This window comes from Stappia sp. MMSF_3263, from assembly GCF_030733745.1.
Taxonomy (GTDB): domain Bacteria; phylum Pseudomonadota; class Alphaproteobacteria; order Rhizobiales; family Stappiaceae; genus Stappia.
Genome location: NZ_JASHIK010000025.1, coordinates 1 through 55,121, shown reverse-complemented (window position 1 = coordinate 55,121; position 55,121 = coordinate 1). Strand labels below are relative to the sequence as shown.

General features: G+C 67.4%; 55 protein-coding genes and 1 pseudogene (1 of these 56 running past the window's edge). 31 read left to right on the top strand and 25 right to left on the bottom strand.

What is annotated here, in order from left to right; all coding sequences use genetic code 11:
• The 8 genes in view from RBB46_RS20590 to RBB46_RS20555 are tightly spaced (at most 34 nt apart) and all read right to left on the bottom strand, a layout consistent with a single transcriptional unit that may run on beyond the window.
• A protein-coding gene (locus RBB46_RS20590) for an urease accessory protein UreF (protein ID WP_306030921.1) crosses the window boundary here: on the bottom strand, positions 1–719 show its 5' portion. 46 nt of this gene lie to the left of the window's left edge; the window shows 719 of its 765 coding nt (coding positions 1–719); the start codon lies at positions 717–719; its stop codon lies off the left edge, out of view.
• Positions 691–1,236, bottom strand: a complete 546-nt coding sequence (locus tag RBB46_RS20585) for an urease accessory protein UreE (protein ID WP_306030920.1) — start codon at positions 1,234–1,236, stop codon at positions 691–693. Before RBB46_RS20585 ends, RBB46_RS20590 begins: the two co-directional genes overlap by 29 nt.
• Positions 1,233–1,841, bottom strand: a complete 609-nt coding sequence (locus RBB46_RS20580; RefSeq protein ID WP_306030919.1) for a glutathione S-transferase family protein — start codon at positions 1,839–1,841, stop codon at positions 1,233–1,235. The genes RBB46_RS20585 and RBB46_RS20580 overlap by 4 nt, the downstream gene beginning before the upstream one ends.
• Positions 1,842–1,872: 31 nt before the next feature.
• Positions 1,873–3,585 (bottom strand): urease subunit alpha, encoded by a 1,713-nt coding sequence (gene ureC, locus RBB46_RS20575; RefSeq protein WP_306030918.1) that lies wholly within the window; start codon positions 3,583–3,585, stop codon positions 1,873–1,875.
• 34 nt (positions 3,586–3,619) lie between these two features.
• Positions 3,620–4,051: a lysozyme inhibitor LprI family protein gene (locus RBB46_RS20570; RefSeq protein ID WP_306030917.1), complete on the bottom strand. Its 432-nt coding sequence runs from the start codon at positions 4,049–4,051 to the stop codon at positions 3,620–3,622.
• A 19-nt stretch (positions 4,052–4,070) separates the two neighbouring features.
• A complete protein-coding gene (locus tag RBB46_RS20565) occupies positions 4,071–4,376 on the bottom strand; it encodes an urease subunit beta (protein WP_306030916.1) in 306 nt (101 codons plus the stop codon).
• 7 nt (positions 4,377–4,383) lie between these two features.
• On the bottom strand, positions 4,384–4,686 hold the full coding sequence (locus RBB46_RS20560) for an urease subunit gamma (RefSeq protein ID WP_306030915.1): 303 nt from the start codon (positions 4,684–4,686) through the stop codon (positions 4,384–4,386).
• A 32-nt stretch (positions 4,687–4,718) separates the two neighbouring features.
• Positions 4,719–5,570, bottom strand: coding sequence for an urease accessory protein UreD (locus RBB46_RS20555; RefSeq protein ID WP_306030914.1), 852 nt, complete (start codon positions 5,568–5,570; stop codon positions 4,719–4,721).
• A 488-nt stretch (positions 5,571–6,058) separates the two neighbouring features.
• Here RBB46_RS20555 and RBB46_RS20550 point away from each other — a divergent pair, with 488 nt between their 5' ends.
• Together RBB46_RS20550 and RBB46_RS20545 are read left to right on the top strand one after the other, a co-directional pair.
• Positions 6,059–7,441: a D-alanyl-D-alanine carboxypeptidase family protein gene (locus tag RBB46_RS20550; protein ID WP_306030913.1), complete on the top strand. Its 1,383-nt coding sequence runs from the start codon at positions 6,059–6,061 to the stop codon at positions 7,439–7,441.
• Between the two features lie 112 nt (positions 7,442–7,553).
• Positions 7,554–8,711: a GTP-binding protein gene (locus tag RBB46_RS20545; RefSeq protein ID WP_306030936.1), complete on the top strand. Its 1,158-nt coding sequence runs from the start codon at positions 7,554–7,556 to the stop codon at positions 8,709–8,711.
• Here RBB46_RS20545 and tesB read toward each other — a convergent pair whose 3' ends face one another.
• The gene (tesB, locus tag RBB46_RS20540; RefSeq protein ID WP_306030912.1) at positions 8,712–9,590 is read right to left on the bottom strand and encodes an acyl-CoA thioesterase II; all 879 of its coding nucleotides are present in this window, start codon (positions 9,588–9,590) and stop codon (positions 8,712–8,714) included.
• Between the two features lie 140 nt (positions 9,591–9,730).
• On the opposite strand from tesB, the gene RBB46_RS20535 reads away from it, so the two are divergent.
• The 9 genes from RBB46_RS20535 (at position 9,731) to RBB46_RS20495 (ending at position 16,829) form a co-directional block, all read left to right on the top strand.
• Positions 9,731–10,960 (top strand): ubiquinone biosynthesis hydroxylase, encoded by a 1,230-nt coding sequence (locus tag RBB46_RS20535; RefSeq protein WP_306030911.1) that lies wholly within the window; start codon positions 9,731–9,733, stop codon positions 10,958–10,960.
• Positions 10,961–11,012: 52 nt separating this feature from the next.
• Positions 11,013–11,891, top strand: a complete 879-nt coding sequence (locus tag RBB46_RS20530; RefSeq protein WP_306030910.1) for an SDR family NAD(P)-dependent oxidoreductase — start codon at positions 11,013–11,015, stop codon at positions 11,889–11,891.
• Positions 11,892–11,932: 41 nt separating this feature from the next.
• Positions 11,933–12,130, top strand: a complete 198-nt coding sequence (locus RBB46_RS20525; protein ID WP_306030909.1) for a twin transmembrane helix small protein — start codon at positions 11,933–11,935, stop codon at positions 12,128–12,130.
• A 31-nt stretch (positions 12,131–12,161) separates the two neighbouring features.
• On the top strand, positions 12,162–12,737 hold the full coding sequence (locus RBB46_RS20520; protein ID WP_306030908.1) for a cob(I)yrinic acid a,c-diamide adenosyltransferase: 576 nt from the start codon (positions 12,162–12,164) through the stop codon (positions 12,735–12,737).
• Between the two features lie 93 nt (positions 12,738–12,830).
• Positions 12,831–13,523, top strand: a complete 693-nt coding sequence (locus tag RBB46_RS20515) for a rhomboid family intramembrane serine protease (RefSeq protein ID WP_306030907.1) — start codon at positions 12,831–12,833, stop codon at positions 13,521–13,523.
• Positions 13,524–13,724: 201 nt separating this feature from the next.
• A complete protein-coding gene (locus tag RBB46_RS20510; RefSeq protein ID WP_306030906.1) occupies positions 13,725–14,474 on the top strand; it encodes an electron transfer flavoprotein subunit beta/FixA family protein in 750 nt (249 codons plus the stop codon).
• Between the two features lie 25 nt (positions 14,475–14,499).
• Complete coding sequence (locus tag RBB46_RS20505) at positions 14,500–15,441, top strand: electron transfer flavoprotein subunit alpha/FixB family protein (RefSeq protein WP_306030905.1); 942 nt, start codon at positions 14,500–14,502, stop codon at positions 15,439–15,441.
• A 213-nt stretch (positions 15,442–15,654) separates the two neighbouring features.
• A complete protein-coding gene (locus RBB46_RS20500) occupies positions 15,655–16,536 on the top strand; it encodes a 3-hydroxybutyryl-CoA dehydrogenase (protein ID WP_306030904.1) in 882 nt (293 codons plus the stop codon).
• Positions 16,537–16,631: 95 nt separating this feature from the next.
• Positions 16,632–16,829 carry a hypothetical protein gene (locus RBB46_RS20495; protein WP_306030903.1) on the top strand — a complete coding sequence of 66 codons (198 nt, stop codon included), beginning with the start codon at positions 16,632–16,634 and terminating at the stop codon, positions 16,827–16,829.
• A gap of 24 nt (positions 16,830–16,853) precedes the next feature.
• Here RBB46_RS20495 and RBB46_RS20490 read toward each other — a convergent pair whose 3' ends face one another.
• Positions 16,854–17,513 (bottom strand): TlpA disulfide reductase family protein, encoded by a 660-nt coding sequence (locus tag RBB46_RS20490; RefSeq protein WP_306030902.1) that lies wholly within the window; start codon positions 17,511–17,513, stop codon positions 16,854–16,856.
• A 43-nt stretch (positions 17,514–17,556) separates the two neighbouring features.
• On the opposite strand from RBB46_RS20490, the gene argH reads away from it, so the two are divergent.
• The 4 genes from argH (at position 17,557) to RBB46_RS20470 (ending at position 23,406) form a co-directional block, all read left to right on the top strand.
• Positions 17,557–18,954 (top strand): argininosuccinate lyase, encoded by a 1,398-nt coding sequence (argH, locus tag RBB46_RS20485; RefSeq protein ID WP_306030901.1) that lies wholly within the window; start codon positions 17,557–17,559, stop codon positions 18,952–18,954.
• 120 nt (positions 18,955–19,074) lie between these two features.
• Positions 19,075–19,287 carry a lipoprotein gene (locus RBB46_RS20480; protein ID WP_306030900.1) on the top strand — a complete coding sequence of 71 codons (213 nt, stop codon included), beginning with the start codon at positions 19,075–19,077 and terminating at the stop codon, positions 19,285–19,287.
• A gap of 132 nt (positions 19,288–19,419) precedes the next feature.
• Entirely contained in the window at positions 19,420–20,694 is a 1,275-nt protein-coding gene (gene lysA / locus RBB46_RS20475) for a diaminopimelate decarboxylase (protein ID WP_306030899.1), read from the top strand.
• A 105-nt stretch (positions 20,695–20,799) separates the two neighbouring features.
• Positions 20,800–23,406, top strand: a complete 2,607-nt coding sequence (locus tag RBB46_RS20470; RefSeq protein ID WP_306030898.1) for a TIGR02302 family protein — start codon at positions 20,800–20,802, stop codon at positions 23,404–23,406.
• Between the two features lie 190 nt (positions 23,407–23,596).
• Here RBB46_RS20470 and RBB46_RS20465 read toward each other — a convergent pair whose 3' ends face one another.
• From RBB46_RS20465 to RBB46_RS20455, 3 genes are read right to left on the bottom strand one after another with little or no spacing between them, the layout of a single operon-like run.
• The gene (locus RBB46_RS20465; RefSeq protein ID WP_306030897.1) at positions 23,597–23,995 is read right to left on the bottom strand and encodes a response regulator; all 399 of its coding nucleotides are present in this window, start codon (positions 23,993–23,995) and stop codon (positions 23,597–23,599) included.
• A 15-nt stretch (positions 23,996–24,010) separates the two neighbouring features.
• Positions 24,011–24,565, bottom strand: coding sequence for a hypoxanthine phosphoribosyltransferase (gene hpt / locus RBB46_RS20460; protein WP_306030896.1), 555 nt, complete (start codon positions 24,563–24,565; stop codon positions 24,011–24,013).
• On the bottom strand, positions 24,558–25,535 hold the full coding sequence (locus RBB46_RS20455) for an MJ0042-type zinc finger domain-containing protein (RefSeq protein ID WP_306030895.1): 978 nt from the start codon (positions 25,533–25,535) through the stop codon (positions 24,558–24,560). Before RBB46_RS20455 ends, hpt begins: the two co-directional genes overlap by 8 nt.
• Before the next feature lie 246 nt (positions 25,536–25,781).
• On the opposite strand from RBB46_RS20455, the gene ftsE reads away from it, so the two are divergent.
• Together ftsE and RBB46_RS20445 are read left to right on the top strand one after the other, a co-directional pair.
• Positions 25,782–26,441: a cell division ATP-binding protein FtsE gene (ftsE, locus tag RBB46_RS20450; protein WP_306030894.1), complete on the top strand. Its 660-nt coding sequence runs from the start codon at positions 25,782–25,784 to the stop codon at positions 26,439–26,441.
• Positions 26,434–27,528, top strand: a complete 1,095-nt coding sequence (locus tag RBB46_RS20445) for an ABC transporter permease (protein ID WP_306030893.1) — start codon at positions 26,434–26,436, stop codon at positions 27,526–27,528. The genes ftsE and RBB46_RS20445 overlap by 8 nt, the downstream gene beginning before the upstream one ends.
• A gap of 142 nt (positions 27,529–27,670) precedes the next feature.
• On the opposite strand, the gene rplS is transcribed toward RBB46_RS20445, so the two are convergent.
• Together rplS and trmD are read right to left on the bottom strand one after the other, a co-directional pair.
• On the bottom strand, positions 27,671–28,144 hold the full coding sequence (gene rplS, locus RBB46_RS20440; protein WP_306030892.1) for a 50S ribosomal protein L19: 474 nt from the start codon (positions 28,142–28,144) through the stop codon (positions 27,671–27,673).
• Positions 28,145–28,442: 298 nt separating this feature from the next.
• Complete coding sequence (trmD, locus tag RBB46_RS20435) at positions 28,443–29,150, bottom strand: tRNA (guanosine(37)-N1)-methyltransferase TrmD (RefSeq protein WP_306030891.1); 708 nt, start codon at positions 29,148–29,150, stop codon at positions 28,443–28,445.
• Between the two features lie 88 nt (positions 29,151–29,238).
• Between trmD and RBB46_RS20430 the strand changes: the two genes are divergently transcribed.
• A complete protein-coding gene (locus RBB46_RS20430; RefSeq protein WP_306030890.1) occupies positions 29,239–29,778 on the top strand; it encodes an antibiotic resistance protein VanZ in 540 nt (179 codons plus the stop codon).
• On the opposite strand, the gene rimM is transcribed toward RBB46_RS20430, so the two are convergent.
• From rimM to ffh, 4 genes are all read right to left on the bottom strand, one after another.
• Complete coding sequence (gene rimM / locus RBB46_RS20425) at positions 29,742–30,275, bottom strand: ribosome maturation factor RimM (RefSeq protein WP_306030889.1); 534 nt, start codon at positions 30,273–30,275, stop codon at positions 29,742–29,744. The two genes, RBB46_RS20430 and rimM, sit on opposite strands and share 37 nt — an antisense overlap.
• Before the next feature lie 140 nt (positions 30,276–30,415).
• Complete coding sequence (rpsP, locus tag RBB46_RS20420; protein WP_306030888.1) at positions 30,416–30,826, bottom strand: 30S ribosomal protein S16; 411 nt, start codon at positions 30,824–30,826, stop codon at positions 30,416–30,418.
• Between the two features lie 30 nt (positions 30,827–30,856).
• Positions 30,857–31,129, bottom strand: a complete 273-nt coding sequence (locus RBB46_RS20415; RefSeq protein WP_306030935.1) for a chorismate mutase — start codon at positions 31,127–31,129, stop codon at positions 30,857–30,859.
• 41 nt (positions 31,130–31,170) lie between these two features.
• Entirely contained in the window at positions 31,171–32,709 is a 1,539-nt protein-coding gene (ffh, locus tag RBB46_RS20410; protein WP_306030887.1) for a signal recognition particle protein, read from the bottom strand.
• Positions 32,710–33,142: 433 nt separating this feature from the next.
• On the opposite strand from ffh, the gene RBB46_RS20405 reads away from it, so the two are divergent.
• The gene (locus tag RBB46_RS20405; RefSeq protein WP_306030886.1) at positions 33,143–34,585 is read left to right on the top strand and encodes a TrkH family potassium uptake protein; all 1,443 of its coding nucleotides are present in this window, start codon (positions 33,143–33,145) and stop codon (positions 34,583–34,585) included.
• Between the two features lie 15 nt (positions 34,586–34,600).
• Here the strand turns inward: RBB46_RS20405 and RBB46_RS20400 are convergent, their stop codons facing one another.
• Positions 34,601–35,314 (bottom strand): YggS family pyridoxal phosphate-dependent enzyme, encoded by a 714-nt coding sequence (locus tag RBB46_RS20400; RefSeq protein WP_306030885.1) that lies wholly within the window; start codon positions 35,312–35,314, stop codon positions 34,601–34,603.
• 196 nt (positions 35,315–35,510) lie between these two features.
• On the opposite strand from RBB46_RS20400, the gene leuS reads away from it, so the two are divergent.
• From leuS to holA, 3 genes are read left to right on the top strand one after another with little or no spacing between them, the layout of a single operon-like run.
• Positions 35,511–38,120, top strand: coding sequence for a leucine--tRNA ligase (gene leuS / locus RBB46_RS20395; RefSeq protein WP_306030884.1), 2,610 nt, complete (start codon positions 35,511–35,513; stop codon positions 38,118–38,120).
• A complete protein-coding gene (gene lptE / locus RBB46_RS20390) occupies positions 38,107–38,679 on the top strand; it encodes an LPS assembly lipoprotein LptE (protein ID WP_306030883.1) in 573 nt (190 codons plus the stop codon). Before leuS ends, lptE begins: the two co-directional genes overlap by 14 nt.
• Before the next feature lie 3 nt (positions 38,680–38,682).
• Entirely contained in the window at positions 38,683–39,726 is a 1,044-nt protein-coding gene (gene holA, locus RBB46_RS20385) for a DNA polymerase III subunit delta (RefSeq protein ID WP_306030882.1), read from the top strand.
• A gap of 12 nt (positions 39,727–39,738) precedes the next feature.
• On the opposite strand, the gene RBB46_RS20380 is transcribed toward holA, so the two are convergent.
• Positions 39,739–40,290 (bottom strand): RNA methyltransferase, encoded by a 552-nt coding sequence (locus tag RBB46_RS20380; RefSeq protein WP_306030881.1) that lies wholly within the window; start codon positions 40,288–40,290, stop codon positions 39,739–39,741.
• 188 nt (positions 40,291–40,478) lie between these two features.
• Between RBB46_RS20380 and RBB46_RS20375 the strand changes: the two genes are divergently transcribed.
• The gene (locus RBB46_RS20375) at positions 40,479–41,453 is read left to right on the top strand and encodes an NADPH:quinone oxidoreductase family protein (protein WP_306030880.1); all 975 of its coding nucleotides are present in this window, start codon (positions 40,479–40,481) and stop codon (positions 41,451–41,453) included.
• Positions 41,454–41,495: 42 nt separating this feature from the next.
• On the opposite strand, the gene RBB46_RS20370 is transcribed toward RBB46_RS20375, so the two are convergent.
• A complete protein-coding gene (locus tag RBB46_RS20370; protein ID WP_306030879.1) occupies positions 41,496–42,299 on the bottom strand; it encodes an exodeoxyribonuclease III in 804 nt (267 codons plus the stop codon).
• Between the two features lie 236 nt (positions 42,300–42,535).
• Here RBB46_RS20370 and lysM point away from each other — a divergent pair, with 236 nt between their 5' ends.
• Positions 42,536–42,973, top strand: a complete 438-nt coding sequence (gene lysM / locus RBB46_RS20365; protein WP_306030878.1) for a peptidoglycan-binding protein LysM — start codon at positions 42,536–42,538, stop codon at positions 42,971–42,973.
• A 160-nt stretch (positions 42,974–43,133) separates the two neighbouring features.
• Positions 43,134–43,856 carry a GH25 family lysozyme gene (locus tag RBB46_RS20360; RefSeq protein ID WP_306030877.1) on the top strand — a complete coding sequence of 241 codons (723 nt, stop codon included), beginning with the start codon at positions 43,134–43,136 and terminating at the stop codon, positions 43,854–43,856.
• A 55-nt stretch (positions 43,857–43,911) separates the two neighbouring features.
• On the opposite strand, the gene RBB46_RS20355 is transcribed toward RBB46_RS20360, so the two are convergent.
• The gene (locus RBB46_RS20355; RefSeq protein WP_306030876.1) at positions 43,912–45,111 is read right to left on the bottom strand and encodes a hypothetical protein; all 1,200 of its coding nucleotides are present in this window, start codon (positions 45,109–45,111) and stop codon (positions 43,912–43,914) included.
• Between the two features lie 163 nt (positions 45,112–45,274).
• Positions 45,275–47,320 (bottom strand): protein meaA, encoded by a 2,046-nt coding sequence (locus RBB46_RS20350; protein ID WP_306030875.1) that lies wholly within the window; start codon positions 47,318–47,320, stop codon positions 45,275–45,277.
• Positions 47,321–47,690: 370 nt separating this feature from the next.
• Here RBB46_RS20350 and ccrA point away from each other — a divergent pair, with 370 nt between their 5' ends.
• The 3 genes from ccrA (at position 47,691) to RBB46_RS20335 (ending at position 51,358) form a co-directional block, all read left to right on the top strand.
• Positions 47,691–48,986 (top strand): crotonyl-CoA carboxylase/reductase, encoded by a 1,296-nt coding sequence (gene ccrA, locus RBB46_RS20345; RefSeq protein ID WP_306030874.1) that lies wholly within the window; start codon positions 47,691–47,693, stop codon positions 48,984–48,986.
• 213 nt (positions 48,987–49,199) lie between these two features.
• Complete coding sequence (locus RBB46_RS20340) at positions 49,200–49,718, top strand: CAP domain-containing protein (RefSeq protein ID WP_306030873.1); 519 nt, start codon at positions 49,200–49,202, stop codon at positions 49,716–49,718.
• Between the two features lie 11 nt (positions 49,719–49,729).
• On the top strand, positions 49,730–51,358 hold the full coding sequence (locus tag RBB46_RS20335; RefSeq protein WP_306030872.1) for an acyl-CoA synthetase: 1,629 nt from the start codon (positions 49,730–49,732) through the stop codon (positions 51,356–51,358).
• Here RBB46_RS20335 and uraH read toward each other — a convergent pair.
• The gene (gene uraH, locus RBB46_RS20330) at positions 51,355–51,888 is read right to left on the bottom strand and encodes a hydroxyisourate hydrolase (RefSeq protein WP_336623187.1); all 534 of its coding nucleotides are present in this window, start codon (positions 51,886–51,888) and stop codon (positions 51,355–51,357) included. The genes RBB46_RS20335 and uraH overlap by 4 nt on opposite strands.
• A 96-nt stretch (positions 51,889–51,984) precedes the next feature.
• On the opposite strand from uraH, the pseudogene uraD reads away from it, so the two are divergent.
• The 3 genes and pseudogenes from uraD to RBB46_RS20315 all read left to right on the top strand — a co-directional run.
• A pseudogene (uraD, locus tag RBB46_RS20325) lies at positions 51,985–52,485 on the top strand (2-oxo-4-hydroxy-4-carboxy-5-ureidoimidazoline decarboxylase); the annotation flags it as partial.
• 56 nt (positions 52,486–52,541) lie between these two features.
• Complete coding sequence (alc, locus tag RBB46_RS20320; protein WP_306030871.1) at positions 52,542–53,555, top strand: allantoicase; 1,014 nt, start codon at positions 52,542–52,544, stop codon at positions 53,553–53,555.
• Positions 53,556–53,704: 149 nt separating this feature from the next.
• Complete coding sequence (locus RBB46_RS20315; protein ID WP_306030870.1) at positions 53,705–55,102, top strand: uracil-xanthine permease family protein; 1,398 nt, start codon at positions 53,705–53,707, stop codon at positions 55,100–55,102.
• Positions 55,103–55,121: the final 19 nt, after the last annotated feature.

The following is a 55,121-nucleotide window of genomic DNA, read 5'->3' as shown; positions in this document are numbered from 1 at the left end:
GCGATGTCGGCGGCAAAGGCGCAGCCGCCAATGTCGGAAAGGGGCGCGAGAAGAGCTTCCCCGGCGACGATGCGAATGGTGGTTCCAAGCCGGCTGAGAACGCGCTGGCCGTCGGTCTGGCCGAGCGGCACGGCGCGCACGGCCGCCGACACGAGATTGGCGGCGAAGGCATGCAGGCCGGCGGAGACGACCGTGCCGGCCGGCAGGCCCCAGGCGGCCGCGGACGCGGCAAGGGCCGCGCAATAGGTCCAGCCACCGCGCGGGACCGCGTCCGGGCCCGTTGTCAGCCGGGCGAAGAGCCGGCTGGCGGCCGTCTCCAAGGGCGGAGCCCAGGCGGCGGCGACGGCGGAGGCGAAGGCATCGCCCTGTGCGCCGGCCTCGAGCCGGCGTTCGCTCGAGGGCTGCAACGCCAGCGAGAGCTCCAGCAACTCGCGAAACGCCTTCTCGTCGCCCAGCGTAGCGGCGGACATGGCGTGGACCAGCAGCACCGCATCGCTTCGTCCCGCTCCGTGGCGCAGCACGCCGTCGAGCCAGGCGTAAAGGGTGGCGGCGTCGAAGACGGTTCCGTCCTCGATGACGCGCTCGAGACCGTGGCTGTAGGTGTAAGCGCCAACGGGGAAGGAAGGAGACATCCAGGCCAGCAGTGCGTGCAGCCCGCCCGTCGGGAGACCGCCGCCCGCCGGCCCGCCATCAGGTGTCATGCAGGGAGGACGGGTCATGGTCGTGTGCGTGTGCATGATCATGTGCGTGCCCGTGCGAATGGTCGTGATCGTGCGAATGCGCGTGGTCGTGTCCCTCGACGGTGCCGTGACCATAGGCGCCGCCTTCCGGGTCGAACGGCGCGACGAGCGGCGTCATGCGGCCGCCGAGACGCGCGATCATGTCCTCGATGACGTGATCGTGGCGGATGCGCAGTGCACCGGGGACGAGTTGCGTCGGCAGGTGCCGGTTGCCCAGATGCCAGGCGATCCGCAGCAGGTCGTCGGCGCTTGCCGCCTCGATCTCGACCAGATCCTCGGCCGCGGCGAGAATGGCGACCAGCCGCCCGTCCTCGAGCACCAGTGCATCGCCATGGTGCAGGTGGACCGCCCTTGGCATGTCGAGCAGGACGTTCGTGCCGCCGGCGCAGTCGAGCACCGCGCGCCGGCGATGCCGGTCCTCCCGGTCGAGCACGACGCTGTCGGCCGGCGCGCCTTCCCAGGTTCCGGCCGCGAGAATTTCCCGCACTCTCATCATGAAGCGGCGTCCGCCCCCCGTTTCTGTGCCGCCAGAAGCGCCGGACGGCTTGTGACACGCGCGAAATAGTCGGCAAGCTTCCCTTCGGACGGCAGCGCGAACTTGGCCGCCCGCGCCCATCTGCTGCAATGGCCGAGCAGGAGATCCGGCACGGTGAAGGTCTCTCCCATGACGAAAGGTCCGTCGCCGAGGATCTTCGCCAGGTATGCCAGCCCGCTTTCGAATTCCGCCGCGCAAACCGGCTTCACGGCCGGAACCCGCAAGTCCTTCGGGTGGATGAAACTGTTCTTGGCCGCGGTCCAGAGCGCGCCTTCAAGCACATCGACCGAAAACTGCGTGAAGCCGTCCTGGCGGGCGCGCTCCACGGTGCCGGCGGGAAAGGTCAGTTTGCCGTGCCGGTCGGCGAGAAACTGGCATATGGCGACGGACTCCGTCAGCACTCGGTCGCCGACCTTCAGCACGGGAACCTTTCCCGACGGGGTGAGGGCCGTCACTTCCGGACTGTGCGGGGCGGCCGGTACGAGATCGTAGGGCTCGCCCAGCTCCTCCAGCATCCACATCACACGCATGGCCCGGGTGGCGGGATCGCCGACAACTGTGTACATGCACGTTCCTCCCTGTTCCGTTCTCCCGACCCTAGAACAGGAAGTAGCGCTGGGCCATGGGCAGGGTCTGGGCGGGCTCGCAGGTCAGCAACTCTCCGTCAGCGCGCACTTCGTAGGTCTCCGGATCGACCTCGATCACCGGTGTCGCGTCGTTGAGCACCATGGAGGCTTTCGAGATACCCGACCGGGTGTTGGCGACGGGCAGCACCAGCCGGTCGAGGCCGAGCCTGTCCTTGATGCCGGCCTCATGGGCGGCCTGCGAGACGAACGTGACGCTGGAGGCGGTCATCGAGCGGCCATAGGCGCCGAACATCGGTCGGTAATGCACCGGCTGGGGTGTCGGGATCGAGGCATTGGGGTCGCCCATCGGGGCGGTGGCGATGGTGCCGAGCTTGAGCACGAGGTCCGGCTTGACGCCGAAGAAGGCGGGGTCCCACAGGACGAGATCGGCGAGTTTGCCGACCTCGACGGAGCCGATATGCTCGGCAAGGCCATGGGCGATGGCCGGGTTGATTGTCACCTTGGCAATGTAGCGGCGGACGCGCAGATTGTCGTTTTCGCCGCTCTCGCCGGCAAGGCGGCCGCGCTGCACCTTCATCTTGTGGGCGGTCTGGAACGTGCGGATCAGCACTTCGCCGACGCGGCCCATGGCCTGGCTGTCGGAGGCGATGATGGAAAAGGCGCCCATGTCGTGGAGGATGTCCTCGGCCGCGATCGTCTCCTTGCGGATGCGGCTTTCGGCAAAGGCCACATCCTCGGGGATCGAGCCGTCGAGATGGTGACAGACCATCAGCATGTCGAGATGCTCGTCAATCGTGTTCACCGTGTAGGGACGCGTCGGGTTGGTCGAGGAGGGAATGACATTCGCCTCGCCGCACAACTTGATGATGTCGGGCGCATGGCCGCCGCCCGCCCCTTCCGTGTGGAAGGCGTGGATGGTGCGGCCCTTGAAGGCGGCGGTGGTGTTCTCCACGAAGCCGCTTTCGTTGAGCGTGTCGGTGTGGATCATCACCTGGATGTCATGCGCGTCGGCAACCGCCAGGCAGCAGTCGATCGCCGCCGGCGTTGTTCCCCAGTCCTCGTGCAGCTTGAGCGCGCAGGCGCCGGCCAGGACCTGTTCCTCCAGCGCCGCTGGCAGCGCGGCGTTGCCCTTGCCGGCAAAGGCAAGGTTCATCGGAAAGGCCTCGGCCGCCTGCAGCATGCGCTCGATATGCCAGGGCCCGGGCGTGCAGGTGGTGGCGTTGGTGCCGGTGGCCGGCCCCGTGCCGCCGCCGAGCATGGTGGTGACCCCCGAGGTCAGCGCCTCGTCGATCTGCTGCGGGCAGATGAAATGGATATGCACGTCGAGCGCGCCGGCGGTGACGATCTTGCCCTCGCCGGCGATGGCCTCCGTGCCGGGGCCGATGATAATGTCGACGCCAGGCTGGATGTCCGGGTTTCCGGCCTTGCCGATGGCGGCGATGCGGCCGTCCTTCAGGCCGATATCGGCCTTGTAGATGCCGGTGTGATCGACGATGACTGCGTTGGTGATCACCGTGTCGACGGCGCCTTGCGCCCGGGTGCGCTGCGACTGGCCCATGCCGTCGCGGATGACCTTGCCGCCGCCGAACTTCACCTCCTCGCCATAGAGGGTGAAATCCTTCTCGATTTCGATGAAAAGCTCCGTGTCGGCGAGGCGCACCCGGTCTCCCGTGGTCGGTCCGAACATGTCCGCATAGGCGGCGCGGGGCATCTTGAACGGCATGCTCGTCTCCGGCGTTTGCGCGTCTTGGGCGGGATCAGTTTCCCAGTTCGGTGGCCAGTTGTTCCAACTCGCCGGTGCGGTTCGTCGTCAGGTCGGCGTAGCAGCCATAGATCAGCATCGGCTCCATCGATCCGCCGCGGGCCAGGAAGCCGTAGGCGGCACAGGCCTTGTCGCGATAGGCAATCCAGGTGCGCTGGGCCTCGCGCAGCGTTTCGACGGCGCCCTTCATGTCCGCCGGCAGGTCTGCATCGATCCGGCGCATGGCGGCGACCGCCTTCGCGTAGGCGGCATTGAGATCCTTGTCGGCCGCCTGCCAGGCAAGCTCGGCGCAATAGGTCATCTCCATCTGTACCTGCGGTGCGTCGCAGTCGACGGCCTGCTGGGCCCGAAGGGGAGTGGTCGATACGTACAGGGCGCCGACGACGAGAGCGGGGATCAGCATCATGGCGGTGGTAAAGCGGATCATGCGAAGCCCTCCTGACGGTTCACAGCGTACCCATTACGTTGCCATTGAATCCGTAGACCGCGCGATCCCCCACATAGGCAACGAGGGAGACCTTGCGGGTCTGTCCCGGTTCGAAGCGGATGGCGGTGCCGGCGGGGATGTCGAGACGGAGGCCCCGGGCGGCCGCACGGTCGAAGGACAGCGCCGGATTGGTCTCGGCGAAATGATAGTGAGAGCCGACCTGCACCGGCCGGTCGCCGGTGTTGGCAACCTCGATCTCGACCGAGCGGCGCCCGGCATTGAGCTCGATGTCGCCGTCGGCGGGGATGATTTCTCCAGGAATCATGGCAGCCTCAGCGGATCGGTTGATGGACGGTGACGAGCTTCGTGCCGTCGGGAAAGGTCGCCTCGATCTGTACGTCGTGGATCATCTCGGCAACGCCCTGCATCACCTGGTCGCGGGTCACCACATGGGCGCCGGCGCTCATCAGGTCGGCGACGGTGCGCCCGTCGCGAGCGCCCTCGACAACAAAGTCGGTTATCAGCGCGACGGCCTCCGGATGATTGAGCCTGACGCCGCGGGCGAGCCGGCGGCGGGCGACTTCGGCGGCCATCGAGACGAGCAGCTTGTCCTTTTCCCGGGGCGTGAGTTTCATCCGGCAATCCTCATGTGATCGACATTCATTCGTCAGCAATACCATGTTCGCGGCAGCACCGCGCCGCGCCAGCGTTCCAGTAGCTCGACAAGCCCTGCCCGCAGGTCCTGCCCGGTATCGGCGAGAAAACGGAAGACGAGCAGGCCGGGAAGGGCGCTGACGCCGCCGCGAAACTTTTCGCCGCGCAGCGCCTCGACGAGGTCGCGCGCGGCGGCGATCATGCCGCCGGCATCCTCGCGGCAGTCGACCAGGGTGGCGAAGGCGCGCGCCCCGGCCGCCGTCGCCGAGCCGGCGAGTATGTCGGTCGCGTCGCCGTCGATGCGGGCCTCGTCGGCGAAGACGAGACGACCGTCCCGGCGGATCCGCCAGCGGTCGCGGAAGGCCAGCGCATGGACGTCCTCGCCCATTGCCTGGCGGCCGAGCACGACGCTTTCAACGGCGAGCAGTCTTGCCCCCGGGGCAAGATCCACGCTCAGCGAGCGGGTGAGCGAGGCGCGGTCGAAGAGGATCGTTTCCTGCGGCAGCCATTCAAGGCGCGCGTCTTCCGCCGCCGCGAGGGCGCTCGCCACCTCCGCCGGCCCGTCGGCGCTGCGATAGATGCGTTCGGCTGCCTGGGTCGTCAGGATCGCATGGGTGCCGGATCCGGCGGCGGCGTCGAAATCCAGCCGGTCGCCGCCGGTCAGCCCCCCGGCGGTGTTGAGGAAGACGGCGACGGGCGCGCCGCCATGGGTCTTCGGCAGACGGATCTTGGCCGATCCGCTTTGTTCCAGATCCGCCAGCCGGGTAATGCCCCCGCCGAGGGCGAAGCGCACACGGGCCTTGCCCCGAACACGCTGCAGGGCCGGGGGCGGCGGATGGGCCGGCACAGCGGAATCGAGGGTCATGCGAGGCCTTTTCCGGTTGTATTCCAGCGCCATCTGGAGACAGGCGCGTGTTCCAGCCTAAGCCGGTTGACGGTGCGGGGCGACCCCTCCGTTCGGCGGTCGCGGCCGTGACTGCGAGCAAAGCAAGAGCGGGGCCAGTTGCCCCGCGCAGCCGGACGGAAGCCCGGCGGGGCCGCCACTGCCAGCCGGGAACCGAACCGCCCGGCGCGCGATTGCCTCATTCTTGCGCAAATGCCGAAACGGCAGGCAGTCGCGCGGGCGCGGGTCTTGCGAAGAAGCCGGCCTGTTGTCTTCACCCTTGCGGATTTTTGCATTCCGCCCCCCGGATCGGCTACATATGTGCGGAACGCCCCGCATGAAAACGGCCTGTGCCGGAACACGGGGGCGCTGCGACACGCGGGCGTGTTGAGAGCAGCCGCCGCGAATGCGGGTGCATTGCAACGAGGATGCGCCACCTGCGATGGCGGCGAAGAACCGGAGGCTGGAACGTGCTGTTTTCTTCCGCAGGCAGGCCATCGCGCATCGCGCGGTGGATCGCGACGGCCGCGTTTCTCGCCGCCCTCGGCAGCGCGGGAGGCAGCACCGGCGCCCGGGCCGATGTGGCGTCCTGGATCGTTATCGACGCGGAGACCGGTGCGGTGCTGGAGCAGAAGGATGCCCGCCGGCAATGGTATCCCGCCTCGATCACCAAACTGATGACCGCCTACCTGGCCTTCAAGGCGATCCGCGACGGCCGCGCGACGCTCGACAGTGCCGTCGCCATCAGCGTCAATGCGCGGGCCCAGCCGCCAAGCAAGATGGGCTTCAAGCCGGGCACGCAGATGACGCTCGACAGCGCGCTGAAGATGCTGATCGTCAAGTCGGCAAACGATATCGCCGTCGCGGTGGCTGAAACCATCGGCGGTTCCGAACCCGCGTTCATCGAGATGATGAACGCGGAGGCCCGCCGGCTCGGCATGAGCGCCACGCGTTTCGTCAACCCGCACGGGCTGCCCGACAACCGCCAGGTTTCCTCGGCCCGGGATCTCGCCGTGCTCGGCCGCACCCTGTGGCGGGAATTTCCGCAGTATCGCAGCTATTTCGGCTTGAGCGCGATCCGCGTCGGCAAGAAGACGCTGCGCTCGGCCAACCGCGAATTCCTGGCGCGGGTGCGCGGCGCCAACGGCATGAAGACCGGCTATATCTGCAATTCGGGCCTCAACGTGGTCGTCTCCGCCACGCGCGGCGGTCGCACGGTGATGGCCGTTATCCTGGGCTCGGCCTCCGGTGTGGAGCGCGCCGCCAAGGCCCGCAAGCTGATCGACGATGGCTTCCGCAAGCGCTCGGGCCGCAACATCGACGCGTTGACCGGCACGGCCGGCGGTCCGCCGGCCGACGGCTATTGCAAGCGCAATACGCGGCCAAGCGCGGAGGAGTTGATGGCGACCTTCGCCGGGCCGCAGTTGAGGCCCTCTTCCGCGTTGTCCTTCGCCCAGGGCGATCTCGCATCCGGCGGCGTGCGCCGCCCGATCGTGATGCAGACCCCGACTGTCGAGGCCGACGGGGACGACGACGTGCCGACCCGCGACGACGGCAAGACCGACTGGGGTAAGGTGATGGACGAGATCATCGGTCCGCGCCAGCGCGGCATCGAGGCCGTCCAGGTCAGTCTCGGCATGCCGAAGGGCAAGGTCGGCACGGCTGCCGCCGTTGCCGCCATCGCCAATGCACCGCTGCCACGCGACAAGCCGGTCGCGGCAAACGCCTCGCTGCTGCCGGCCTCCGGCGCGGCGGCGGAGGCGGTGGAGGCCGTCCAGCCGCTGCCGGGCGCGATCTTTCGCGGCAAGCCGCTCTTGATCGCGCCGCTGCCGCCCCCAAATCCCCGTCCATGACGCCGCCGCCGTCGACCCGGGCGGCCGACGCACGAGGAACGCAGCCGTGACAGATACCGTAGATGCCGCCGTTGCTCCGGCGCGGCCGCGCGGCCCGAAGCCGCCGATCCCGCTGACCGTGATCACCGGCTTTCTCGGCGCCGGCAAGACGACGCTGCTCAACGCCCTGCTGAAGGACCCGGCATTGTCGGACGCGGCGGTGATCATCAACGAGTTCGGCGAGGTCGGGCTCGATCACCTGTTCGTCGAGGGGAGCGAGGAGGGCATCGTCGAGCTCTCCTCGGGTTGCCTGTGCTGCACCATTCGCGGCGACCTGGTGACGACGCTGGAAGACCTGTTGCGCCGGCTCGACAATGGCCGCAGCGAGCGCCTTTCGCGGGTGGTGATCGAGACCACCGGACTGGCCGACCCCGCGCCCGTGCTGCACACGATCATGCAGCATCCCTACCTGGTGATGCGCTACCAGCTCGACGGTGTCGTCACCCTGGTCGACGCGGCCAACGGGCTGGCGACGCTCGACGCCCAGGAGGAGGCGGTCAAGCAGGTGGCGATGGCCGATCGCATCGTGCTGACCAAGACCGACCTGCCTCAGGGTGCTGCGTCGCGCGATGCCGGCAGCGCGCTGCGCAAGCGCATTGCCCGGCTCAACCCGGGAGCGCAGGTGCTGATTGCCGCCGAAGGCGAGGCCGGCGCGGCGGCGCTGATCGGCACGGGCCTCTACGATCCGGCCACGAAGACCGCCGACGTGGCGCGATGGCTCAACGAGGAGGCCTATCGCGACGATCATCAACACGGGCACGATCACGGTCATCATCACAGTCATGGGCACGATGACCATCACCACGACCACCATCATCACGGGCACGGCCACGACGTGAACCGGCACGGCGACGATATCCGTGCTTTCTCGCTATCGACCGACAGGCCCATCCCGGCCGGCGCGCTGGAGATGTTTCTCGACCTGCTGCGCTCGGCGCACGGGCCCAAGCTGCTGCGCATGAAGGGGATCGTGCGGATCGCCGAGGATCCGGAGCGGCCGGTGGTGCTGCACGGGGTGCAACACGTGTTCCATCCGCCGGCAACGCTTGCCGCCTGGCCCGATGCGGACCGGCGCACGCGTCTCGTGTTCATCACCCGCGACCTGCCGGAGGGGTTCGTCCGCCGGCTCTTCGACGCCTTTACCGGAACGCCGGCGACGGACACGCCGGATGCGGCCGCGATGACAGACAATCCGCTGGCGATCACCGGCTTCCGCGGCAGCTTCCGCTGATCAGGAGGCGTCGCCGCGCTCCTTGCGGACGCGAATCAGCCCCTCCTGCGCCACCGAGGCGACCAATGCGCCGTCCCGGGAAAACAGGGATCCGCGGGTGAAGCCGCGCCCGCCCGAAGCGGACGGGCTGTCCTCGGCATAGAGCAGCCAGTCGTCGGCGCGGAAGGGGCGGTGGAACCACATGGCGTGGTCGAGGCTCGCCACCTGCAGGTCCGGGTCGAAGACGCTGGTGCCGTGAGCGAAGAGCGAAGTGTCGAGCAGCGTCATGTCGGAGGCATAGGCCAGCACGCAGGAATGGATGCGCGGGTCGTCGGGCAGGGCTGCGCTGGCGCGAACCCAGACGTTTTGCGAGGGCGTCAGCTTCTTGCGGCTGAAGTAATGCGTCATGTCGACCGGGCGCAGCTCGATCGGCCGGTCGCGCTGCCAGTAGCGACGCACCGGTTCGGGGGCGTTCGCCAGGAATTTTTCCTTCAGCTCCGCCTCGCTCGGCAGGTCCTCGGGCGCGGCGACCACGGGCATCTCCGCCTGGTGGGCCAAGCCGTCCTCGAAGCTCTGGAAGGAGGCCGACATGGAGAAGATCGCGCGGCCGTGCTGGATGGCGACGACGCGCCGCGTGGTGAAGCTGCCGCCGTCGCGGATGCGGTCGACCTCGTAGATGATCGGCACGGCAGGATCGCCGGGCCGCAGGAAATAGGCGTGCAGGGAGTGTACGAAGCGGTCTTCCGGCACGGTGCGCGAGGCAGCGACGAGCGACTGGCCGATCACCTGGCCGCCGAATACCCGCTGCCAGCCGACCTGCGGGCTCATGCCGCGGAAGAGGTTGTGTTCCAGCGGCTCGAGATCGAGTATCGAGAGAAGGTCGTCGACGGCTGAGCGCATCAGGGCACCTGTTCGCGGAGAAAAGGGATAGGGTCGCCAGCGAGCCTTCCGGCCGGCGGGCGGCAAAGTCAAGATTGACCCAAGGTCATGCGGTGCGCCCGATCGGCCGCGCCGGACGAAACTGCAAGCGGAGTGGGACGATGGCGGAGCGCGGCGAACTTCTGGACGTGCTGGTTGGCGGCGGCGGTTATGTCGGCCTGTCGCTCGGCGTTGCCCTGAAGCAGGCTGATCCGGGGATGAAGGTCGCGGTCGTCGACATGCGGCCGCGCGCCGCGCTGGAGAACGATCCGCGCGCCTCGGCGGTGGCCGCCGCCGCCAGCCGCATGCTGGCGCGGCTTGGCGTGTGGGACGAGATCGCGCCGGAGGCGCAGCCGATGACGGAGATGATCGTCACCGATTCGCGCCTGCGCGATGCGGTGCGGCCGGTGTTCCTCACGTTCGACGGCGAGGTCGAACCGGGCGAGGCCTTTGCCCACATGGTGCCCAACGGGCGGATGGTGGCCGCCCTTGCGGACCGTGCCGTGGAACTCGGCGTGGAACTGATCGCGCCCGACACGGTCCAGGGCTTTTCAAGCGGCGCCTCGGATGTCGAGATCCGGCTGGGATCGGGCGATATCCGGCGGGCGCGGCTGCTGGTGGCCGCCGACGGGGTGCGCTCGAAGCTGCGCGAGCTGGCCGGCATCGGCACCGTTCGCTGGGATTACGACCAGTCGGGCATCGTCACGACGGTGCGCCACGAGCGCCCGCACAACGGGCGTGCCGAGGAGCATTTCCTGCCCTCCGGCCCCTTCGCCATCCTGCCGTTGAAGGGCAACCGCTCCTCGCTGGTCTGGTCGGAGAAGCGGCTGGAGGCCGAGCGTCTCGTCAAGGGCGACGCGTTTACCTTCGAGCTGGAACTTGAACGCCGTTTCGGCCATCACCTGGGCAAGATCGAGCTCGACGGCCCGCGCCATGCGTTTCCGCTCGGGCTGACGCTGGCGCGCGGGTTCGTCAAACCGCGCCTGGCGCTTGCCGGAGACGCGGCCCACGGCATTCATCCGATCGCCGGCCAGGGGCTCAATCTCGGCTTCAAGGATGTCGCGGCCCTGGCCGAGGTGCTGGTCGAGGCCCGGCGCCTGGGCGAGGATATCGGCGCGCTCGACGTGCTGGAGCGTTATGAACGCTGGCGCCGCTTCGACACGTTCCAGATGGGTGTTGTCACCGACGTCTTGAACCGCCTGTTTTCCAACGATATGGATGTGGTGCGCGCAGTGCGCGACGTCGGTCTCGGGTTCGTCGACCGGTTGCCGTCGCTGAAGCGGTTCTTCATCCGGCAGGCGGCCGGTCTGGAGGGAACCGTTCCACGCCTGCTCGTCGGCGATCCGATTTGAGGATTGGCGGAGATCCGATCCAAACGACGGAACGCGGGAGAAGACCGGAGACATGGACGGATCACAGGCCGCCAAAGGGGATCGGCCGCAAAGGATCATCCTGATCACCGGCTGTTCGTCCGGGATCGGCGCGGCCGCCGCGCACACCTTGCGGGGGCGCGACTGGCGGGTTTTCGCGACGGCGCGCAACCAGGATGACGTTGAGCGCCTCAAGGACGCGGGCTTCGAGAGCTTCCGTCTCGACTATCAGGACGAGGCCAGCATCCTTGCCGCGGCAGAGGCGATCCTGGAGCGCACCGGCGGTCGCCTCGACGCGCTTTTCAACAACGGGGCCTATGCCGTTCCCGGCGCGCTGGAGGACATTCCCTCCGATGCGATGCGCGGGCTGTTCGAGGCCAACTTCCTCGGCTGGCATACGCTGACGCGGGCCGTGCTGCCGCATATGCGCCGACAGGGCCATGGCCGCATCGTCCAGTGCTCGTCCATCCTCGGCTTCATCGGCATGCCCTTTCGCGGCGCCTACAATGCCTCGAAATTCGCGCTTGAAGGTTACAGCGACACTTTGCGCCTGGAACTTGCGGGCACGGGGATCCATGTCTCGCTCATCGAGCCGGGCCCGATCGCCACGCGTTTCACCGAGAACGCCCTGTCCAATTTCGACAGGGTGATCGGCGAGGCGGGCGTGGCAGCCTCGCCGTATCGGGATGTCTACGAGAAACGGCTGGCGCGCATGCGGGCGGGCGAACCCTCGCCCTTCAAGCTGCCGGCGCGCGCGGTGGTGAAGCATCTGGTTCATGCGGTCGAGCAGCCGCGGCCGAAGGCGCGCTACCGCGTCACCGTGCCGACGACGGTGATGGCGATCGCCAAGCGGCTTCTGACCTCGCGCGGGCTGGACCGCGTTCTGGGCAGGGCGGCGAAATCAGAGGAATAGTTGCCGGCGGCAGGCCTGCCGCCGGCCCGAAAGGACGTTGGATGGCTGAATTCCTTCGCATGGTGGTGCCCTTCGCTGTGGGCGCGGTGGCGATCGTGCTGCTGCTTGGCCTGTGGAACATGATGCGCGGCGGCTCGTCCTCGCGCTCGCAACTGCTGATGCGCTGGCGTGTCGGCCTGCAGTTCCTCGCCATCCTCATCGTGATGGCGGTGCTCTATCTGTCGGGTACGACACCGTGACCATGCCGCACAGGCTCCGGGAGGCAGGACAATGGTAGTGCTGAACAAGATCTACACGAAGACGGGCGATGGCGGCACGACGGCGCTCGCCTCCGGTGAACGCCGCCCCAAGCACGACCTGCGCGTCGAGGCCTACGGCACGGTCGACGAGACCAACGCGGTGCTCGGCCTGGTGCGGCTGGTGACGGGCGAGGCCCATCCCGATCTCGATGCGGTGCTTGCCCGGATCCAGAACGACCTGTTTGACCTGGGCGCCGACCTTGCGACGCCCGAGAGCGACGAGCCGCCGGCCTATCCGCCCTTGCGCGTGACGGGGCCGCAGGTCGCCGCGATCGAGGCGGAGATCGACCGGTTCAATGCCGATTTGCAGCCCTTGCGTTCCTTCGTGCTGCCGGGAGGATCGGCCGCCGCGGCGCATCTGCACATGGCGCGCACGGTCTCGCGCCGGGCGGAACGGCTGATGACGGAACTGGCCGAGCGCGAGCCGGTCAACCGCGACGCGGTCGTCTACATGAACCGCCTGTCGGATTTCTTCTTCGTCGCCGCCCGCTGGGCGAATGCGCGGGGGGAGGGCGACGTTCTCTGGGTTCCGGGCAAGAATCGCTGACAAGGGTCGCGGAGTTCGTCACGCCCCACGCGACTTGACGCAGGCGCGGGGGCGGCGAAAGCTGCCGCGTGGCAACAGGACAGGCTCTCGCGCATGTTCATTCCGCTCTATGACCACAAGCCGCTCGTCCACCTGCGGCGACAATATGTCACATGGGGTCTGATCCTCGCCAATGTGGCGGTCTTCGCGCTGCTGCAGCGGGGCGGGCTTTCGGACCCGGCGATGCAGGCCTCGAGCCTCTCGTTCGGCCTGGTTCCGGCGGTTCTTTTCGACCATCGCGACCTGGCCGCCGAACTTGCGGTGCTGCCGGAAATGGCATCGCTCGTGACCTATGCGTTCCTGCACGGAAGCTGGATGCATCTGGGCGGCAACATGCTGTTCCTGTGGGTGTTCGGCGACAATGTCGAGGACGCGCTGGGACATTTCCGCTTTCTCGTCTTCTACCTGCTTTGCGCCGCCGCCGCGGGCTACGGGCACGCCTTGACCGAGCCCGTGTCGATCGCGCCGCTGATCGGCGCATCGGGGGCCGTCGCCGGCGTGATCGGTGCCTATCTGGTGCTGCATCCGAAGGTGCGGGTGTGGGTGCTGGCCTTCGGCCGGCTGCCGTTGCGCCTTCCCGCCGCCTGGGTCCTGGGCGCCTGGATCGCCTTCCAGCTGGCGATGGCCTTCGGTTTCGGCGACACGCAGGTTGCCTGGTGGGCGCATGTCGCGGGCGCGCTCGCCGGTGCGCTGCTGGTCGTGCCGATGCGGCGGCGCGGCGTGCCGTTGTTCGACCGGGGGGTATAAGGGAAGCCTATGCGTGCCGGTTTCGCGACGCCAGGGTGACCTTACGTGGCGTTGACAGTCCCGGAGTGCATCAGTACGGTCCCGGCCCGACGAACGAAACCGGCGGATTTCAGCGGTTATCGGGTGTCCTGACACGATGCGGATACACAAGACGACCGGCGGCGCACAACGTGGCTGCTTGAGCGGGAGGTTGAAAAACCCATGAAGATCCTTGTCCCCGTGAAGCGGGTGATCGACTACAACGTCAAGGTGCGCGTCAAGGCGGACGGGTCGGGTGTCGACCTCGCCAACGTCAAGATGTCGATGAACCCGTTCGACGAGATTGCCGTCGAGGAGGCGATCCGTCTGCGCGAGGCCGGCAAGGCGGAAGAGATCATCGTCGTCTCGGTCGGTCCGCAGCAGGCGCAGGAGACGCTGCGTACGGGCCTTGCCATGGGCGCCGACCGCGGCATCCTGGTGAAGACCGACGCGACCACGGAGCCGCTCGCCGTCGCCAAGATCCTGAAGAAGATCGTCGAGGAAGAGGCCCCCGGCCTTGTCATCCTCGGCAAGCAGGCGATCGACGACGACTGCAACCAGACCGGCCAGATGCTTGCCGCGCTGCTCGGCTGGGCCCAGGGCACCTTCGCCTCCAATGTCGATCTCGGCGAGGGGACGGTCGACGTCACCCGCGAGGTCGATGGCGGCCTGCAGACGATCAAGCTGAAGATGCCGGCGGTGGTGACCACGGACCTGCGCCTCAACGAGCCGCGCTACGCTTCGCTTCCCAACATCATGAAGGCGAAGAAGAAGCCGATCGACGAGAAGTCGCCCGAGGATTACGGCGTCGATGTCGCGCCGCGCCTCGAGGTGCTGAAGACCGTCGAACCGCCGGCACGCCAGGCCGGTGTCAAGGTGGCCGATGTCGCCGAACTGATCGCCAAGCTCAAGAACGAAGCCGGCGTGCTTTGATCGGACCGACAGGGAGAACGACACGATGACCATCCTTCTTGTTGCCGAACACAGCAACGACGCGATCAACGACGCGACCCACAAGGCGATGACCGCGGCCATCGCCATGGGCGGCGACGTCCATGTGCTGGTCGCCGGGCAGGGATGCCGGGCGGCGGCCGAGCAGGCGGCGAAGATTTCCGGTGCCGCAAAGGTGCTGCTCGCCGAGGGCGAGGGCCTTGCCCAGCAGCTTGCCGAGCCGATGGCGGAGCTCGTCCTGTCGCTCGCGGAGGGGTATGACGCGATCGTCGCGCCGGCCACCGCGAACGGCAAGAACATCCTGCCGCGTGTCGCCGCGCTGCTCGACGTGATGCAGCTTTCCGACGTGACCGCCGTCATCGACGGGTCGACCTTCGAGCGGCCGATCTATGCCGGCAACGCCATCCAGACGGTGAAGTCGAACGACGCCAAGAAGGTCGTGACGGTGCGCACGGCGACCTTCGCAGCCGCCGAAGAGGGCGGTTCGGCTCCGATCGAGGACGTCGCCGCCACCGCTTCGGACCTGTCCAGCTTCGTCGGCCAGGAACTGTCCAAGTCGGACCGCCCGGAGTTGACCTCGGCCAAGGTGATCATCTCCGGCGGCCGGGCCCTCGGCTCCAAGGAGAAGTTCGAGGAGGTGATGCTGCCGGTCGCCGACGCGCTCGGCGCTGCCGTCGGCGCCTCGCGCGCCGCCGTCGATGCGGGCTATGCCCCGAACGACTGGCAGGTCGGCCAGACCGGCAAGGTGGTCGCCCCCGATCTCTACATCGCCTGCGGCATTTCCGGCGCGATCCAGCATCTCGCCGGCATGAAGGACAGCAAGGTGATCGTGGCGATCAACAAGGACGAGGAAGCGCCGATCTTCCAGGTCGCCGACTACGGGCTGGTGGCGGATCTCTTCGAGGTCCTGCCGGAGTTCAAGGCGGCTGTCGAGGCGGCCAAGGGCTGAGCCTTCCGGTCCCCGGCGGACCGAGTGCGAAACTCCGGGAGGGCCTGCCGTGTGGCGGGCCCTCCTGCGTTGGGCGCGGCGCCCGGCATCTGCGACGGCGGATGGCCGAAAAAGCGTCCGCGGGTTCTTGCGGTAGGCCCGCGAAGTTGCGATGAATAGCCCTCACTTCCCCATGGCGCGCACCGGCGCGCCGTAACGAAATCGGAACGGACGATGGTGGTCGATATCAAGAAGGTCGGTGTGATCGGCTCGGGCCAGATGGGCAGCGGGATCGCTCATGTCTGCGCGGTTGCCGGCTTCGACGTCGCGCTCAGCGACATCTCCCGCGACCGGATCCAGTCCGGCCTCGCCTCGATCAACGGCAACATGGCCCGCCAGGTCTCGAAGGGACAGATCACCGAGGAGGAGCGCGCCACGGCGCTTGGCCGCATCGTCGCCGCCGACAGCATGGACGAGCTCGCCGACGTCGATCTGGTGATCGAGTCCGCGGTCGAGAATGAGCAGATCAAGCGCAAGATCTTCGCCCAGCTCTGTCCGCTGCTGAAGCCGGAGGCGATCCTCGCCACCAACACCTCGTCGATCTCGATCACGCGCCTTGCGGCGACCACGGATCGTCCCGAGCGGTTCATCGGCATTCATTTCATGAACCCGGTGCCCCTGATGGAACTCGTCGAACTGGTGCGCGGCATCGCCACCGAGGACGAGACCTTCGAGGCGGCCAAGAAGTTCACCCGCACGCTCGGCAAGACCATCGCGGTCGCCGAGGATTTCCCGGCCTTCATGGTCAACCGCATCCTGCTGCCGATGATCAACGAGGCGATCTACACGCTCTACGAGGGCGTCGGCTCGGTCGAGGCGATCGATACGGCGATGAAGCTGGGTGCCAACCACCCGATGGGACCGCTGCAGCTGGCCGATTTCATCGGCCTCGACACCTGTCTGTCGATCATGCAGGTGCTCTACGAGGGCCTTGCCGACACCAAGTACCGGCCGTGCCCGCTCCTGGTGAAATATGTCGAGGCCGGCTGGCTCGGCCGCAAGACGCAGCGCGGCTTCTACGACTATCGCGGCGAGGTTCCGGTTCCTACCCGCTGAGCAGCGGCACGCACCGTCAAAGCTTAACCCCGTCTTAACGTTGCCGGTGGCAAGGTCCGGGTCACGATGTCCCTGACCCGCCACCGGAGCCTGTCATGTCCAGTGTCGCCGCCGCAATGGTCGGTTTTTCCCAGAGCCAGACCCAGACCGCTCTCGCCACGACGTTCATGAAACAGAACGCCAGTGCGGAAGCGGGGATCGCGGCCCTGCTGGAAGAGAACGCGCAAAGCGCGACGGCGGCCGCCAAGGCGCCGCCCGCCGGTCTCGGTGGAGCTGTCGACATCACGGTCTGAGCGGCCGGCGCGGGCTTCCGCCCTTTATCTTTCCCCGTTTTCCATCGCGGCGCGAACAAGCGCCAGTGCATCGGGCGAATCCCACTCGGCCGGTCCCATCAGCGCGCCGATCTCACAGCCCTCGCCATCGACCAGCAGCGTGGTCGGCAGGCCCGGTGCGCGGCCGTAGGACCGCACCTTGTGGAAGATCCCCATCGTCGGATCGGAATAGAAGGCAAGGCTCGTCACGCCGATCTCCGAAAGGAACGCCTTCGGCTTGTCCGGGCTGCCCTGGTCGACGCTGACCGTGACCACCTCGAAAGCCTCGCCGCCAAGTTCAGCCTGCAGCCGGTCGAGCGCCGGCATCTCCTTGCGGCAGGGCGCGCACCACGTGGCCCAAAGGTTGAGCAGCACGGTGCGCCCGCGGAAATCGGCAAGCGTTGTCTGGCTGCCGTCAGGTGCCAGAAAAGCGAGATCGGAGAGGGACTGCGCCTTGGTCGCCGGCAGGAAGGCGGCGACCTCGCCCTGGGCGGCGGAGCCGATCGAGGGCGCGCGCGCCAGGGCGCCCGAGCAGGCGCCGGCCTCCTGCCGGTTGCCATCTGCCCCGCCGATCACGTATATCCCCGCCAGTCCCGCCAGAAGGGCCGCGGCGGCCAGTCCGAAAAACACCGGGCCGCGTCGACGTGGCTGCGTTCCGTTGGTCATAGATCCATCATCCGTCCGTTGAGGGCGCCAGAAAGGCACGTTCATGAGCAATCGCATGTGGGGAGGCCGGTTTGCCGAAGGGCCGGACGCCATCATGGAGGAGATCAACGCCTCCATCGACTACGATCGCAAGCTCTACCGGCAGGATATAGAGGGTTCGAAGGCTCATGTCCGCATGCTGGCGGCGCGCGAAATTGTCGCCGTCGAGGATGCGGAGAAGATCGCTCACGGTCTAGACACGATCCGGTCAGAAATCGAGGCGGGCGAGTTCACCTTCTCGCGGGCGCTCGAGGACATCCACATGAACGTGGAATCGCGCCTGGCGGAACTGATCGGTCCGGCGGCAGGCCGTCTGCACACCGCCCGCTCGCGCAACGACCAGGTGGCGACCGATTTCCGCATCTGGGTGCGCGACACGCTGGACACGCTCGATGCCCAGTTCGCCGACCTGATCGGTGCGCTCGCCGAGCGCGCCGAACAGCATGCAGGCGACGTGATGCCCGGCTTCACCCACCTGCAATCGGCACAGCCGGTGACCTTCGGCCACCACCTGATGGCCTATGTCGAGATGTTCGCCCGCGACCGCTCGCGCATGCGCGATGCCCGCAAGCGGATGAACGAATGCCCGCTCGGCTCGGCGGCGCTCGCCGGCACGTCCTTTCCGATCGACCGCGAGATGACAGCGGCGGCGCTCGGCTTCGACCGGCCGACGGCCAACTCGCTCGACGCGGTCTCGGATCGCGACTTCATCATCGAGGCGCTGGGCGCGGCCTCCATCGCATCGATGCACCTGTCGCGGATGGCTGAGGAGATCGTCATCTGGTGCTCGGCCCAGTTCGGCTTCGTCACCTTGTCGGACAAGTTCTCCACCGGCTCCTCGATCATGCCGCAGAAGAAGAACCCCGACGCGGCCGAGCTTGTCCGCGCCAAGACGGGCCGCATCTACGGTTCGCTCACGGCGCTTCTGGTCATGATGAAGGGGTTGCCGCTGGCCTATTCCAAGGACATGCAGGAAGACAAGGAACAGGCCTTTGACGGGCTGCCGAGCCTGTCTCTGGCGCTTGCCGCGATGACCGGCATGGTGCGCGACCTGACCCCCAACACCAAGGCGATGAAGGCGGCGGCCGGGTCGGGCTATTCCACCGCGACGGATCTTGCCGACTGGCTGGTGCGAGTGCTCGGCATGCCGTTCCGCGAGGCGCATCACGTCACCGGGCGCGCGGTCGCCGTCGCGGTCGAGAGGGGCGTCGTGCTGCACAAGCTGCCGCTCGCCGAGCTGCAGGCGATCGAACCGCGCATCACCCAGGACATCTACACGGTGCTGTCGGTCGACAAGTCGGTGCGCTCGCGCACGAGCTATGGCGGAACATCGCCGGTCAACGTGCGCAAGCAGGCGCGGCGCTGGCTGAAGGCGCTCGAGCGCGAGGCCGCGCGCGACTGACGATAGGTGTCGCGCCGCCGCGCCGAAAGGGTTGCGGCGGGCCGCGCCGCATGCGAGGAAACGGCAAGGGGCCGCGCGGGCGATCGCGCGCCCGGGCTGGCGAGAGGAGTTCCGCTGAACATGGCGAAGGGTGTCATCTCCCCGTTTCTGCGCGGCGGCGTGCTTGCGGCTGTCGTGCTGGCGCTTGCTGTCGGCGCCTGCGGCCGGCGCGGGGCGCTCGACCGGCCCGATGCCGTCGATCCGGCGGTCAAGGGCGGCACTTATCGCACGCCGGACGCGGAGCCCGCGCCGGCGAAACCGGATCGCCCCTTCGTTCTCGACGCGATCATCTGATATCGGGCACTATCGACATCGGGCACGGGCCGGCGGCGCGGCGTAGCGCGAACCGGCCCATTCGTTCCTTCCTGGTTCCGGCAAGGCCCTTGCGGGTCGGCGCCGGCCGGGATCCTAGCCGGGACCACGATCTTGCATCACTTTCACTATGTCGACGACCGGCTAAGGGCCGAGGATGTGCCGGTTGCGCGGATCGCGGCGGAGGTCGGAACACCGTTCTACTGCTATTCCACCGCCACGCTCGAGCGGCACTACAAGGTGTTCAAGGAGGCCTTCGCAGGCATCCCGACGCTTGTCTGCTACGCGATGAAGGCCAATTCCAACCAGGCGGTGCTGACGACGCTGGCACGGCTTGGCGCGGGCATGGACGTCGTCTCGGAAGGCGAATTGCGCCGGGCCCGGGCCGCGGGGGTCCCCGGCGAGCGGATCATGTTCTCCGGCGTCGGCAAGACGGCGGCAGAGCAGGCCTTCGCTCTCGACCAGGATATTTTGTGCTTCAACGTGGAAAGCGAGCCGGAACTTGTGCAGCTTTCGCAGGTGGCAAGCGGCAAGGGACGAACCGCCCGGGTCTCGGTGCGCATCAATCCGGATGTCGATGCCCGCACCCACGCGAAGATCGCGACCGGCAAGGCTGAGAACAAGTTCGGCATTCCCTGGGGGCGGGCCCGCGAGGTCTATGCGCTGGCCGCCAGCCTGCCGGGGATCGAGGTGTCCGGCATCGACATGCATATCGGCTCGCAGATCACCGAGCTTGAGCCGTTCGATGCCGCCTTCTCCCGCCTTGGCGGGCTGATCGCCGCATTGCGCGGCGACGGCCATGCGATCGACCATGTCGATCTCGGCGGCGGGCTGGGGATCCCCTATCAGGACAACAACGAGCCTCCCCCGCATCCCGATGCCTATGCGCAGGTGGTGCGCAAGCATGTCGAGAACCTCGACTGCACGGTGGTTTTCGAGCCGGGCCGGATGATCGCCGGCAATGCGGGCATTCTCGTCACGCAGGTTCTCTACGTGAAGGAGGGCGCCGCCAAGACCTTCGTCGTCGTCGATGCCGCGATGAACGACCTGATCCGGCCGACGCTTTACGATGCCTATCACGAGATCCGCCCGGTGCAGCGTCCTGGGCCGGAGCACCCGCGCATGCATGCGGACATCGTCGGGCCGGTCTGCGAGACCGGCGACTATCTTGGCCAGGACCGGGACATTCCGGCGGTCGCCGCCGGCGACCTGCTCGCCGTGCATTCCGCCGGCGCCTATGGGGCGGTGCAGGCCGGCAGCTACAACAGCCGCCTGCTCGTGCCGGAGGTACTGGTCAATGGCGACCGCTACGCCGTGGTGCGACCGCGTCCCACCTATGAGGACCTGATTTCCGCCGACCGCCTGCCGGACTGGCTCACCGACCAGTGAGCCTCCGGCGAACCGCGTCCGCCCTTGCCAAAGTGGTCGAAACGCCCCACCCTACCTGTTCGGGGGCAGTTTGACCGGACGGGCCGGGCCGCGGAGGCAGGACAGGTGAACGACGCGACGACACCGGAGGGTGCGGGCCGCTCCCCCGGCAGCGATCCCCAAGAGGCAAGGCAGGACGAGGCACGGGCGCGGCATGCGACCTTGCCGCGGAACCCCTATCGCCGGCTCGAACGCGCGGTGGTGGAAACCCGCCTTGCCATCTTCTGGGAACGGATATGGCCGCCGCTGCACAATGTCCTGATCGTGCTGGCGCTCTATGTCGGCCTGTCCTGGACAGGCCTGTGGACGCTGCTGCCGGTCTGGCTTTCCGCCCTTGTCGCGCTCGCCTTTCTGGCTGTCGCCTGCCGCCTTTGCTGGCCGCTCGCGGCCGTGCGCCTGCCATCGCGCGCCGCTGCGCTGGCGCGCATCGAGCGGGTGTCCGGACTGAGCCATCGGCCGCTCGCCGCCCTCGATGACGCGCTCTTCGACGCCGGCGACACGCCGGCAACCCGCGCCTTGTGGGAGCTGCACCGACGCCGGGCGCGTACGGCGCTTGCATCGGTGAGAACCGATGCGCCGAGCCCGCAGGCCTTCCGCCGCGATCCGTTCGCGCTGCGCGTCCTGGCGGCGATGCTTCTGCTTGTCGGATATTTCGTTGCCGAGGGCATGCATCTGCAGCGTCTCTCGCCGATGTCCGGGGCGGGCGGCGAGGCGGTTGCCGCGCCGCTGCGGATCGATGCCTGGATCACGCCCCCCGTCTATACCGGCCGCGCGCCGCTTTTCCTGACGGGGGAGGCCGCGGAGCTGCGCGACCCCGACCAGCCCCTGAGCGTGCCGGAAGGCAGCGAACTGATCGTGCGGGCGCAGGGCGTTCCCGATCTTGGCGTGCAGCTTGTCGGTGCCGATGCCGCCACCGACCTTGTTGCCGAGGCGGGCGCCACGGACGGCGCCGGCAGCCTGCGCAGCCGGCTGGAGACATCCGCGACCCTCGAGATCCGTAATGGCGAGGAGCTCGTCAACAGCTGGCGCATCGCCATCGAGGCCGATGATCCGCCGACGATCCGCCTGCTGAACGATCCGGAGGAGCAACTCAGCGGCGCGGTGAAATTCACCTATCTGGTGGAGGACGATCACGGGGTGGTCTCGGCCAAGGCGGATATCAGCCCCGTCCAGGTGAGGGGGCTCGACAGCGATCGGGCGGCGCGGCCTCTGGTCGAGGCGCCGAGCTTTCCCCTGTCGCTGGCCGGCGGCGAGCGCAAGACCGGGGCGGGCGAGACGATCCGCGACCTGACCAGTCATCCCTGGGCCGGTTCCGAGGTCGAGCTTGTGCTCAGCGCCGGCGATCATGCGGGGCAGACCGGCCGTTCCGAGCCGCACCGCTTCACGCTGCCCCAGCGGCGCTTCGCCAAGCCCCTTGCCCGGGCCATCGTCGAGCAGCGCCGCGACCTGGCGCTGGATGCCAATGCGCAGGTGCGGGTGCTCGACGCGTTCGATGCGCTGATGCTGGCGCCCGAAACCTTCATCGACAACGCCCGAACTTATCTCGGCATGCATTTCGCGCGCGGCCAGTTGGTCGCGGCACAGGACGACGAGCAGTTGCGCGGTGTCGTGGATCTCCTGTGGGAGCTGGCGTTGACCATCGAGGATGGCGACCTGTCGATGGCGGAGCGTGCCCTGCGCGATGCCCAGGAGGCGCTGCGCAAGGCGCTCGAGGAGGGTGCGTCCGACGAGGAGATCGCCCGGCTGACGGAGGAGTTGCGCAAGGCGCTGGGCGACTACATGCAGGCGCTGGCCGAACAGATGCGGCAGAACCCGCAGGCGATGCAGCCGATGGATCCCAACGCGCAGAACCTGCGACCCCAGGACCTCGACGAGATGCTGTCGCGCATTGAGGAGCTGGCGAAGAACGGTTCGCGCGATGCCGCGCGCGAGCTTCTGGCGCAGATGCAGCGGATGCTGGAGAACCTGCAGGCCGGCCGGCCGCAGCAGATGCCGGACGGCATGACCCAGGAGATGATGCAGGCGCTGAACGAGCTTGGCCAGATGATCCAGCGGCAGCAGGAGCTGATGGACCAGACCAACCGGCTGGACCAGCAGCGCAACGGCCAACAGGGCGAGCAGGGTGAACAGGGCGGCTCGCAGGGCCAGCAGCAGGGCGAGGGCGGGCAGATGACGCCCGAGCAACTGGCCGAGGCCCTGCGCCAGTTGCAGGAGGGGCAAGGCCAGCTCGGCGAACGTCTGCAGGAGCTGATGGACCAGCTGGCGCGCAACGGTGTTCCGCAAAACGATCAGCTCGGCCGCGCGGGCGAGGAGATGGGCAATGCCCGCGACAGTCTTGGCCAGGGCCAGTCGGGCGACGCGGTCGGTCAGCAGGGCAATGCGCTCGACGCGCTCAGGCAGGGCGCGCAGGGGCTTGCCGAGCAGATGCTCGGGCAGGGACAGGGCGAGGGGCCGGGCATGGCCGGACGCCAGGGTAATCCCATGGACGAGGACCCGCTCGGACGTCCGCGCCGCACGGAAGGCCCGGACTTCGGCGAGCGGGTGCGCGTGCCGGACGAGATCGACGTGCAGCGGGCCCGCCGCATTCTCGAGGAGCTGCGCCGCCGTTTCTCCGACCCGAGCCGGCCGATGATAGAGCTGGACTATCTGGAGCGGCTTCTGCGCCGCTACTGATGCGCGGGTGCGGATGCACCACTATTGATGCAAGGGGCGGGCTTAGTGCCGTTGCCGGGCCCGCAAAAGCAAAACCCGGCCTGTGCGAAGGCCGGGTCTTGACGACAGCTGTAACGATCAGCCGGAATATGGAAGATCGTGCGTCGCGCCGGGGCGCGGTCGCCCGCCTGCGCACCAATGCCGGCCGCCGTCAGGCGTAGCGCCGGCGGGTTTCCTCGCGGCAGATGCCGAGCAGCGCATCGCTGACCGCCCTGCGGATCTCGGCCAGCGAGAATGGCTTGGTCACGACGTCGTGGATCAGCGCGTCGAGCCCGTTGGCGCGTTCGCGCTGGTCGGCAAAGCCCGTCATCAGCAGGATCGGCACCTGCGGATAGTCCCGCGCGGCGATCAGGGCGAAGGCGATGCCGTCCATGACGGGCATCTTGATGTCCGACAGGATGAGGTCGAAGGCCCCCTTTTCCTGGACGAGCGTTTCCGCGGCCGCGGCGCCGTCCTCCTGGGCGACCACCGTGTGGCCGTCCAGTTCCAGGGCACGCTTGACGAAGCTGCGAACCGCCTCATCGTCCTCGGCAATCAGAATATGGGCCATGTCCCACTCCGTTTTTCAAACAGTCGCCGGGGCCGGCGCATCCTGGACGACGTAGCCGATATACGGGAGCTGGCGCCATTTGTGGCCCATGTCCATCCCGTATCCGACCACGAACTTGTCCGGACAGTCGAATCCGACATAGTCCGCCGAAATGGCGGATTTGCGGCGCATCGGCTTGTCGAGCAAGGCCGCGATGCGCACCGATCCTGCGCCGCGCTCAGTGAGTCGGTCTCGTGCGAAAGCTAACGTTCTGCCACTTTCCAGTATGTCATCCACGAGAATCACATCCCGTCCCGCGACATCGCTCTCCACATCGCGCAGAACCCGGATTTCCCTTGACTCCGTGCCGGAGCCGTAGCTGGACAGATGGATGAACTCCATCTCCGGGCGCAGGCCGACCCTGTGCATGGCGCGCACCAGGTCGGCGGCGAACATGAAGCTGCCCTTCAGCACCGCGACGACAAGCAGGCGCTGCGGGCTCGACCCGGCGATTTCGCGGGCGATCTCGCCGACCCTTGCGGCAATCGCCTCTTCGTCGATCAGGGTGCGGATTTCGGCGTCGTCACTCATTCACTCTGGCCTGCTGTTCTCCGCGCTCGACAAAGCGCACCTGGATGTCGGCCGCCGGGTCGGGCGGAGCCGACAGGCGGGTTCGGAACCGTGTCGTGCCACCGACATCGAGCCGGCGCAAGCGCGGCTCCATGATCCAGGCATAGATTTCCTGGGCGTCCTCGCTGCGCAGCGCCAGCCTGACCGCCGGCACATGCATCGGCTGGCGGCTGATATTCTCGATCGTGCCCTCGATCACGAGAACGATGGTGCCGTCCTCGATCTCGCGGAAGGTGCGCAGGTCGCGGAACTCCAGGCCGCGCAGGTTCACGTCGAGCCCGGCCAGCGTGAAAAGGCCGGCGAGGTCGGGCATCCGCGCCACGATCGGCGTTCGAAACGTCACCGCGAAGGCGCAAAGCGCGATCGCGCCAAAAAACATCATCGCGCCAACGACGCGTTGCGGACGGACGCGCCGCGCCCGCTGGCCGAGCTTGTCAAGGACCCGCCTCAGCACCGGCTCGGGCGGCTTGGTTTTCACCTGGATCTTGGGTTTGCGGGCCAGACTTTCAATATCGACAGGGGTTTTCTTGGTCTCGGCGTCGCGCTCGTCCGCCGCCTCGTCGAAGGGCATCAGGTCCTGGCCGAAAGTCTCGTCGGCGCCCTGCGTGTCGGTGTCTTCCGCACTGCCGACCGCGCCTGCATCCGCGTCCCCGCCACCGTCCTCATCCATCGCCTCGTCGCCGGCAAAACCGTCAAGGTCGTCGTCGCCGGCGGTCGCCATGGCGCCAACGCTCTGGGCGGCGAGAACCTCGACCTCCGCCTCGGCTTCCGCTTCGTCGGGCACTTCGGTCTCGATGGAAGTCGTGTCCGGCTCGGCACTGGCATGCCAGCGCGTGCCGCAGCGGGCGCATTTCACGCTACGCCCGTCCGGTCCCAGCGCGGCGGCGCTGACCCGGTAGGCAGTCGAACAGTCCGGACAGGTTATCATCATTGTGGAAGAGGCCTCGTCTTGCCCACAAAACCTCCGGCTTGGCGTGGCATGCTTGCCGCCATGGATACCGGACCGGGAAAGGGTCAAGTATTGGCCATGGTCCGTAAACATGCTGCAAACGGCGGCGCGTTTCCCGCGTCGCCGACCGCACACGGATCGTCACGACCTCATCACGCCCCGATATCGTTAATGAAGCGTTAATGGCGAGGCGATAGTGTCGGGACAATGTGTTAACGAGAGGTTGCCGTGATCCGATTCGAAAATGTCGGTCTGCGCTACGGCATGGGCCCGGAGGTCCTGCGCGACCTGACCTTCGAGATCAGGCCGCAGTCCTTCCAGTTCCTGACCGGCCCGTCGGGCGCAGGCAAGACCAGCCTGATGCGTCTCCTGTTCCTGTCGCTGGCGCCGACGCGCGGGCTCGTCCGGGCGTTCGGCAAGGACACGTCGGCGCTGAAGAAGAGCCAGATCCCTGCCTTGCGCCGGCGGATCGGCATCGTCTTCCAGGATTTCCGCCTGCTGGACCATCTGACCACCTACGAGAATGTCGCGCTGCCGCTCAGGGTCGTCGGCCAGGAGGAAAGCCAGTATCGTTCCGATGTGGTGGAGCTGCTCAAGTGGGTGGGCCTTGGCGAGCGCATGCATGTCCTGCCGCCGGTGCTGTCGGGCGGGGAGAAGCAGCGCGCGGCCATCGCGCGCGCGCTGATCACCCGGCCGGAACTGCTGCTTGCCGACGAGCCGACGGGCAATGTCGATCCGCCGCTGGCGCGCCGGCTGCTGCGCCTGTTCATCGAACTCAACCGGCTGGGGACCTCGGTGGTCATCGCGACGCATGATCTTGCCCTGATGGACCAGGTCGACGCGCGGCGCATGGAACTCGGCGAAGGACGGTTGCACATCCATGACTGACGGCAGGAGCGGAAAGGATCGTCCGGCGCGGCCCGGCGGTGGCGCGAAGCAGGGTCCGCGCCCGCAGCGCGAGGGGCGTGGCGGCAGGCCGGGAGCCAGCGCCGGAAGCGGCAAGGCGGGCGGTGCCGGCAGTGCCATGCGGGCACGGCTGCGCGGCAAGGCGAAGGCGCGCGGCGGGATGTCGGGCCTGCGCTCGCCGGCGCCGATCGTGCCCTCGCAGGCGGTTGCCGGGCGCGCGTTGACGCTTGTCGTCGCGATCATGAGCTTCCTTGCCTGCCTCACCGTTGGCGGCGTTGCCATCATCCACGAGGCGGCGAACGCCTGGTCGAACGACCTGCAGCGCGAGGTGACGATCCAGATCCGCCCGGCCGAGGGCGTCGACATGCTGCGCGAGATCGAGAAGGCGATCGCCGTGGCGCGGGAACAACCGGGGATCGGTGCCGTACGGGCGCTGTCGGACGAGGAAACCCGCGGCCTGCTTCAGCCCTGGCTGGGTGAGGGACTGGATCTTGCGACCCTGCCCGTTCCACGCCTGATCCAGGTCGAGATCGACGAGCCGTCACGGTTCGAACTCGGCGACCTGCGGGCGGCGGTTTCCGCCGTGGTGCGCGGCGCCAGCATCGACGATCACGGATCGTGGACCGACCGGCTCGCGGCGATGGCCGGCGCCGTTGTTTTCGGCGGCCTGGCGATCCTGTCGCTGGTGCTCGGGTCTATGGTGCTGTCGGTGGTCTTCGCCACCCGCGCCGCGATGGCGGGCAACCGGGACGTTGTGGAGGTGCTGCATTTCGTCGGTGCCGAGGACAGTTTCGTCGCCCGCGAGTTCCAGCGCCACTTCCTGCTGCTCGGCCTGCAGGGCGGCCTTGCTGGCGGGGTGGGCGCCTGCCTCGTCTTCGTCGTGCTCGGCTTTCTCGCCGACGACCGCACCGGCCTGCAGGGGCTTGCCCGGGCGATGGACATGTTCGGCGGCGTGTCGGTCGGCGTCGCCGGCTATCTCGGCGTGCTGGCGGTGATCTTCCTGGTCACGGTGCTGACCGCGGCAACGTCGCGCCTTGCCGTGCGGGCCCATCTGCGCCGGATCGAATAGGCGCCGGCCGGCTGGCTCCTGGCCGCGACATCCCCGCCGTGAAACCGAAACAGGCAGCCTAGAAACGAAAACGGCCCCGGACGCGATGTCCGGGGCCGTTTCGTTGACACCTGGCGCTGCCGTGCGGCGGCGCCTTGCAATCTTATTCGGCGGAAGCGGCGTCGGCGGCGGCCTTGGCCTCGGCGCGCTCGGCTTCCTTGGCGGCCTTGACGGCGGCCAGGTCCGACTTGATCTCGTCGTTCAGGCGACGGGCGCGGACATTGGTGGCCTCGACGATACGGGCCGACTTGCCGCGACGCGTGCGCAGATAGTAGAGCTTGGCGCGACGGACCTTGCCGCGGCGGATCACGTCGACGCCTTCAAGCATCGGCGAGTAGACCGGGAACACACGCTCGACGCCTTCGCCGTAGGAGATCTTGCGGACGGTGAAGCTCTCGTTGATGCCGCCGCCGGCGCGGGCGATGCACACGCCCTCGTAGGCCTGCGTACGGGTCCGGTTGCCTTCCGTCACGCGCACGTTGACGCGGATCGTGTCGCCGGGAGAGAAGCTCGGCAGCTTGCGCGCGGCTTCGATCTTCGCCATTTCCTCGGCGTTCAGCTGTTCGATGATGTTCATGGCACTGCCTTTTTGGTTCGTGTCGGTCAGAGCGTCCGCTAACGGTCGAGCCGCAGGGGCGAATTCACCGCGTTTTTGGCCAGTCCGGAACGTGTCCGGTCGTGGAAATCCGGTTCGTGCACCGGTGTCGCCCGTCCGTTTTCCTGCTTCGCCCGGCAGGGCATGTGGCACGTCTGTGCAAAGGAAAAACGGCACGCGGCGCCAATTCGGCACCCGAGTGGCCGCTGCATAGCGCAAGCTGCCGGGTTTGTCATGCCCTTTTCGCGTTAAAACGCCCGATTTTGCGCGCATCCGGGGCTCAGGCGTCGTCCTCCCCGGTGAGATGGCGTCGCCAAAGATCGGGGCGTCGTTGCCTTGTCAGCTCCTCGGCCTCGGCCCGGCGCCAGCGGTCGATGCGGGCATGGTCGCCGGAGGTCAGGATTTCGGGGATCGACAGTCCCTCGAAGTCCCGGGGGCGGGTATAGTGCGGATGTTCCAGGAGACCGGTCTCGAAGCTTTCGAAGGCGCCGCTCTCGACATTGCCCATGACGCCGGGCAGCAGCCGCACAACGGCGTCGAGTAGGACCATTGCGGCGAGTTCCCCGCCGGATAGGACGTAGTCGCCGACCGAAACCTCTTCCAGGTTCCGGGTCTCGATCACCCGCTGGTCGACGCCCTCGAAGCGGCCGCAGACGATGATGGCGCCGGGCCCGCCGGCAAGCGTGCGCACGCGGGCCTGGTCGAGCGGGCGTCCGCGCGGGCTCATCAACAGTCGCGGGCGCGTGTCGCCTTCGGGCGTGGCCGCGTCGATGGCGCTCGCCAGGATGTCGGCGCGCAGCACCATGCCGGCACCGCCGCCGGCGGGCGTGTCGTCGACCGAACGATGCCTGTCCGTGGCGTGGTCGCGGATCTGGCGGGCCTCGAGCGACCAGTCGCCGCGTTCCAGCGCCCGCCCGGCGAGCGAGGCGCCGAGCGGCCCGGGAAACATGTCCGGATAGAGGCTGAGAATGGTGGCGGCAAAGCTCATGGCAGGTCCGGTCCTGGATGGCGGCAGGGCGCGCGGCTCGGCGTTCGCCGCAAGCCTTGCTTAACGGTTTGCCTTCTAGAAAGGACGTATGTCACTGAAACCCTCCATGTCCGGATCCCTGTCGCGACTGGTCGAGGCGCTGCGCCAGACCGTGGAGCGGCACTATCTCGACCTGTCTTTCAGCCGGGTCGCGCCGCTGGCCTTGCTGCTTGCCTATGGCATCGCCGTCGGCCTGGTGTTCAACACCGGCATCGATCACCCCTGGGACAAGCTGCAGCATCTGGTGTTCTTCGGGCTGCTGACCCTGGCGGTCCATGCGTTCTTCTGTTGCCGCTTGCGCATTTCCGCCGGCGTCGCCAGCCTTGCCGGCATCGGCGGGGAGGCGGTCCAGGCCCTGACGCCGCATCACCATGCCTCGCTCGGCGATGTCGCCGCCAACACGATCGGCGTCGCTCTGGTCGTCGCCGCCATCGTGCTGATCCGCTCCGAAACGCGCGCGGCACTCGCGGAGAAGGCAATCGAGGGTGACGATTTCCTGTCCTCGGCCGTGCCCGCGCCCTTGCCGCTCCCTGTTTCGGTCTCCGGGCGGGATCAGGCCCCGGCCTCGCCGGACTCCTCGTCGGCGTGATCCTCCGGCGGCACGATTGTCACCTCGCCTGAGCTAATGTCGATCCGCGGCACCGCCTCGCGGGTGAAGGGCACGTAGAAGGAGGACGCCCCGGCGGGGCGGATCTCGACCAGTGTGCCGGCACCGAAATCGGGCAGCGCCACGATCGTTCCAAGCAGCTCACCGTCGCTCGCCACCGCCTTCAGGCCAAGCAGGTCGGCATGGTAGAACTCGTCATCGTCATCGAGTTCGGGAAGCGCCTGGCGGGCGACATAGAGGTCGGTTCCGTTCAGCGCCTCGGCGGCGTTGCGGTCGTTCACGCCCTCGAACCGCGTCACCACCATCGACTTCTGCAGCCTGGCGGAGGCAACGGTGAGTTCGCGCTTGCCGTCCGCCGTCTGCAGCGGGCCGTAATCGGCGAAGGATAGGGGATCGTCGCCGAAGGGCTTGACCCGGACCTCGCCGCGAATGCCGTGGGCGGCGCCGATACGGGCGATGAGGATGCGATCTGTCGTCACGCGCGACCTCCTGGCGTTTTGCCTTGCCCGCAACCGCGGTATCGGTGGCTGCAAAGCAATGCGGGACCCGCGCGGTTCGCGCGGGTCCCTGTCAGTCACTCAACCCGGGTGTCGCCCGGAGGCATTCCACCGGTGTCGGCTTACTCGGCCGAAGCTTCCTCGGCGGGAGCCTCGGCACCGGCGGAAGCTGCCTCGGCGGCAGCGGCGGCGGCGTCCTCGGCAGCCTGGAGCTTCTCGGCGAGACGCTCCTTGGCCTTCTGGCCGGGCTCGGCCTTGTTCGGGTTGTTGCGGGCTTCGCGGGTCATCAGGCCGGCGGCATCGAGGAAGCGCAGGACGCGATCGCTCGGCTTGGCGCCGTGGCTGAGCCAATGCTGGATGCGCTCGGCATCGAGCACGACGCGATCGGCATTGTCCTTCGGCAGCATCGGGTTGTAGCTGCCGACCTTCTCGACGAAGCGGCCGTCGCGCGGCGAGCGCACGTCGGCGACGACGATCCGGTAGAACGGACGCTTCTTGGCGCCACCGCGGGCAAGACGAATTTTCAAAGCCATGTCTATGGTCTCCTGTACTGCGCGCCGCGTTCAGCGGCGAATGGCTTCATGGTGGCGGATCACTTCCCTGACGATGAAGTTCAGGAACTTTTCCGCGAAATCGGGATCAAGGTTTGCGTCCCTGGCAAGTGCGCGCAGGCGCGCGATCTGCCGTTCCTCGCGCGCCGGATCGGCGGGCGGAAGATCGTGTTGGGCCTTCAGCACACCGACTTTCTGGGTGCACTTGAACCGTTCGGCGAGCATATGGACCAGCGCCGCGTCGATATTGTCGATGGAGCCGCGCAGGCGGATGAGCTCGTCCATTGCGGCCGAGGCCGGGCCGAGGATCTGGTCGGCGCTGTCGGTCACTTCTTTTTCCCCCGTCCCATGCCCGGCATGCCGCCGAGGCCCGGAAGGCGCGGGCCGCCCAGTCCGCCAAGCCCGCCCGGCAGGCCGGGCATCTGCCCCGGCATCTGGCCCGGCAGGCCGCCGGGCAACTGACCCGACTGGGCCATGCGCTCGAGTTCCTTCGGGTCGATGTTCGGCATGCCGCCGCCGGCGCCGGGCATGCCGAGGCCGCCCATCATCTTGCCGAGCATGCCCTTGCCCTTGCCCATCTGCTTCATCATGTCGGCCATCTGCCGGTGCATCTTGAGCAGCTTGTTGACGTCGGCGACATCGACGCCGGAGCCCGTGGCGATGCGCTTCTTGCGGCTGGCCTTGAGCAGGTCGGGCTTGCGCCGCTCCTGCGGTGTCATCGACTGGATGATGGCGACCTGTCGCTTGATCACCCGGTCGTCGATATTGGCGCCGTCGAGCTGCTTCTTGAGCTTGCCGACGCCGGGCATCATGCCCATGATTCCGGACATGCCGCCGAGCTTTTCCATCTGGCGGAGCTGTTCGGCCAGATCCTCCAGGTCGAAATTGCCCTTCTGCATGCGGGCGGCCATCTTGGCCGCCTTTTCCTGGTCGATCTCGCGGGCGGCCTTCTCGACCAGCGAGACGATGTCGCCCATGCCCAGGATGCGGTCGGCGATACGCGAGGGGTGGAATTCCTCGAGCGCGTCGGCCTTCTCGCCGGTGCCCACCAGCTTGACCGGCTTGCCGGTGACGGCGCGCATCGACAGGGCGGCGCCGCCGCGCCCGTCGCCGTCCATTCGTGTCAGCACGATGCCGGTGATGCCGACACGCTCGTCGAAGGAGGTGGCGAGGTTGACCGCGTCCTGGCCGGTGAGACTGTCGGCGACGAGCAGGATCTCGTGCGGCGTAGCCGCCGACCTGATCTCCGCCATCTCGACCATCAAGGGCTCGTCGATATGGGTGCGGCCGGCGGTGTCGAGCATCACCACGTCGTAGCCACCGAGCCGCGCCGCGGTCATCGCGCGGCTGGCGATCTGCACCGGCGTCTGGCCGGCGACGATCGGCAGCGTGTCGATGCCGGTCTGCTCGCCGAGCACCTTGAGCTGTTCCTGGGCGGCCGGACGACGGGTGTCGAGCGAGGCCATCAGGACCTTGCGCTTGTCGTTCCTGGTCAGTCGCAGGGCGATCTTGCCGGTCGAGGTCGTCTTGCCCGAACCCTGCAGGCCGACCATCATGATGGCGACCGGGGCGGGCGCGTTGAGGTCGATCGGTTCCGCTTCGCTGCCGAGCATCTCGACAAGCTGGTCGTGAACGATCTTGACGACCTGCTGGCCGGGGGTGACCGACTTCAGCACTTCCTGACCGACGGCGCGGTTGCGCACCTTGTCGGTGAAGGACTTGACGACGGGAAGCGCCACGTCGGCCTCGATCAGGGCCCGGCGCACCTCGCGCAGAGCTTCGGAGACGTCAGCCTCCGACAGCGCGCCGCGCCGCGTCAGCTTGTCGAGAATGCCACTGAGGCGATCTGACAGACTTTCGAACATGCCGTGGTCCCTTGATCCCTGGACACCGCCGCCATGGCGATGCCGTTTCCCCTGAAATGGTGCCGGAACGCGATCGCGCAAAGCGGTTTTGCACCCGAGGGCGCAACGCGCTGTCGGGTGTGAACCTCCGGGATCTCTTTACACCTTTACGGGTCCCGGTCGGCGGATGGTCGTTTCGTAACTCTTTCGGAGTTGCCAGCGGCATAGTCGAAAACGGTGCACAAAGTCAAGGATCGCCCGCCGTCTTTCGCCTGATGCGCGCGGCGGGAAACCCTGCCCGGCATATCAGGCCCTTGAAATCGAGCGCAAAAGGGAGAAGATGCGGCCTCCGGCAAGCCGGCCGCGCCCTTGCGAAGGCCCGTGGCGGCACGGGTGCGCCCCCGCCCTTCCCGACAAGGGACATTCCAACACGCCGGAACCAGGACGCCGTGACATGGACCTCCGAGCCGTTGCGCTGCCGATCGGCCGCCTGCTGATCCTGATCTCGCTGTTCATGACCATTCCAGCCGCCGTCGACCTGGTCGCCGGCAATCCGGACTGGATCGTCTTTCTCGCCTCGGCCCTTGTCACGGGGTGCATCGGCTGCGTGGCGACCGCCGCATTCCTGCGCTCCGCCAGCCGGTTCAACACGCGCGAGACGCTTGTCTTCGTCAATGCGGCCTGGATCGTCTTCGGGCTGGCCGGCGCGTTGCCGCTGTGGCTGAGCGGGTTGAAGATTTCCTTCGTCGATGCCGTGTTCGAGGCGATTTCCGGCCTGACGACGACCGGCGCGACGGTGCTCACCGGGCTCGACGCGATGCCGCCCGGCATCCTGCTGTGGCGATCGCTGCTGCAATGGATCGGCGGCATCGGCATCGTCGTGCTCGGCATCTGGCTGCTGCCGGGGCTGAGGGCCGGCGGCTCGCAGCTCTTCTCGATCGAATCCTCGGAGACCTCGTCGAAGCCCTATGGCCGGTTCGAACCCTTCATGGTGCGGCTGCTGCTGCTCTACGGGGTGCTGACCTGCGCCAGCACGCTGCTCTACTATCTGGCCGGGATGACCTTCTTCCAGGCGGTGAACCATTCCCTCACCACCGTCTCGACCGGCGGCTTCTCGACCTCCGACAGCTCGCTCGGACAGTTCGACGACCTTGCGATCTACTGGATCGCCATCGTCTTCATGATGCTGTCGAGCCTGCCCTTCCTGTTCCTCATCACCCTGGTCGAACGGCGGGTGTGGCGCGATGCCCAGCAGGTGTTCTTCTTCCTGCGCCTCGTCATCGCCTTCAGCCTGTGCGCCTTTGTCGCGCTGCACCTGCACGACACCGGCATGCCCTTCCACCACCTCACCTTGTCGGTGTTCCACGTTGTCTCGGTAGTGACGACGACCGGCTATGCCGCCGACGACTACCTGCAATGGGGCAACCTGGCGATCGTCCTGTTCTTCCTGCTGACGTTCCTGGGCGGCTGCAGCGGCTCGACCTCCGGCGGCTTCAAGGCTTTCCGGATGCTGCTGCTGATCTCCTATATCCGGGTGCTCCTGAAGGGCATGGTGCGCCCGCACCGGGTGGCGGAGGCACGTTATGGCGGCACGGCGGTGAGCGCCTCGGTGATCGAGGGCGTGCTGATCTTCGCCCTGCTCTACACGATGACGTTCGTCGGCTTCGCGCTCGTCTATGCGCTTGCCGGTCTCGACATCGAGACGGCGCTGAGCGCCTCGATCACCGCGCTTGCCAATGTCGGTCCGGGCGTCGGCGACGTCATCGGCCCGTCCGGCACGTTCCAGTCGCTGCCCGAGCTTGTGAAGGCGCTGCTGTCCGTGCAGATGGTGCTCGGCCGGCTGGAGATCCTGGCGGGGATCATCCTGCTGACCCCGGACTTCTGGAGCGAGCGCTAGTCTCGGCCTCAGGCGTCAGGGACGCGGGCGGGAGCCGAAGATCGCCGAGCCGACGCGCACATGGGTCGCGCCGAGGCGGACGGCGCTTTCGAAATCCGCGGACATGCCCATCGACAGACCGGCAAGACCATTTCGCGCGGCGATCTTCGCCAGCAGCGCGAAATGCGGGGCGGGGGTGTCTTCGGCCGGGGGGATGCACATCAGGCCGGCCACGTCGAGGCCGAGCTCGTCCCGGCAAAGGGCGATGAAATCGTCGGCCTCATGCGGCGCGATGCCGGCCTTTTGCGGTTCCTCGCCGGTGTTGACCTGGACGAAGAAGCGCAGCGCGCGGTCCTGCGCCAGGCATTCGGCGGCCAGCGCCCGGGCGATCTTTTCCCGGTCGAGCGTGTGGATAACGTCGAACAGGGCCACCGCATCCTTCGCCTTGTTCGATTGCAGCGGCCCGATCAGGTGAAGCTCGACATCGGGAAATTCCGTGCGCAAGCCCGGCCACTTGCCCTGCGCCTCCTGTACGCGGTTCTCGCCGAAGACCCGCTGGCCGGCGCAAAGCACCGGGCGGATTTCCTCGGCGTCAAACGTCTTGGAGACCGCGACAAGGGTGGTCGAGCCGGCCGGCCGGCCGGCGTCCTTCCCGGCCCGGGTGACCGTCTCGCGGATGTCGGCAAGACGCGCGGCGGCATCGCTTTGGTTCGCCGCCGCCGGGGAGGGGGCGTTGTCGGTCGCGGACATGGGGTTCCTCGGGGGCTTGTGCTGCGGTCCTTCCCGATAGCCTTTTCCCGGGCGCGGGGGCAAGGGGGCCATGAGGTCCCCGTGCCGGCTGCAATGGCGCGGGCGGGATGCCTTGCAGGTTGACCGCAAGGCGGATTTCTGGTGACAGTCGCGCCACGTTATTCCTGCAATGGTCACGAGAAAAGCAATCACAATCATGGCGACGGAGCGCTACAACGCCCGCGAGGCGGAAAGCCGCTGGCAGAAGGTCTGGGACGAGACGGACGTCTTTGCGACACGCAACGAGGACCCCCGGCCGAAATACTATGTGCTCGAGATGTTTCCCTATCCTTCGGGCCGCATCCACATGGGTCACGTGCGCAACTACGCGATGGGCGATGTCGTTGCGCGCTACAAGCGCGCCCGCGGCTTCAACGTACTGCATCCGATGGGCTGGGACGCCTTCGGCATGCCGGCGGAGAACGCGGCCATGCAGAACAAGGTGCATCCGCGCGACTGGACCTACCAGAACATCGCGACGATGCGCGGCCAGCTGAAGATCATGGGCCTGTCGCTCGACTGGGCGCGCGAGTTCGCGACCTGCGACGTCGAATATTACACCCAGCAGCAGCACCTGTTCCTCGACTTCCTGCAGGCGGGCCTGGCCTATCGCAAGAACTCCAAGGTCAACTGGGATCCGGTCGACATGACCGTGCTCGCCAACGAGCAGGTCATCGACGGCCGCGGCTGGCGGTCCGGCGCGCCGGTCGAGCAGCGCGAGCTCACCCAGTGGTTCTTCAAGATCTCCGACTGGTCGGAGGAACTGCTCACCGCCATCGACACGCTCGACCGCTGGCCGGACAAGGTCCGGCTGATGCAGAAGAACTGGATCGGCCGGTCCGAGGGCCTGCGCCTGCGCTTCGCCTTCTCCACCCCGGCACCGACCGGCGACACGGCGCTGGAGATCTTCACGACGCGGCCCGACACGCTGTTTGGCGCCTCCTTCATGGGCCTGTCGCCGGATCACCCGATCTCGCTGAAGCTTGCCGAAAGCAACCCGAAGCTTGCCGCCTTCATCGAGGAGTGCCGGCGCAAGGGCACCTCGGCGGAAGCCATCGAGACGGCGGAGAAGGTCGGTGTCGACACCGGCCTGACGGTGACGCATCCGCTCGACCCCTCGATCACGCTGCCGGTCTACGTCGCGAATTTCATCCTGATGGACTACGGCACGGGCGCGATCTTCGCCTGTCCGGCCCATGACCAGCGCGACCTAGACTTCGCCCGCAAGTACCATCTGCCGGTGCGCCCGGTGGTGCTGCCGGCGGGCGCCGATCCGGACACGTTCGAGATCCGCGGCGAGGCCTTTACGGATGACGGCACGATCTACAATTCGGACTTCATGAACGGATTGTCGATCGCGGACGCCAAGGAAGCGGTCGCCGCCCGGCTCGAGGCGACGATGCTCGACGGGCGCCCGCAGGCCGAGCGGCAGGTCAACTACCGCCTGCGCGACTGGGGCATCTCGCGCCAGCGCTATTGGGGCTGCCCGATCCCGGTCATCCATTGCGAGGATTGCGGCGTCGTGCCGGTGCCTGTCGCCGACCTGCCGGTGCAGTTGCCCGACGACATCGATTTCGACAAGCCGGGCAACCCGCTCGACCGTCATCCGACCTGGCGCAACGTCGCCTGCCCGGCTTGCGGCAAACCGGCGCGGCGCGAGACCGACACGATGGACACGTTCGTCGATTCGTCCTGGTATTTCGCCCGCTTCACCGACCCGAAGGCGGCGACGCCGACCGACAAGGCCGTGGCCGATGCCTGGCTGCCGGTCGACCAGTATATCGGCGGTATCGAGCACGCGATCCTGCACCTGCTCTATTCGCGCTTCTTCGCAAGGGCGATGAGCGTCACCGGGCATCTGGGCGTCAAGGAGCCATTCCGCGGCCTGTTCACGCAAGGCATGGTGACGCACGAGACCTACAAGGCGCCGGGCGGCGGCTGGGCCTCGCCTGCGGAAGTGCGCATCGAGGGCGACGGCGAGACGCGCAAGGCCTTCCTGCTGGAGGGCGGCGCGGAGGTCGCGATCGGCTCGATCGAGAAGATGTCGAAGTCGAAGAAGAACACTGTCGACCCCACCGACATCATCGAGACCTACGGCGCCGACACGGCGCGCTGGTTCATGCTCTCCGACAGCCCGCCGGAGCGCGACGTGCAGTGGACCGAGGATGGCGTGCAGGGCGCCTGGCGCTTCATGCAGCGTGTCTGGCGTCTTGTCGGGGATATCGCCGACGGCGTGCCGGAGACGGCGCGGCCGAACGCGTTCGGCGAGGCGGCGACCGCGCTGCGCCGGGCAACCCACAAGGCCTGCGCGAGCGTTTCCGCCGACATCGAGGGACTTTCCTTCAACCGCGCGGTGGCCCGCATCTACGAACTGGTCAACACGCTGTCCAAGGCACAGCAGGCCGGCGCCGGGGGTGACGACATGCACTTCGCCCTGCGCGAGGGCATCGGCTACCTGGTGCAGATGATGGCGCCGATGGCGCCGCATCTGGCCGAGGAATGCTGGACGGTGCTTGGCCGCGAGGGCCTGCTTGCCACCGCACCCTGGCCGACGGTCGAGGAGGGTCTGCTGGTCGAGGCGACCGTGACCCTGCCGGTGCAGGTCAACGGCAAGAAGCGGGCCGACCTGACGATCGCACGCGAGGCTTCCAAAGAAGAGGTCGAAGCGGCTACGCTCCAGCTCGAGGCCGTGCTGCGCGCGCTGGACGGCAAGCCTGCCCGCAAGATCATCGTTGTGCCGCAAAGGATCGTGAATGTCGTCGCCTGATCATCCGACATCGCAGCCCGCCACGCGGCGCGCGCTTCTCGTTCTCGCGCTCGGTGCGGCGCTTGCCGCCGGCGCCTGCCAGGTCCGCCCGCTTTACGGCTCGATCGGCGGGCCGTCCGGGACGTCTCCCGTCGCGCAGGAATTCGCGGCGATCGACATCGACACGGTCGAGGCCTCCTCGACGGAGACTCTCGAGCGTGTCGGCCAGGTGCTGCGCAACGAGCTGATCTTCGGTTTCCGGCGGGGCCGCGAAGCGGCGCCGCCGCGCTACCGGCTGAAGATCATCATCGACCGGCCCTTGAACGAGGTCGGCGTCGAACGGCTCGCGGACGTGCCCTCCGCCTATTCGGTGACGGTCAATGCGAGCTACGTGCTCAGCGAGATCGGCACCGGACGGACGGTGACCACCGGTCGCGCCTTCGGTTCGGCCTCCTTCGACTTCTCCAGCCAGCGCTTCGCCAACCTGCGCGCCGAGCGCGACGCGGAGGATCGGGCGGCGAAGGTGGTGGCCGGCAACATCCAGACGCGCCTGGCCGGCTTCTTCGCCTCGCAAGGCTGAACCATGGTCGCGCTGAAGGCCGGCGAGGTCGACCGTTTCATCGCCGAACCGCCGGCCGGCGTGGCCCTGGTGCTGGTCTTCGGGCCGGACACCGGCCTTGTGTCCGAGCGGGCCCGCATGCTGGTCGACAAGGCGTCGGGCGGCGTCGACGATCCCTTCTCCCTGGTGCGCCTCGACGCGGCGGACGTGGTTTCCGATCCGGCCCGGCTTATCGACGAGGCCTCGACGGTGCCGCTGTTCGGCGGCCGCCGCGTTGTCTGGCTGCGTGACGGGGCGGGCAAGAACCTGTCTCCGGCCGTCGACCCGCTGTTCGGCGAGGTCCGGGCCGAAAACGCGCTGGTGGTGATCGAGGCGGGCGACCTGAAGAAGGGCGTCGGCCTGCGCAAGAAGTTCGAGAACGACCGCTCGGCCGTCGCCATTGCCTGCTATGCCGACGAGGCGCGCGATCTCGAGCGGGTCATCGACGCGGAGCTGCGCGAGGCGGAGCTGAGCATCACGCGCGAGGCGCGGCAGGTGCTGATGGGGCTGCTTGGCGCCGACCGGCTGGCGAGCCGCGGCGAGGTGCGCAAGCTCTGCCTTTACGCGCTCGGGCGGGAGCGGATCGAGACCGCCGATGTCGAGGCGGTGATCGGCGATGCCTCCGCCTTTGCCGTCGACGAGTTGATCGATGCCGCGGCGCTGGGCGACCTGGCAACGCTCGATCACGGGCTGGAACGGCTCGAGGCCGGCGGCCAGCGCGCCGACATGATCGCCTCCGCCGCGCTGCGCCATTTCCAGTTTCTCGCCCGCGCCAGGGCCGAGGCCGATCGCGGCCTGTCGGCGGCGCGGGTCATCGAGCAGGCCCGTCCGCCGGTCTTCTACAAGCGACGCGACGCGGTCATCCGCCAGGTGTCGCTGTGGTCGGGCGAGGATCTTGCCAGGGCCGGGGAGCGGCTTGGCGGAGCGGTCGCCTCGGCGCGCAAGGCCCCGGCGCTGGCCACAGCCCTTGTCGGCGACGTGCTGCTGACGCTGGGGCGCGTGGCGCGCGCGCGCCAGCAGCGCCGCTGACCGGATCTTTCTTCAGCCGTCGTTTCCGGGAACCTTGCGCCCCGTGCGCATGATCGGGCCGCCATGCTTGTGCGCCGGGCGCGGTGTCTTCGGACCGCCGGCGGTGAGCGGGCGTTCGGCATACTGGCCGTGCACCCGGTGCCGGTCGTAGAGCACGATGGCGCCGGCAACCGCGATGTTCAGGCAGAACTTGGTCGGGATCTTGATGATATGGGCGCAGGCCGCCTGCATCTCCGCCGAGAGGGAGCCGCGCTCGGGGCCGAGCACATAGGCCGCCTGCAGCGGATGCATGAAGCTCGGCAGGTCGACGGCGTCGTCCGTCAGCTCGATGCCGACGAGCTGGCAGCCCTGCGGCAGGTCCATCTCCGGGATGGCGTCCCAGTGGAACAGCGGCAGGTGGCCGGTGCTCTTGGAGGTGTCGGAGGGCGGCGCCTTGCGGATCCGGCTGTCGGCGTCGACGGTGAAGAAGAAGCTGGCGCCGAAGGCATGGGCGGAACGCATCAGGTTGCCGAGATTCATCGGCTTGGAAATGCCTTCCGCGCCAACGGCGAAGTAACCGCGCATATGGGTGTCCTTGTCATCGGGCCGGCTCGGTGGGCCGGTTCCGGCCGCCGGCCCGTCGGGGAGGGTCGTCCGGGTGCCCGGACATAGCGGCCTCCGCCGCGCCTGACAAGATTGCAACCACTCGTCGTCTTTCACGCACTTCCCGGCCGTGCTAACCGGAAGGCGGGGAAAAGTGGGGGAACGAACACGTGAAAGCTGTGCTGTGCGAACGTCTCGGCGGGCCCGGGACCCTTGTCCTGCGCGATCTGGAGATGCCCGAACCGGGGTCGGGCGAGGTGCTTGTCCGGGTTGCGGCGGCGGCGCTCAATTTCTTCGACACGCTGATCATCGAGGGCAAATACCAGTTCCGCCCCGAGCTGCCGTTCTCTCCGGGAGCGGAGTTCGCCGGCCAGGTGATGTCCGTCGGCGAGGGGGTCGAGCTGTTTGAGCCCGGTGACCGGGTGATGGGCTACGTCCGCTGGGGCGCGGTGCGCGAGGCGGTGATCGCCACGGAGGACGACCTCGTGCTCCTGCCGGACGGGGTGAGCGAAGAAGTGGCGGCCGGGCTGACCGTCACCTATGGCACGGCGCTGCATGGGTTTCGCGACCGGGCGCGGCTCGAAGGCGGTGAGAGCGTTGCCGTGCTCGGCGCCTCGGGCGGCGTCGGGCTTGCCGCCGTCGAGGTCGCCAGGGCGATGGGCGCGCGGGTCATCGCCTGCGCCTCGAGCGCGGAAAAGCTGGAACTGGCCCGCGCCCACGGCGCCGACGAACTGGTCAACTACACCGAGGAAGACCTCAAGACCCGGCTGAAGGCGCTCACCGACGGCTGCGGTGTCGATGTGGTCTACGATCCGGTCGGCGGGGCCTACGCGGAAGCTGCGCTGCGCGCGACCGGCTGGCGCGGGCGCTACCTCGTCGTCGGTTTCGCCGCAGGCGAGATCCCGAGACTGCCGCTCAACCTGGTCATGCTGAAGGGGTGCGACGTGCTCGGCGTGTTCTGGGGCGATGCCATCATCCGCGAACCTGAAAACCATCGGGACAACATGGCGCAACTGCTCGCCTGGGTCGCGGAAGGGCGCATCGTGCCGCATGTGCATGCGGTCTATCCGATCGACGAGACGGCGCGGGCCCTGGGTGAGCTGTCGGAGCGCCGGGCGCAGGGCAAGGTCGTCATCCGCCCGTGAGGGCGGGCGGCCGCGCCGTTTTTCGCTTCCGGCTTTCTGGGCTCAGGCTTCCAGGCGGACCATTACCGGCGCGTGGTCGGAGGGCTGCGTCCAGCCGCGGGCATCGCGCAGCACCTGCATGGAGACCGCCTGGGCGGCGAGCGCCGGACTCGTCCAGACATGGTCGAGGCGGCGGCCCTTGTCGGCGGCCGACCAGTCCTTCGCCCGGTAGCTCCACCATGTGTAGAGCTTTTCCTCGACCGGGACGAACTGGCGCATGAGGTCGGTGAGGCCGGCGGCGCCGCGCACCGCCTCCAGCTTCTCGCACTCGATCGGCGTGTGGCTGACGATCTTCAGGAGCTGCTTGTGTGACCACACGTCGTGCTCGTAGGGCGCGACATTGAGGTCGCCGACAATGATGCTGTCGCCGGAAAGGGCCGAGAACCGCTCGCCCATCTCGTCGAGAAAGGCGAGCTTGTGGGCGAACTTGTCGTTGATCTCCGGGTCCGGCTCGTCGCCGCCGGCCGGCACGTAGAAGTTCTGCAGCGTGAAGCGGCCTCCGCCGAAGGCGATGCCTGTCGAAAGGTGCCGGCTGTCGCCCTTGGCGCAATAGTCGATCCGCTCCTCGTCGAGAAAGGGGCGACGGGAGATCGTCGCGACGCCGTGATAGCCCTTCTGGCCCTTGATCGCGATGTGTTCGTAGCCGAGCTTGCGGAAGGCGGCGAGCGGGAAATTGCCGTCGGCGCACTTGGTTTCCTGCAGGCAGATCACGTCCGGCGCATGATCGAGGATCAACTTCTCGACGATCGGCAGGCGCAGGCGCACCGAGTTGATGTTCCAGGTGGCGATCGTCAGGCGGTCGGTCATGGGCAGGTCCCGGAAAGAGGCGCGAGAAGGAAACGGTTGCCGTCTGATTGCCAGTTGCGCGCCCGGCTTGCAAGGCCGGCGGCGGCCCATGCGTGGCCTGTATCCGCGCCGCGGCGGATATCTGTGTTCTCCGTCACATGAATTGGCGCTTGCGGCCTGTATTGACTGCGGTCGACACTGGTTGTCGAAAGGCGCGGGCTGTCCGCGCCGTGGCAGGACAGAAGGGGAATCACCAGATGGGCTTTTTTGATTTCGTGAAGGATGCGGGCAAGTCCCTGTGGGGCAGTGACGAGCCGGAGGCCGATGCCGCCGCCGCGATCGAGAAGGAAGTGGCGGCGCTCGGCCTCGACGGCGACGTCAAGGTCCAGGTCTCCGGCGACACGGTGAAGATCGCCGGTGCCGCGCCGACGCAGGAAGCGCGCGAGAAGCTCATCCTGGCGGCCGGCAACGTGCTCGGCATCGCCAAGGTGGAAGAAGAGATCGCGGTCTCCGAGGCCGCCCCCGAAGCCGGCTTCCACACGGTGGAGAAGGGCGACACCTTGTGGGCGGTCTCCAAGAAGGCCTATGGCGACGGCTCCAAGTACATGGCGATCTTCGAGGCCAACAAGCCGATGCTGTCCGACCCGGACAAGATCTATCCGGGCCAGGTGCTGCGCATCCCCGCGCTCGGCTGAGCCGCCCTCGGCGCTCTTTCGATCACGATTGCGTGAGGCCGCGCCGAAAGGCGCGGCCTCATCCCATTTCCGCTGCCCTCGATTGGTAAGCGATTCCTTAATTCTTTGGCCATAAGGTCCGGCCCTGGTTGGAAGGGGGCTTTGGACCAAAGAGAGAGCGATGTTTGCGCGCGTGTTGTCCGCTATCTGCATGATGTTCGTCGCCGCCTGCGCGGCTTTCGATTTTCCGGACCCGACGCCGGAGGATTTCGCCATCCATGGCATCGACGTCTCCCGCTACCAGGGGGATATCGACTGGAACCGGGTGAAGCGGGCGGGCACGGAATTCGCCTGGATCAAGGCGACCGAGGGCGGCGACTATGTCGACCCGAAATTCATGGACAACTGGCTCCTGGCCAAGGCAGCCGGCGTGCCGCGCGGCGCCTATCACTTCTATTATTTCTGCCGGCCGGTGGAAGAGCAGATCTCCTGGTTCATCCAGAACGTGCCGGTCGACCCGCAGGCGCTGCCGCCGGTGCTCGACATGGAGTGGAACGCCCACTCCAAGACCTGCCGCGAGCGGCCGCCGCGCGGTCAGGTGATCGCCGACATGCGCAAGTTCCTGGAAGCGGTCGAGGCGCATTACGGCAAGCGGCCGGTGATCTATTCCTCCGTCGACTTCCACCGCGACCGGCTGGTCGATGCCAAGCACCGCTACGATTTCTGGCTGCGCTCGGTGGCAAGCCACCCGGACCGGAAATACGAGAAGCGCAAGAACTGGGTGTTCTGGCAGTACACGGCGACCGGCCGCGTCGACGGCATCAACGGCAATGTCGACCGCAACGTCTTCTTCGGCACCCGCTCGCAGTGGCGCCAGTGGCTGAAGGGCGAGTTGAACAAATAGGTATGGGCGAACGTTGGGCGCGGTGCGGGCGGCAGAGGCTGCTCCACCCGCGCGATCAGTCGATGGTGTCCATGGCGACGGGCTCGTCCATAGTAGAGTAAATTGGTCCCAATTGAAAAATAAGCATTACCGACTCTCTATCAGGCGCAATCATCAGCGCGAATCTCTTCGCGTCTGAGTGTATTTCAATTTTTTTGCGATTTTTTCTTTCGCCGACTGGCTGTTTCACATGGTGCTCGTAGGATCTATCATAGTGCCATAAATTGAACGAGCAGCTTGAGATCCCTTGCCTTGACTTGTCGATATATGCACCGCCTCTGCTAGGAACTATGGGGTGCATGGAGTTGTATAGTTGAAGTGCCCGTCGCACGCCTTCTTCCGAGGTAGATTCTGCTCTCAAGGATGTCCTGTTCAGACTTTGCGCAGCGAAGAACCCTCCTTCAAAGTTCAGGCTGGTGGCGATGTCTCCCAACGCGCTGCGGACTTCGTAAAATCTTCCGTCATTCGGGAGGCTGTCCACCCAGGGCTCCAACGTCGGCCATTGGTCCCAGTTGCCACGGTCTAGGGATAGGGCGGCAAAGCAGGTCATACCGGGTGCGGGTGTCTTCGGTCGATCCGGGTCCAGCCACGAGGGGGCGGAGATGGGTTCGTCGTGTCCTTTCGCTCGAACTCGGGCCACGGGGCGCAGATCGGGACTTTCCCTTGCGGCTCGCACCTCAGACAGCTCGAATGCCTTTTTGTCCGCTCGTTCCAGCGGCTGAACGCGAACGAACTCCACATGACTGTCCTGTCCCGCAAGACTTGGACGGGTCGAATAGTATTCAATCTGCTCCAGCCGCTGCCAATTGTCGGTCCACAGCACCGGAACGATGTCACTGGGAACGAGAGGCGGGGGGCGCTGCTGCGCGCCTTCAGGACTGGCTGCCCAGGCGCACGCCAGCGGTACGCGGACATAGACCGCGGCATCACTGCCGGGAACCTTGGCACCTAATACGGGAGGATTGACGTAGCTGTGGTGGGTCCAGCCTCCTGGATTTGCAGACGTGCTCCACGAACGGGTTCCAGTGCATTTCACCACCCGCTCGATGGTGACAGGCACACCATCGACTTTCACATCCACTGCATACCGAAAGTAGGCAGGAAATCGCGGATCATCGCATGCTGCCGCCAGGAGCAGGGCGGCAAGGCTCAGGGCGGCCACCGTGCGGCGCGGCGGAGCGAGGCGCGGGCGTCGGGTCTTCTGGTTGTCTTGCAAGGGCATGGCGGCCTGACGGTGGAGCGAACTCCTGCCTTCATGCCTTGCCGGTGCGATGCGCGCAAGGCGTGTATTTCTGCACCCGTTGCGTGCGGTCGTTCAAACCGCGGACAGGCTTAACCGCAGGTTCCTTTTGGCATCTGTTCCCCCGGCCCCGACCTCCTCACGCCGCCGCTTCCGCCCGCGCGCCGACGATCTCCACCACTTCCGTCATGATGTCGGTGAGCTGGAAGTTCTTCGGCGTGTAGACGGCGGCAACGCCCATCGCGCGCAGGCTGGCGGCGTCTTCTTCCGGGATGATGCCGCCGACGACCAGCGGAATGTCATCGATGCCGGCGGCGCGCAGCCGCTCCATCACGTCGCGCACCAGGGCCAGGTGCGAGCCGGAGAGGATCGACAGGCCGATGACATGGACGTCCTCCTCCAGCGCCGCGTTGACGATCTGTGCCGGGGTCAGGCGGATACCCTCGTAGACGACCTCCATGCCGCAGTCGCGGGCCCGCACGGCAATCTGCTCGGCGCCGTTGGAATGGCCGTCGAGGCCGGGCTTGCCGACCAGGAACTTCAGCCGCCGGCCGAGCCTGGCCGACACGCCCTCCACCGCCGCGCGCACCGGGGCAAGGTCCTGCGCATCGGCACGCGCCGCCTTGCCGACGCCGGTCGGGGCCCGGTATTCGCCGAACACCTCGCGCAGCGCCGCGCCCCATTCGCCGGTGGTGACGCCGGCCTTGGCCGCCGCGATCGACGGCTCCATGATGTTGGCGCCCTCGCCCGCCGCGCGTTTCAGCTCGGCGACGGCTCCGGCCACGGCGCCCTCGTCGCGCGCCTCGCGCCAGGTCTTGAGCGCCGCGACGGCCTCCGCCTCCACATGTTCGGGCACGGTCAGGATGCCGCCGTCCTCGCCGGTGGCGAGCGGCGAGGGTTCGCTCTCGGTGAAGCGGTTGACGCCGACCACCACCTGTTCGCCGGCCTCGATGGCGGCAAGGCGGGCGGCGTTCGAGGCGACCAGCGCCTGCTTCATGTAGCTCGATTCCACCGCCGCGATCGCCCCGCCCATCTCCTCGATGCGGGCAAGCTCCTCGCGGGCTTCCGTTTTCAACGCCTCGACCTTCTCGCCGATCACCGAGGAGCCGTCGAAAATGTCGCCGAATTCGAGCAGGTCGGTCTCGTAGGCGAGGATCTGCTGGACGCGCAGCGACCATTGCTGGTCGAAGGGGCGCGGCAGGCCGAGCGCCTCGTTCCAGGCGGGCAGCTGCACGGCCCTTGCACGGGCGTTCTTCGACAGCACCACGGCCAGCGCCTCGATCAGGATGCGGTAGACGTTGTTTTCCGGCTGCTGCTCGGTCAGCCCGAGCGAGTTGACCTGCACGCCGTAGCGGAAGCGGCGGTAGCGCTCGTCCGCAACGCCGTAGCGGGCGAGGCAGATTTCGTCCCACAGCTCGGCAAAGGCGCGCATCTTGCAGATCTCGGTGATGAAGCGCATGCCGGCATTGACGAAGAAGGAGATGCGGCCGACCGCCTGCGGGAAGTCGCTGGCGGGAATGGCGCCGGATGCCTTCACCTCGTCGAGAATGGCGATCGCGGTCGCCAGCGCGAAGGACAGCTCCTGCACCGGCGTCGCGCCGGCCTCCTGCAGGTGGTAGGAGCACACGTTCATCGGGTTCCACTTCGGCATGGCGCCGTAGGTCCAGGCGATGACGTCGCGGGTCAGGCGCAGCGAGGGTGCGGGCGGAAACACATAGGTGCCGCGCGACAGGTATTCCTTGACGATGTCGTTCTGCGTCGTGCCGGAAAGCAGCGTCCGGTCGGCGCCCTGTTCGTCGGCGGCCGCCACATAGAGCGCCAGCAGCCAGGGGGCGGTGGCGTTGATCGTCATCGAGGTGTTCATTCGCTCCAGCGGAATCTCGGCAAACAGCGCCCGCATGTCGCCGAGATGGGCGATCGGCACGCCGACCTTGCCGACCTCGCCGCGCGCCAGCGCGTGGTCCGGGTCGTAGCCGGTCTGGGTCGGCAGGTCGAAGGCGACCGAAAGGCCCGTCTGGCCCTTGGCGAGATTGTTCCGGTAGAGGCGGTTGGAATCGCGCGCGCTCGAGTGGCCGGCATAGGTGCGGAAGATCCACGGCTTGTCGCGCCGGACCGTGCCGGCGGCCGGTGCCGTTGCGGCTTCCGGGGCGGCCTTGGTGGGGGTGGGGGTGGTTTTTTCGCCCATGGAACACTCCTCGCGCCATCGTGCCCGTGGCGGCGGCCATGAGGGGCCGCAGGACCGGGCATCTTGCTGATTTTTCTTGGCTCCCCGTCTCCCGCCGGGTGAGCCATCCTCCCGAAATCACGCCGCCTGGGGCGCTCGCACTCGCACTATTTCTAGGTGCAATGCAAAAACACTCTTGGGCAAATGCGCCAATTAAGCAATAGTCCAATAGCGCAACACCATTTTTTCGCACGATAGTTTCGTGGATGGGCGCATCGGACGGCTTTGGCATGATGCGTTGCAGCATGAAGGTAACGAGAGACGGCGTTGCGAACGGGATGTGCGGTCACCGCATCCAGGACGAGTTGAAAAAACGGGAGGACATGCTGGAATGGGCAATGCTCAGCAGGCAAACGACAATCGCGAGGCGGAGGATCGCCCGGTGAAGGACCTTTACGAGATCGGCGAGATCCCGCCGCTCGGCCATGTGCCGAAGACCATGTATGCCTGGACCATCCGGCCAGACCGGCACGGGCCGCCGGAGGAGGCGATGAAGCTCGAGGTGGTGCCGACCTGGGAGCTGGACAGCAACGAGGTGCTGGTCCTGGTGATGGCCGCCGGCGTCAACTACAACGGCATCTGGGCCGGCCTCGGTGAGCCGATCTCGGTGTTCAAGGTGCACGACACGCCCTTCCACATCGCCGGATCGGATGCCTCGGGCATCGTCTGGGCCGTCGGTTCCAAGGTGAAGCGCTGGAAGGTCGGCGACGAGGTCGTCATCCACTGCAACCAGGACGACGGCGACGACGAGGAGTGCAATGGCGGCGATCCGATGTTCTCCTCCTCCCAGCGGATCTGGGGTTACGAGACGCCGGACGGGTCGTTCTCGCAGTTCTGCCGGGTGCAGTCGCAGCAGCTGATGCCGCGGCCGCAGCACCTGACCTGGGAGGAGGCCGCCTGCTACACGCTGACGCTGGCGACCGCCTACCGCATGCTGTTCGGCCATTCACCGCACCAGTTGCGGCCGGGTCAGAACGTGCTCGTGTGGGGCGCCTCGGGCGGCCTCGGCGTCTTCGGCATCCAGCTCGCGGCGGCGGCCGGCGCCAATGCCATCGGCGTGATTTCCGACGAGGACAAGCGCGACTACGTGCTCTCGCTCGGGGCCAAGGGCGTGATCAACCGCAAGGACTTCAACTGCTGGGGCCAGATGCCGACGGTCAACTCGCCCGAATACAATGACTGGCTGAAGGAGGCACGGCGCTTCGGCAAGGCGATCTGGGAGATCACCGGCAAGGGCAACGATGTCGACATGGTGTTCGAGCATCCCGGAGAGGCGACCTTCCCGGTCTCCTGCCTTGTGGTCAAGCGCGGCGGCATGGTGGTGTTCTGCGCCGGCACGACCGGCTTCAACCTGACCTTCGACGCCCGCTACGTGTGGATGCGGCAGAAGCGCATCCAGGGTTCGCATTTCGCCCATCTGAAGCAGGCCTCGGAGGCCAACAAGGCGGTGATGGACCGGCGCATCGACCCGTGCATGAGCGAGGTCTTCCCATGGGAGGACATCCCGCGCGCGCATACCAAGATGTGGAAGAACCAGCATGCGCCGGGCAACATGGCGGTGCTGGTCAATGCACCCACGACGGGCCTGCGTACGTTTGACGACGTGCTGGCGGCGGGCGCGAAGTAGCGCCTCCCGCGAAGCATCCCGCGACAGGCAGAGCCCGGCCGCGCCGGCGGCCGGGCTCTGCCGTCAACGCTTTTTCAATCGCGAGGGCTTAAGGGATAGGGCGCGTGGCCGCGACGCGGGCCGCGCGCCGGACGCCCGGCCGGAAGATGCCGGTGCGCGGTCCGGCCTCCCTTTTTCCTCGCCCCGCGGCGTGCGGGGCATTATGAGGGCATCATGACCTCTCGTCTCAGTCTTGCCTGTCTTGCCCTGACCGGGCTGCTCGTGGCCGCCTGCATGCCCGAGCGCAGCGTCGTGCCGCCCTACTACAAGGACATGGCGCGGGTCGACGCCGCCGTCGACGCACCGTCCGCGCAGCAGATGATTTCCAGCTACCGCCAGTCGAACGGCGCGGGATCGCTGACCATCGATCCGGCCCTGATGCGCGCCGCGCAGGCGCAGGCCGCCGCCATGGCCCGGGCCGGCGACGTGAAGGCGTCGCTGTCCGCCGGAAACGGCCTTGCCGCCCGGCTCGGGGCCGTCGGCGAAACCAACACCTATGCGGTGGAAAATGTCAGCGCCGGCTACCGGACGTTGGCCGAGGCCTTTTCCGGCTGGCGCGATTCGCCCAAGCACAACGCCGTCATGCTCGACGACAGGGCGACGCGAATGGGCATCGCCACGGCCTATGCATCGGGCTCCAAGCACAAGGTGTTCTGGTCGCTGGTGCTGGCCGCCCCGCCCACGGCCCGCTGAGGGGCGGCATCGTGCTTGAGCCTGCAGCGTCCTTTTCCGAGCTGACCGACCGCTTCCGCTGGCAGGTGCCTGCCACCTGCAACATTGCCGAGCTTGCCTGCGGCCGTTTCGCGGTGCGCGAGCCGGAGCGGATCGCGCTGCTGCACCGGCGGGCGGACGGGGAGACGGAGCGCTGGAGCTACGGCGCGCTGCAGGCGGCCTCCGGCCGCTTCGCCAATGCGCTGGCGGCCAAGGGCGTGACCCGGGGCGAGCGGGTGGCGCTGCTGCTGCCGCAAGCTCCCGAGACGCTGATCGCGCATCTTGCCATCTACCGGATGGGCGCCATCGCGGTGCCATTGGCCAGCCTCTTCGGCGCCGAGGCGCTGCGCTACCGGCTGGAGCATTCGGGCGCGGCGGCGATCGTCACCGACGCGGCCGGGCTTGCCAAGCTCGAGGCGCTGGGCGATGCCTTGCCGGAGCTGCGCCTGCGCATCGTCACGGGTGAGGTGGCGGGCGCGCTGCCGGAAGGCACGTCTGGCTTCGACGCGCTCCTTGCGGCAGCCCGCGAGGATTTCGAGACACTGGCGACCGGTCCCGACGATCCGGCGCTGATGATCTATACATCCGGCACGACCGGCCAGCCGAAGGGTGCGCTGCACGGTCACCGGGTGCTGCCCGGTCACATGCCGGGCATCCAGATGTCGCAGGATTTCATGCCGCAGCCGGGCGACATCCTGTGGACGCCGGCCGACTGGGCCTGGGCCGGCGGTCTTCTCAACGCGCTGTTTCCCGCTCTCAGCCTCGGCGTGCCGGTGGTCTCCCACCGGTTCGAGAAGTTCGATCCCGAACGGGCCTTCGCCCTGATGCGGGATCACGGCGTGCGCAACGCCTTCATCCCGCCGACGGCGCTGAAGATGATGCGCGCCGTGTCGCGGCCGCGCGAGCGCTTCGAGCTGGCATTGCGCAGCCTCGGCTCGGCCGGGGAGGCGCTCGGCCGCGAGGCCTATGACTGGACGCGGGACGAGTTGGGGATCACGGTCAACGAGTTCTACGGCCAGACCGAATGCAACGCCGTCATCGGCTCCTGCGCCGCCATTGGCGTCAGCCGGGCAGGGGCCATCGGCAAAGCCGTTCCGGGCCACGAGGTGGCGGTCCTTGGCGAGGACGGCGCGGTGCTCTCCGCCGGCGTGCAGGGGCAGATTGCCGTGCGCCGACCCGATCCGGTGATGTTCCTCGGCTACTGGAACGATCCCGCCGCGACGGCGGCGAAGTTCATCGGCGACTGGATGACGACGGGCGACCAGGGCGTCATCGACGAAGATGGCTATGTCCATTTCATCGGCCGTGACGACGACATCATCACTTCGGCCGGCTATCGGATCGGCCCGAGCGAGATCGAGGACTGCCTGCTCGCCCATCCGGCGGTGCGGCTGGCCGCGGCCGTCGGCAAGCCGGATCCGCTGCGCACCGAGATCGTCAAGGCCTTCATCGTGCCGGCCGACGGCGTCGTGCCGGACGAGGCGCTGGCCGAGGAGATCCGGGGCTTTGTCAGGACCCGGCTTTCGGCCCACGAATATCCGCGCGAGGTCGCCTTTGTCGACGCGCTGCCGATGACGACGACCGGCAAGGTCATCCGCCGGCTGCTGCGCGAAGAGGGCTAGCTGCCGCGATAGGTCGCGTAGCCGAAGGGCGACAGCAGCAGCGGCACATGCAGGTGCGACTTGTCCCCGTTTGCCCCGGAAAACACGAAACGGACCGGAATTTCGCGCAGAAACGGGCCTATTTCTGCGTCATTTTTGCGAATTTTTGCTGAGTTTTGCAGATATTGCACGCAATCGAAGACAATTTCGTAGCAACCGGGGACAAGTTCGCCTTTCGCCAGGAGCGGTGCGTCGGTGCGTCCGTCGGCGTTGGTGACGGCCTCCGCCAGACGGATGCGAGCCCCGTCGGGAGCAAGCCGGTCGACCGTGACCGGGATGCCCCGGGCGGGGATACCGCGCGCCGTGTCGAGCACGTGGGTGGTGAGATATCCTCCCTCCGCCGGTGCCATGTCTTGTCCTGCCATCGCGTCGATCTCCTGCCGCCGATCCGTCGGCGGCGATCCTGACTGCCGGGGCATGCGCGGCCAAGCCGGGGGCGGGCGGATATCTCTTTCAAGAAAATTTTGAAAGAGGCGGTGATTGTTTTGCATTACCAATAGACGAACGCTGTTCCTGCGACCCTGAAACGGGAGAGCCCGGTGAGTTCGAGCACGCATCCGCCGTCGTCGCCGTCGTCCGCACCTGCGCCTTCGCGCATGGAGCGCGATGCCTTCGTCGTTCGCTTTGGCGGCGTCTTCGAGCATTCGCCCTGGATCGCCGAGCGGGTTCATGCGGCAGGCCTGGGACCGGATGCCGACAGTGCTGACGGGCTGCATGCGCGGCTGGTGGCGCAGTTCCGTACGGCAAGCGAGGCCGAGCGGCTCGGCGTGCTCAAGGCCCATCCCGACCTTGCCGGCAAGCTTGCGGCGGCAAGGCGGCTGACGGCCGAATCCACTGGCGAGCAGGCCTCGGCCGGGCTCGATGCGCTGACAGATGCTGAACGCGCCCGCTTTACCGAGCTCAACGAGCGCTACACCGCCCGCTTCGGCTTTCCGTTCATCCTGGCGGTGAAGGGGCGCGGCAAGGCCGAGATCCTGGAAAATTTCGAGGCGCGAATCGGCAACGACCGCGAGAGCGAATTCGCCACCGCCTGCGCCCAGGTGGAGCGGATCGCGCTGCTGCGGCTCAAGGACATGCTTCCCGGCTGAGGCCGGACCCCACTCGAGCGCCCGAAACCGCGCCGTATTACACGAGGACCGACGACATGACGTCTCACCAGCCGGACGAGCGTCCGGATTTCGCCCGCAAGGACATCAACCTCGCCTCCGCCGGTCTCGGCGCCGTGGCGGTCTCGGTGACCGACGACTTCTTCGCCGAGGTTTCGCGGATGCTCGCGGACGATGCGGCGGTGTTCTATCCGGACCGCTACGACGACAATGGCAAGTGGATGGACGGGTGGGAATCGCGCCGCCGCCGGGGACCGGGCCATGACATGGCCGTGGTGCGGCTTGCCGCGCGTGGCCGGATCACCGGCTTCGATGTCGACACGGCGCATTTCACCGGCAACTACCCGCCGGCCTGCCGCATCGAGGCGGCCTCCTGCGCCGGCGATCCGGACGGGTCGACCCAGTGGACCGAGCTGCTGCCGATGTCGCCGCTCGGCCCCAGTGCCCACCACTATTTCGCCTGCGCCAATGCCGGCGTATGGACCCATGTGCGGCTGCACATCCATCCCGACGGCGGCGTCGGTCGCTTTCGCGTCTACGGCCGGCCCGAACTCGACCGGGCGGCCGCCGGCGGGGCGGAACTCGATCTTGCCTCGGCGCTCAACGGGGCGCGGATCGTTGCCTTTTCCGATGCCCATTACGGCGCCTATCACAGGATGCTGGCCCCGGGGCGCGGTCTCAACATGGGCGACGGGTGGGAGACACGACGTCGCCGCGAGCCGGGTCACGACTGGATCATCGTCGAGCTGGGCGCGCGCGGCACGATCGCGCGGGCCAGCGTCGACACGGCCTTCTACAAGGGCAATTTCCCGGAAAGCTGCTCGATGCAGGCGGCGGATCTGGGCGCCATGACCGGCGATCTCGACCAGGCCATCGTCACCTCGTCGATGTTCTGGGAAGAGCTCGTCGGGCGCACGAAGCTCTCCGCCGACGCGATCCACGACATCGGCACGGATGCGATCAGGCCGCTCGGGCCGGTTACGCATGTGCGGCTCAACATCCATCCCGACGGCGGCATCAGCCGGCTGCGGCTTTTCGGCAGGCTCGCCTGAGGCGGACGGGCCAGCTCACACATGGTTTGAATCCGACCGGAGAACCGGCGTCCGTATGAGGAAGCGGACAAAAAGCCGGCTCCGGTCATTCCAAGGAGACAACGAGAACGGCGCGAAAACGCGCGACCTTCCAGAAGGAGACTGAGGGAATGGCCGTCGATCAATCGATCGGAACCCCGGAGCAATTGCGCGATCCGGACTACACTCCGCCGCTTGCCAAGGCGGTGCCGCTGGGCATCCAGCACGTGCTGGCGATGTTCGTCAGCAACATCACGCCGGCGATCATCGTCGCAGGCGCCGCCGGCTTCGGCTTCGGCACGCCGGGCGTCGTCGATCTCATCTACATGATCCAGATGTCGCTGCTCTTTGCCGGCATCGCCACCCTGTTCCAGACCATCGGCATGGGCCCGGTCGGCGCCCGCCTGCCGGTGGTGCAGGGGACCAGCTTCGCCTTTCTGCCGATCATGATCCCGCTGGTGGCGGGCAAGGGCGTCGACGCGATGGCGGCCCTGATGGGCGGCGTCGTCATCGGCGGGCTCTTCCATGCAACGCTCGGCACGGTGATCGGCCGCATCCGCTTCGCCCTGCCGTCGCTGGTGACCGGGCTGGTGGTGCTGATGATCGGCCTGGCGCTGGTCAAAGTCGGCATCCAGTATGCCGCCGGCGGGGTGCCGGCGATCGGCACGCCGGACTATGGCAGCCTGCAGAACTGGGGCGTGGCGCTTGTCGTCGTCGCCGTGACGCTGGGGCTGAAATTCTTCACAAGGGGCATGTGGTCGGTGGCGGCCGTGCTGGCCGGCCTGATCGTCGGCTATGCGGTCGCCTTCGCGCTCGGCATGGTGAGCTTCGCCAATGTCGGCCGCGCCGGCTGGTTCTCGCTGCCCGATCCGTTCCACTTCGGCTTCGCCTTCGACTGGGCGGCGGTGATCGGCTTCGGTCTGATGGGTATCGTCTCGGCGATCGAGACGGTGGGTGACGTGTCGGGCATCGCCAAGGGCGGCGCCGGGCGCGAGGCGAGCGACAAGGAAATCGCCGGCGCCACCTATGCCGACGGTCTGGGCACGGCCGCCGCCGGCATTTTCGGCGGTTTGCCGAACACGTCCTTCAGCCAGAATGTCGGCCTGATCGCCATGACCGGCGTGATGAGCCGGCATGTGGTCACCATCGGCGCGATCTTCCTGATCGTCTGCGGCCTGGTGCCGAAGGTCGGGGCGATCATCTCGACCGTGCCGATCGAGGTGCTCGGCGGCGGCGTCATCGTCATGTTCGGCATGGTCGCGGCGGCTGGCGTCAGCATGCTCGCCGACGTCAACTGGAACCGCCGCAACATGGTGATCTTTGCCGTGTCGCTGTCGGTCGGGCTCGGGTTGCAACTTGAGCCTGGCGCCCTGCAACACCTGCCGGCAACGGTGAAGGTGCTCCTGACCTCCGGCCTGCTGCCGGCGGCGGGGCTTGCCATCATCCTCAACCTGGTGCTGCCGGACGAGATCGTCGCCGAGCAGACGGAGGAAATCTCCGGCGGCATGCGCGGCCAGAAGACGAACTGAGACGGGGCGGCCGGGGCGC

What these genes read in the sequence shown, in the direction of transcription:
- RBB46_RS20315 (WP_306030870.1), top strand. Translation starts at nt 53,705, where the DNA reads ATGGCCGTCGATCAATCGATCGGAACCCCGGAGCAATTGCGCGATCCG.
- lptE (WP_306030883.1), top strand. Translation starts at nt 38,107, where the DNA reads ATGTCGTCGCCTGATCATCCGACATCGCAGCCCGCCACGCGGCGCGCG.
- RBB46_RS20555 (WP_306030914.1), bottom strand. Translation starts at nt 5,570, where the DNA reads ATGACCCTCGATTCCGCTGTGCCGGCCCATCCGCCGCCCCCGGCCCTG.
- argH (WP_306030901.1), top strand. Translation starts at nt 17,557, where the DNA reads ATGAGCAATCGCATGTGGGGAGGCCGGTTTGCCGAAGGGCCGGACGCC.
- RBB46_RS20530 (WP_306030910.1), top strand. Translation starts at nt 11,013, where the DNA reads ATGGACGGATCACAGGCCGCCAAAGGGGATCGGCCGCAAAGGATCATC.
- RBB46_RS20445 (WP_306030893.1), top strand. Translation starts at nt 26,434, where the DNA reads ATGACTGACGGCAGGAGCGGAAAGGATCGTCCGGCGCGGCCCGGCGGT.
- RBB46_RS20535 (WP_306030911.1), top strand. Translation starts at nt 9,731, where the DNA reads ATGGCGGAGCGCGGCGAACTTCTGGACGTGCTGGTTGGCGGCGGCGGT.
- RBB46_RS20465 (WP_306030897.1), bottom strand. Translation starts at nt 23,995, where the DNA reads ATGGCCCATATTCTGATTGCCGAGGACGATGAGGCGGTTCGCAGCTTC.
- rpsP (WP_306030888.1), bottom strand. Translation starts at nt 30,826, where the DNA reads ATGGCTTTGAAAATTCGTCTTGCCCGCGGTGGCGCCAAGAAGCGTCCG.
- RBB46_RS20380 (WP_306030881.1), bottom strand. Translation starts at nt 40,290, where the DNA reads ATGCGCGGTTACTTCGCCGTTGGCGCGGAAGGCATTTCCAAGCCGATG.
- RBB46_RS20505 (WP_306030905.1), top strand. Translation starts at nt 14,500, where the DNA reads ATGACCATCCTTCTTGTTGCCGAACACAGCAACGACGCGATCAACGAC.
- ureC (WP_306030918.1), bottom strand. Translation starts at nt 3,585, where the DNA reads ATGCCGTTCAAGATGCCCCGCGCCGCCTATGCGGACATGTTCGGACCG.
- RBB46_RS20520 (WP_306030908.1), top strand. Translation starts at nt 12,162, where the DNA reads ATGGTAGTGCTGAACAAGATCTACACGAAGACGGGCGATGGCGGCACG.
- RBB46_RS20400 (WP_306030885.1), bottom strand. Translation starts at nt 35,314, where the DNA reads ATGTCCGCGACCGACAACGCCCCCTCCCCGGCGGCGGCGAACCAAAGC.
- RBB46_RS20580 (WP_306030919.1), bottom strand. Translation starts at nt 1,841, where the DNA reads ATGTACACAGTTGTCGGCGATCCCGCCACCCGGGCCATGCGTGTGATG.
- hpt (WP_306030896.1), bottom strand. Translation starts at nt 24,565, where the DNA reads ATGAGTGACGACGCCGAAATCCGCACCCTGATCGACGAAGAGGCGATT.
- leuS (WP_306030884.1), top strand. Translation starts at nt 35,511, where the DNA reads ATGGCGACGGAGCGCTACAACGCCCGCGAGGCGGAAAGCCGCTGGCAG.
- RBB46_RS20515 (WP_306030907.1), top strand. Translation starts at nt 12,831, where the DNA reads ATGTTCATTCCGCTCTATGACCACAAGCCGCTCGTCCACCTGCGGCGA.
- RBB46_RS20500 (WP_306030904.1), top strand. Translation starts at nt 15,655, where the DNA reads ATGGTGGTCGATATCAAGAAGGTCGGTGTGATCGGCTCGGGCCAGATG.
- ccrA (WP_306030874.1), top strand. Translation starts at nt 47,691, where the DNA reads ATGGGCAATGCTCAGCAGGCAAACGACAATCGCGAGGCGGAGGATCGC.
- trmD (WP_306030891.1), bottom strand. Translation starts at nt 29,150, where the DNA reads ATGAGCTTTGCCGCCACCATTCTCAGCCTCTATCCGGACATGTTTCCC.
- RBB46_RS20340 (WP_306030873.1), top strand. Translation starts at nt 49,200, where the DNA reads ATGACCTCTCGTCTCAGTCTTGCCTGTCTTGCCCTGACCGGGCTGCTC.
- uraH (WP_336623187.1), bottom strand. Translation starts at nt 51,888, where the DNA reads ATGCAAAACAATCACCGCCTCTTTCAAAATTTTCTTGAAAGAGATATC.
- RBB46_RS20565 (WP_306030916.1), bottom strand. Translation starts at nt 4,376, where the DNA reads ATGATTCCTGGAGAAATCATCCCCGCCGACGGCGACATCGAGCTCAAT.
- RBB46_RS20370 (WP_306030879.1), bottom strand. Translation starts at nt 42,299, where the DNA reads ATGACCGACCGCCTGACGATCGCCACCTGGAACATCAACTCGGTGCGC.
- RBB46_RS20570 (WP_306030917.1), bottom strand. Translation starts at nt 4,051, where the DNA reads ATGATCCGCTTTACCACCGCCATGATGCTGATCCCCGCTCTCGTCGTC.
- rplS (WP_306030892.1), bottom strand. Translation starts at nt 28,144, where the DNA reads ATGAACATCATCGAACAGCTGAACGCCGAGGAAATGGCGAAGATCGAA.
- RBB46_RS20495 (WP_306030903.1), top strand. Translation starts at nt 16,632, where the DNA reads ATGTCCAGTGTCGCCGCCGCAATGGTCGGTTTTTCCCAGAGCCAGACC.
- alc (WP_306030871.1), top strand. Translation starts at nt 52,542, where the DNA reads ATGACGTCTCACCAGCCGGACGAGCGTCCGGATTTCGCCCGCAAGGAC.
- RBB46_RS20360 (WP_306030877.1), top strand. Translation starts at nt 43,134, where the DNA reads ATGTTTGCGCGCGTGTTGTCCGCTATCTGCATGATGTTCGTCGCCGCC.
- holA (WP_306030882.1), top strand. Translation starts at nt 38,683, where the DNA reads ATGGTCGCGCTGAAGGCCGGCGAGGTCGACCGTTTCATCGCCGAACCG.
- RBB46_RS20585 (WP_306030920.1), bottom strand. Translation starts at nt 1,236, where the DNA reads ATGATGAGAGTGCGGGAAATTCTCGCGGCCGGAACCTGGGAAGGCGCG.
- RBB46_RS20490 (WP_306030902.1), bottom strand. Translation starts at nt 17,513, where the DNA reads ATGACCAACGGAACGCAGCCACGTCGACGCGGCCCGGTGTTTTTCGGA.
- RBB46_RS20415 (WP_306030935.1), bottom strand. Translation starts at nt 31,129, where the DNA reads ATGGACGAGCTCATCCGCCTGCGCGGCTCCATCGACAATATCGACGCG.
- ffh (WP_306030887.1), bottom strand. Translation starts at nt 32,709, where the DNA reads ATGTTCGAAAGTCTGTCAGATCGCCTCAGTGGCATTCTCGACAAGCTG.
- RBB46_RS20405 (WP_306030886.1), top strand. Translation starts at nt 33,143, where the DNA reads ATGGACCTCCGAGCCGTTGCGCTGCCGATCGGCCGCCTGCTGATCCTG.
- RBB46_RS20350 (WP_306030875.1), bottom strand. Translation starts at nt 47,320, where the DNA reads ATGGGCGAAAAAACCACCCCCACCCCCACCAAGGCCGCCCCGGAAGCC.
- RBB46_RS20560 (WP_306030915.1), bottom strand. Translation starts at nt 4,686, where the DNA reads ATGAAACTCACGCCCCGGGAAAAGGACAAGCTGCTCGTCTCGATGGCC.
- tesB (WP_306030912.1), bottom strand. Translation starts at nt 9,590, where the DNA reads ATGCGCTCAGCCGTCGACGACCTTCTCTCGATACTCGATCTCGAGCCG.
- RBB46_RS20510 (WP_306030906.1), top strand. Translation starts at nt 13,725, where the DNA reads ATGAAGATCCTTGTCCCCGTGAAGCGGGTGATCGACTACAACGTCAAG.
- RBB46_RS20480 (WP_306030900.1), top strand. Translation starts at nt 19,075, where the DNA reads ATGGCGAAGGGTGTCATCTCCCCGTTTCTGCGCGGCGGCGTGCTTGCG.
- RBB46_RS20430 (WP_306030890.1), top strand. Translation starts at nt 29,239, where the DNA reads ATGTCACTGAAACCCTCCATGTCCGGATCCCTGTCGCGACTGGTCGAG.
- RBB46_RS20455 (WP_306030895.1), bottom strand. Translation starts at nt 25,535, where the DNA reads ATGATGATAACCTGTCCGGACTGTTCGACTGCCTACCGGGTCAGCGCC.
- RBB46_RS20525 (WP_306030909.1), top strand. Translation starts at nt 11,933, where the DNA reads ATGGCTGAATTCCTTCGCATGGTGGTGCCCTTCGCTGTGGGCGCGGTG.
- lysM (WP_306030878.1), top strand. Translation starts at nt 42,536, where the DNA reads ATGGGCTTTTTTGATTTCGTGAAGGATGCGGGCAAGTCCCTGTGGGGC.